The organism is Bartonella pachyuromydis (assembly GCF_039543065.1).
Classification (GTDB): Bacteria; Pseudomonadota; Alphaproteobacteria; order Rhizobiales; family Rhizobiaceae; genus Bartonella; species Bartonella pachyuromydis.
The window spans coordinates 88,368-146,038 of record NZ_BAABJA010000005.1; the positions used below are offsets into that span (position 1 = coordinate 88,368).

A 57,671-nucleotide genomic window follows, 5' to 3' on the forward strand; every position below is an offset into this window, starting at 1 on the left:
ATTTTCTTTCTGCTATAAAGGCTGGCATTGGTAATGTTAGCGCCCCACTTTATTCGCATATGATCTATGATGTCTTGGAAAACGAAACTATTATCATTGACCGTCCTGATATCTTAATTATTGAAGGAATTAATGTTCTGCAAGTGAGTGATCTTCCTAAAGATGGCAAAATCATTCCTTTTGTTTCGGACTTTTTTGATTTTTCAATCTATGTCGATGCTGAAACAGAAGTCATTCGACACTGGTATTTGGAACGTTTTAAACGTTTGCGTAAAACAGCTTTTCAAAATCCTGAATCCTATTTTCATCGTTATGCACTCCTACATGAAGAAGAAGCCTTAAAAATCGCTGAAAATATTTGGCAAACGATTAATTTAAAAAATTTGCACGAAAATATATTGCCAACACGACCACGGTCTAATCTTATTCTACGTAAAGGAAAAAATCATTTGGTTGAATATGTCGCGCTTCGACGACTATGAGGTTTTCATTATGATGCATTTACAACACATTTCTTTTAGCAAAAAACGTATCAATAATAGTTGTCCCATCTTCTTGGTAAGTTTTGATAGCCTTGTTGATTTATCGCTTGATGAAGCAACAAAAGCATGGATGAAAGTTAATAATTTCACTGGAAAAGCAGGACAAATACTTTTCATTCCTCATGAAACAGGACATTTAAAGCAAGTTTTCTTTGGGCTTGGCAATGGTGATGAACCTTTTATCACAGGTCTCCTTGCTAAAAATCTTCCTGCTGGACATTGGCATTTAGAAGGAACAGCCTCCCATGAAATAAAGAGCTATCTTGGATTGGCATTTGGAAGTTATCAATTTAATCGCTATCGCCAGAACTCTTCCTCTAAATCATTGTCTATCTATGTCAACGATAGGATTGATTTTGATGAACTTCAACGAATTTGTGAAACTGTCTTTTTTGTCCGTGATCTCATCAATATTCCAGCTAATGATATGAGTCCTGATAGACTCGAGACAGAAGCATGCCAATTAGGAAAAACTTATAGTGCCGATGTACAAAGTATTTGTGGAGATGAACTTTTAACACATAATTTTCCCATGATTCATGCCGTAGGACGCGCCAGCAATACTGCACCACGACTAATCGATCTACGCTGGGGTCAAGAAAACCACCCTAAAATAACGTTGGTGGGTAAAGGCGTAACCTTTGATACTGGAGGACTCGATATTAAATCAGCCAATAACATGTTACTCATGAAGAAAGACATGGGGGGTGGAGCACATGTTTTAGGATTGGCTAAACTTATTATGGATGCCAAATTACCCTTTCGTCTACGTGTGTTGATTCCAGCTGTTGAAAATGCAATTTCTGCTCATGCTTACCGACCAGGCGATATTCTCAAAAGTCGTAAAGGTTTAACTGTTGAAATCGGCAACACAGATGCTGAAGGACGACTTGTCCTTGCCGATGCACTTTCTTATGGTGATGAAGAAAGTCCACAATTCATGCTTTGTATGGCAACTTTAACAGGAGCTGCACGTATAGCATTAGGTCCAGATTTGCCTGCATTTTATTGTAATGATAAAATATGGGCACAACAAATTTCTCAATCTGCTCACTCTGTTTGTGATCCTCTTTGGCAAATGCCTCTTTGGAAGCCTTACTTGGAAATGTTATCTTCGCCAATCGCTGACCTTAATAATATAACTGGAAATAACTTTGCTGGCTCTATAGTCGCTGCTTTATTTCTTAATTCTTTTGTCGAAAGAGCCCAACATTTTGCGCATTTTGATCTTTATGGGTGGGTTCCAAAAGAAAAACCAGGCTACCCTGTTGGTGGATCCGCACAAGTTATTCGTGCTCTTTATAATCTCTTTAAAAACTAAAAATTGACACAAAATTTCCATAAAGGTGGATAATTTTGAAGCTTTAGGAAGTGATTGCTTATCGTCTTTAATGATGCATGTGTTTTATTTAAGGATGGAAACTCTGCCTATACAGTTATCATAAATCTATTTAAAGGCACAAATGAAAGGGAAAATAATGGTCTCTAAAGATCCAAGATTACATGCATTTAGAGAAGATCTAGCAGACAAACGTCTTGAAACAGAAGTTACAGCGCAACGCTTTGTGCAAGGTGAAAAAAAACGCGTTAATGTACCTGTCGCTGGACTGTTTAAAGAAAACTGTAAAAAAAGTGAAATGCAAACCGAATGCTTACTTGGAGAAGAACTGCTAATCTTTGAACAAGGTGAAGCTATGTCGTGGGGACAATCCCTTAAAGATGGTTATGTTGGCTATATTGATACAACAGCACTTTGCACATCAACTGTAGAACAAACACATATCGTTTCAGTACCACGTACTTTTCAATATTTCCAAGCTGATTTGCGTGGGCCAATGGAGTATCCCTTATCTATGGGAAGTAAGGTAAGTGTTGTTGGCGAAGTTGAAGTCCGTCATACCATGTATTCTATACTTGAAAACGGGAAAGCAATCATTAGCAATCATCTTAGCCCCATTGGTCCTGTGTATAAAGATTATGTCGCAGTTGCTGAAATGTTAATCCGCACACCTTACCTTTGGGGTGGTGTTAGTGGTTTTGGACTTGATTGCTCAGGGCTAATCCAGCTTTCCATGATCATGACCGGTCAAATGGTTTTACGCGATACTGACATGCAGCAAAAAACGATAGGCCATCACCTCTCAGACAGTGATAAACTTCAACGAGGTGATTTGGTCTTTTGGAAAGGACATGCTGCCATTATGGTTGATCATGAAAATGTTATTCATGCAAATGGCTTTTCTATGGATGTTACGATTGAGCCACTGGAAGAATTAATTATGCGTATTGCTAAAACATATCAAAAATATCCCGTAGAAAAACGCCGTCCAATACTAGAAACATAAGTGGTGCTTTTATATATCAGCATAACTACTGTATTTTTTCGTAGGTTCATTTAAGAATCTTAAAAATAATAATACCGATAAAGAAAAGTTATTCATTTATACTGGGTGGAAAGCGCTCTCATGAATTTGTTAATATTGGGAAAATTGATAGTTCAATTTTTCTTGAAATTTATGTTAAGTGGGAGCTCTTTATGAGTATTCATAAATTTTTGTATCTCATGGCAATTTGTCAACCAACTTAGTGAATAACTTTCATTAAAGTTTGTGTTATAGGCAATATATTAATACTTAAATATCAATGCGCATTACGCAGCTTTAAGAAAAAAATTGTCAGTAATAGCGTAACAATTAACATATTCATTTTAGTAAGAGATTTATGCATAAAAATGAGAAGTATTATTAGGATTGGTTATTTTTGTTTTATTTAAATTCATCGTTTTTAAAATATCAGACGTAATATATTTTAAATAATGAATATTACACTGTACATTCTATTTTTGTTGTTTGGATTTTTTAGTAAAAGCTAAGATATTTGTAATAAATACTCTCATATATTGTGTGGCTCTTTTGCATACGATTTAAACCTTTTTACTTACTTATCATCTCACTTCTCAGCACATCTTTATGGATGTATAATGCAAAATCTACTGAGCATCGCCATCTGTGTCTTTGTAAGTCATAAACAAGTCTTTCATAGTTGGCACATCTTCAATATTGTACTTGTTCTTTAAAAAATTCATTCGTCATATATTTATTCATTCTAAAACTGCTTTTTATATTACAACCCAACTCTTTTATAGACATGATTGAGATTTTTTTCTTAAACAGAAGAAGAAATTACTTTGGAAACAATCCGTTATATTTATAAATCAATTTTCTGTTATATATGCAAATGCTAATTTATAAGAATAATTTATCGTTATATATATTGAATTGATCTCCTCAATATCGTCATACCCACACTTTAAACTCTCTTATATTGTATCAAGAAAAATTATTTGCTTGCACATTACAAGCGGGATTGGTGTGTCAATAAGAACTATTTAAGAAAAGAATGAACACGCCTCTTATGAATTCTCTTGATATAAAAGCTAGTTGCAATGTTTTAAACTGATGCACAGAATGATAGTACCAGCTTGCAACTTCATAAGCATATAGATGATAATATCTCAAGACTTTACCATTATAATATTCATTAAACACTATCGTAAAATAGATTTTGAAGTGTTGAGAAATATTTTTTACAAAGACGTAAATGCGTAACACTCTAGCCCTCTGTCTTACATAAGAGGCATACCTCCATTAAAGAACGTGATAAACAAAAGTGTGAGGTGTTGCCCATTCTCTATTATTTTAAAATATTGCTGCGGATGTTTTTGAATGTCTCAACGCCGAATTTAAAAGAAATGGTAAGGCTACGACACACTGATGATGAAGAAATGGATTGTACAAAAAGAACAAACTTCCCTCTTTAAAACACTCTTCTCTAATATTAAGAACCCTGCAAAAAAGATAGTCTTTATTTGTAAAGAACATTGTCTTTTAAAAAATTTATTAAAGAAGAAACTTTTTCAAAAACTGAACCAATGGTTTATCAGCATCAGGCATAGGATATTTATCAAGATCACCAATAAAAACCCATTTTAAATTTTGCCCTTCTCGCCCTCTAGCAACACCTTCATAATGGTAACAAAGGTACAAGGGCATTAAGAGATGAAATGTCTCATAGCTATGGCTTGCAAATGTTAAGGGACGTAAATTATCTGCCTGAACATGAACACCTAGCTCTTCTTCTAACTCGCGAATCAATGATTCTTCTGGCGCTTCACCCTGCTCAACTTTTCCTCCAGGAAACTCCCATAAACCAGCTAGTGATTTTCCTTGAGGACGTTCTGTAAGCAAAACACGATTATCTTGATCTAATAATGCACATGCAACAACAAGAAGAAGTGAATTTTTTATATGCATACCACTCTCCAAAAGGGCTAAAGATAACCATCTCTTCTGTATTACCCCCTACTCCAAAATGAAAGAGCTAAAATACCTGTCCTCTCGCAAAATATACAGATATCTGGCGTTAACTTTATGATATATCTGTTAACTTCTATAATCGCCATTAATCATAACGTATTCTTTCGTTAAATCGCAAGACCAAACTGTCGCTTTACCAGTGCCCAAACCGATATCAACACGAATTGTAATGTGTTTACCTTGCATATAAGCCGCTATTTTCTCTTCACAATATTCAGGATCTCGTTCGCCATTGATCGCCAAACGATGTTTACCAAACCAAATTGTTAATAGATCGCGGTCGACCTCAACACCTGCTTTGCCAACTGCCATAACCACACGTCCCCAATTAGCATCTTCACCAGCAATAGCTGTTTTTACAAGAGGAGAATTTGCAATTGATAAAGCAATAGTCTTGGCAGCATTATCTGTTGTAGCACCAATCACATTTACTTCAATTAAATGACGCGCACCTTCTCCATCACAAACAACTTGTAAGGCAAGATCATGCAAAAGCGCATTCAAATTCTTCGAGAACACCTCATAACGCGGATCAGTTCTCTGTGTAAGGGGAGGAAAACTTTCTTTTCCTGTCGCAAACATCATGAGTGTATCTGATGTTGAGGTATCGCTATCGACAGTAATCGAATTGAAAGAGTCCTGAACCGCTTCTGATAACATCGATTGAAGTATATCCGAAGAAATTCCAGCATCACTTACAACAAAAGAGAGCATTGTTGCCATATCTGGTGCAATCATACCAGCACCTTTTGCAATTCCATTAATGGTAACAGTTTCTCCTCCACAATCAAAACTGCGTGTAGCAAGTTTTGGAAATGTATCCGTCGTCATAATAGCTTTTGCTGCCTCTAACCAATTCCCTTCTTCTGCCGTTTTCACCAGATTGGGCAAAAGACTTACAATAACCGATGCATCCATTGGCTCACCAATAACACCTGTAGAAGCTATAAAAATCTCATTCTCTCTCACCTTCAAAGCAGTTGCTGCTGCACACATAATTTCATTGGTCGTATGTCTGCCTTTGCGTCCTGTAAAAGCATTCGCATTCCCAGAATTAACAACAACTCCCCTTGCAACCCCATGAGGAAGCGATGCACGACAATGCTCTACAGGAGCAGACGGACATTTTGAGCGCGTAAAAACACCAGCTACACTTGCCGGCTTATTAAATATAATGAAAAGAAGATCTGTACGATCTTTATATTTAATCCCAGCTTCAGCTGTTGCTATCCGCACACCAGATAATGGCGGAAGCTCTGATATGTTTTGCGGAGATAAAGGAGATATTTTCAAAACTACACTATGCTTTCCATAAAAAGAGATAAAATGATTATAGATAAATAAGCTCTCACAAATAACTGCTAAGCTTTTTAAGCAACACTAATCACTCCAATCATCCAGCAAAAATACTCTCTACCTCTTCTTCCTTATTATTCCGTATCTTCTTCATCAGCTGTTTCATCCGGAAGCGGTGCTCCATTCTGATTAATTGATTGCATGAGTTTGATAACATTCGGGTCAGGATATTTCACATCTATTTTGCTGCGCAGATCAACAATCAATTTTTGATAACGCTCTCTAATCAACTGTGTACGCAACATCTCTTTAACATCATCAAATGCAGGAGGTTGTTTCAAACGACGATCTTCTACCTTAATAACATGCCAACCAAAAGGACTTTCAACGGGACTTTTCGTGTATTGGCCAACTTTTAAACCAAACGCAGCATCTTCGAAAGGTTTGACCATTTGACCATGGCTAAAATAGCCAAGATCCCCTCCAACAGCAGCAGAACCGTCTGTTGAAGCCTTTTTTGCAATCTCTTCAAAATTTTCCCCTTTGTTTAAGCGCTTAATGATAGCTTCTGCTTCTTTTTTCGTTTTGACCAAAATATGACGCGCTTTTACCTCATCCTCTTTGGGCAAAGCAGCAACCTCCTTTTTGTAAAGAGTTTCCAAATCGGTATCAGAAATCTGGTCAACAATTGTCTGTTTAAAATAAATCTGCTGGAGAACATTATCACGCATAACCGCCATACGTTTATCATAAGCTTCAGTCTTATCAATGCCCTTGCTCCTTGCTTCTTTTGCAAGAGCCTGCATATCTAGGTAAGCTTTTAAAACCATTATACGGCGTTGCTCATCAGGAAAACGCACTAAATTAGGATTTATTTCAAGCGCTAAATCGTCTAGTTGCCCTGCAGTAATATCCTTCCCATCAATAACCGCCATAACATGAGAAGAAGAAACTGCCTTTTCAGAAGCTTTCTCCAAAGCCTTTAAATCACTTGATGATGAATTCAAACTTTCTTGGGCTATCACCCCTAAACTCGTATTCGTTAATACAACTGATGCCAAAAACAGCGTGATAAAGTTGAATTTCATAAATATACTCCTTAAAAATGAAGGCAGGTTCAAGATTCTCTTTTTCTTTGACCTTAACATTTTAATCTCTAAACAAAGATAAATAAATCAGTAATTTTATTTTTAAAATATAAACTTGTCCTTTTTATCTTTATTTGTATCACCCTATCTAATATCCATAAAAAACATGACGATATAGAAAATGACGTATTATATCCTAAATTACTTTGTATTGTCTCAGCTAAAAAGAGCTCCTAAAGTTGACACGGTGCACTTAGCCTCTTATCTCTATTCTACAATCAGAGTGAAAAATTGCATACCCAAAAGTATAATGGTACTACTTGCATCCAGTTATTAAATACTTTTAGGGTTGTAGAATATGGGGATAACATATGAATTGCCCAATCATAATGACAACAATTAAAAGAAAGGGCCAGAGATGGTCAATTTAGGTGTCTTTGCACGTAAATTTTTTGGTTCAGCTCAAGAGCGACGTCTCAAAGCTCTTCGCCAAAAAGTTATAAAAATTAATGCATTAGAAGAACAATTCGTGAAATTAAGCGATGCGCAGCTCTGTCAAAAAACTGATGCGTTTCGTAAACGTCTCGCTAACGGTGAAACCGTTGATCTACTCCTACCAGAAGCTTTTGCAACTGTCCGTGAAGCAGCAAAACGTGTTTATGATATGCGTCCTTTTGATGTACAGCTCATTGGTGGAATGGTACTTCATGACTGTGGTATTGCTGAAATGCGTACCGGTGAAGGTAAAACATTAATGGCAACTTTGCCAATTTACCTCAATGCATTGGAAGGAAAAGGCGTTCATGTCGTGACAGTCAACGATTATCTTGCTAACCGTGATGCTGAAACAATGGGAAAAATCTTCGGTTTTCTAGGACTAACAACGGGCGTGATTCTCCATGACCTTGATAGTGATGCCCGTCGAGCAGCCTATGCATGTGACATCACCTATGCAACAAATAATGAATTGGGTTTTGACTATCTACGTGACAATATGGCCTTTGATCGTAATCAAATGGTCCAACGTGGACATCATTATGCCATTGTTGATGAAGTTGATTCGATTCTCATTGACGAAGCACGTACCCCCCTTATCATTTCTGGTCCTTTAGAAGATCGTACTGACTTTTACAACCTTATTGATACATTTATTCCCGCCTTAACTCCAGAAGACTATGAAATAGACGAAAAACAAAAAACGACAACCTTTACTGAAGTCGGTACTGAAAAAATCGAAAAAATGCTCGAACAAGCTGGATATCTTAAAGGTGAGAGCCTTTATGATATCGAAAATGTTGCTATCGTCCATCATGTCAATAATGCCTTAAAAGCTCATAAGCTGTTTGTCCGTGACAAGGATTACATTGTACGTAATAATGAAATTGTTATCATTGACGAATTTACTGGTCGCATGATGCCAGGACGGCGTTATTCTGAAGGACTTCATCAAGCTCTAGAAGCCAAAGAGCATGTTGCTATTCAACCAGAAAATCAGACACTTGCTTCTATCACTTTCCAAAATTATTTCCGTATGTATAGGAAACTTTCTGGTATGACTGGAACAGCCACAACAGAAGCCGAAGAGTTCAGTAATATTTACGGTCTTGAGGTTGTAGAAATCCCAACAAACTTACCCGTACAGCGTCTTGATGAAGATGACGAAATCTATCGAACAGCAGAGGAAAAATATCGTGCTATCGTCCACGATATTCGTCAAGCTCATGAAAAAGGGCAACCTATTCTTGTTGGAACAACTTCTATTGAAAAGTCAGAACAATTAGCAGAACGTTTACGAAAAGAAGGCATCTCCGATTTTAGAGTCTTGAATGCCCGTTATCACGAGCAAGAAGCGTATATTATTGCCCAAGCAGGAGTTCCTAGAGCTCTCACCATCGCAACAAACATGGCAGGTCGTGGTACTGATATACAGCTTGGTGGGAATGTTGAGATGCGTATCCGACAAGAATTACAGGATATGCCAGATGGAGAAGAACGGACAGCTAAAATTGAAGAAATTAAAAAAGATGTTAAACAACTTAAAGAAAAAGCATTAGCTGTTGGTGGTCTTTATGTCATCGCTACTGAACGTCATGAAAGCCGTCGTATTGATAACCAATTGCGTGGACGTTCTGGTCGTCAAGGTGATCCTGGTCGCTCAAAATTCTTCCTTTCTCTTCAAGATGACCTTATGCGTATCTTCGGTTCTAACCGTATGGATAGTATGCTGCAAAAGCTTGGATTAAAAGAAAATGAAGCGATTACCCATCCATGGATTAATAAAGCCCTCGAAAAAGCGCAGAAAAAAGTCGAAGCACGAAATTTTGAAATTCGTAAAAACTTGTTAAAATATGACGATGTCATGAATGACCAACGCAAGGTTATTTTTGAACAACGTATGGAAGTCATGAATGCAGATGATTTAACAGATATGATCGTCGAAATGCGTAATGAAGTGGTGGAAGATCTTGTAGAAGCCTATATTCCATCTGGAGCATATTCTGAAAAGTGGAATGTAAAAGCTCTACAAGAGGAAATTCACCAACTCTTTAATCTTGAGCTTCCAATCGAAACATGGGCTAAAGAAGATGGAATTGCCGAAGAACAAATTTTAGAACGCATATCAGATGCTGTTATAAAACTTGAAAATGAACGTATTGAGCGCTATTCCTCAGAAGTTATGGCTTATTTTCATAAAGCGATATTGCTTGAAACTATTGACACGTTATGGCGTGAACATTTAGTAAGTTTGGACCATCTACGTTCTGTTGTTGGTTTTCGTGGTTATGCACAAAGGGATCCACTCAATGAATATAAGACAGAGTCCTTTGAACTTTTTCAAAACATGCTGAGAAATTTACGCAGAATCGTTACTTCTAAACTCATGCGTTTTGAAATCATTCAACAACCCACAGAACCACTCATGCCTGTGCAAGCAGATGCTGATAACTTTGTTCCCAATGATCAAGAAGAAGCAAATACTTCTACCTTGTGGGCACGAACACAAGAAAATAAAATTGTTAACCCGAAAGACCGTGATCCTAACGATGTTACCACATGGGGAAAGGTTGGACGCAATGAACGTTGCCCTTGTGGTTCAGAAAAAAAATACAAACATTGTCATGGTGCCTTCGTTTAAAAAAACAATGAAGAAAATGAGTAAAAAGCGAAATTATGAGCAAGAATTACGCGCTGCAGGTTTGAGAGTAACACGTCAAAGACGCATTATTCTTGATATTTTGGCTGAAACAAATGACCATCCAAACGCCTTTGAAATTTTTCAGCGGGCTCACAAAATAGATTCGAGTATTTCGCTCTCAACCGTTTATAGAACAATGAAAACATTAGAAGGAAATGGAACAATTCATCGTCATAGTTTTAGTGGTGGGCCCTCTCGTTTTGAGCAAGCAGATGGCCAACACCATGATCATCTCATTGATGTGGAAACAGGGCAAGTTATCGAATTTCATTCTGATATCATTGAAAAATTACAAGAAGAAATTGCTAAATCCCTTGGCTATGATATTATCCATCATCGCCTTGAACTTTATGGGAAAAAAACAACTCTTGAGTAGCTGTTCTCACATATGTCACCAAAAACGTGCTTTATGAAAATCAGCTTTTCTACAAGTTTACTTTTAAAAATCTATAGTTTTCATTGGCAAGAAAGTTTTTCTGCTTTATGCAGCCTCTTTTATCTGATTGCTATAAGGCAACCAATTGCTCGCATTACAACAAAAATATTATAACAAATTAGGCCAATATTATCATGGTTTCTTTGCCAAAAGATCGCATAAAACAGCTTGAAAAGCGCTTTGAAATAATTGAAAGCCAAATGGCGAAAAACCCAAATGCTGAAACTTATGTGAAATTAGCTTCTGAGTATGCAGAACTACAGCCAATTGTTTCTTCCATACGAACACTAAATGCTCTTTACAGAGAAATCACAGAGCTTGAAACACTTATTAGCGATAAACTAACAGATACAGAAATGCGTCTTCTTGCCCAAGAAGAATTACCGTTATTATGTCAAAAAATGGAACAGCTTGAGCAAGAACTCCAGATTCTTCTTTTGCCTAAAGATGTTGCTGATGAAAAAAGTGCCATTGTTGAAATTCGCGCAGGAACAGGCGGTTTAGAAGCAGCACTTTTTGCTGGTGATCTTTTCCGTATGTATGAGCGTTATGCAGCTTCCCATAACTGGAAAGTTGAGGTTGTTTCACTTAATGAGGGAGAAGTTGGTGGATATAAAGAAATTATTGCCAGTATTTCAGGGAAAGGAGTCTTTTCTAAACTGAAATTTGAATCAGGCGTTCATCGTGTACAACGCATCCCTGAAACAGAGACCGGTGGACGGATTCATACATCTGCTGCCACCGTTGCTGTCCTACCAGAAGCTGAAGAGATTGATATTGAAGTTCGTCCAGAAGATATTCGCATTGATACTATGCGTGCTTCTGGAGCAGGAGGGCAGCATGTCAATACAACAGACTCAGCTGTTCGTATTACACATATTCCAACAGGGATTATGGTTGTACAAGCAGAAAAATCACAACATCAAAACCGTGCACGGGCGCTGCAGATTTTACGTGCACGCTTATTTGATATCGAACGACAAAAAGCGGAAAATGAACGTTCCACTTCTCGTAAAAATCAAGTCGGCTCTGGTGATCGCTCAGAGCGTATTCGTACCTATAATTTTCCACAAGGACGTGTCACTGATCACCGTATTAATCTCACTCTCTATAAGCTTGACCGCATTCTAGAAGGAGAACTTAATGAGATTATTCATGCACTCATAGCCGATCATCAGACAGCTCTTCTTACGGAAATGGATAATCATGAATGAATCCACATTCTCTCAACAATATTATCCGACAAACTCAAGAAAAACTGCGTGCTCAAGGAATTTCTGAAGCCAATCTTGAGGCAAAACTACTTGTTGAATGGATAACAAATACAAATACATCCGATAGAGTTCTACAACCAAATCTCTGCCTGTCTTTTGAGGAAATTGCACAATTAAAAAAAGTCATTCAACGACGCATTGCTGGAGAACCAGTCTACCGTATTATAGGGGCAAGAGAATTTTATGGTATATCTTTCGTACTCTCTCAAGAAACTTTAGAACCACGTCCTGATACAGAGACACTGGTAGATCTTGTTTTACCACTCCTCAAAAAACAGAGTGAAACATCAGAAAAAACAACACTATTGGATATGGGAACAGGAAGTGGTGCTATTGCTATTGCGATTCTTAAACAAGTTCCACAATCTTATGCAGTGGCTGTTGATATTTCTAAAAATGCCCTCCAAACAGCGACAAAAAATGCGAAGAATGTGGGTGTTATAAACCGTTTTAAACCTCTTCTTAGTGATTGGTTTGATTCTGTTACAGGTCAATTTGATCTTATTATTTCCAATCCACCCTATATTCCAGAAAGAGATATCCAAAATCTTGCCAAAGAAGTGCGACTCTATGATCCATTGCGCGCCCTAGTTGGTGGGAAAGATGGCCTTGATTTTTATCGAAAACTTTCTGCTAAAGCTGCAAACTACTTAAAAGCAGAAGGTTATGTTGCTGTCGAAATCGGCTACTCTCAAGAAAAAAAAGTTTGCGACTTATTCGAAAAAAATGGCTTTAAATGTTTAGAAATACGCGAAGACTTAAGCGGTATACCCCGCGCTCTTCTCTTTATATACAACCCTTAAAATTCCCAATCATCATCTGTCGTGGCAACTGCCTTACCAATGACATAAGAAGAACCAGCTCCTGAAAAAAAGTCATGATTTTCATCAGAGTTTGGTGATAAGGCCGCTAAAATAGCTGGATTAACACGGCAAACTTCAGGTGGGAAAAGAGCTTCAAACCCCAGATTCATTAAAGCCTTATTTGCATTATAATGGAGAAAAATTTTTACATCTTCTGTCAATCCAAGTGCGTCATAAAGATCTTCAGTATATTTGCATTCAATATTATAAAGATCAAAGAGCAAATTAAAAGCAAAGTCCTTAACTTCTTGCTTTTTATCCTCATCAAGTTTTGCAAACCCTAGTTGAAATTTATAGCCTATATAGTAACCATGTACAGCTTCATCACGAATAATAAGCCGAATAAGATCAGCTGTATTTGTTAATTTAGCACGGCTGGCCCAATACATAGGCAAATAAAAACCAGAATAGAATAAAAAGCTTTCTAGCAAAGTCGAGGCAATTTTCTTCTTTAGCGGATCATTCCCTTCATAACGCTCAAGAACTAATCTGGCTTTTTTTTGTAAATGGATATTTTCCTCTGACCATCTAAACGCATCATCAACTTCTACCGTGGAACAAAGAGTTGAAAAAATAGAAGAATAAGAACGCGCATGAACCGCTTCCATAAAAGCAATATTGGTCAATACGGCCTCCTCATGCTCTGTTATTGCATCAGCAAGCAATGAAATGGCTCCTACGGTATTTTGAATCGTATCTAAGAGAGTTAAGCCTGTAAAAACACGAATTGTAAGCTTGCGTTCTTCCTCCGTCAAACTTGACCATGAAGGAATATCATTAGAAAGTGGGACCTTTTCTGGTAACCAAAAATTTCCAGTTAAACGGTTCCATACTTCAAGATCTTTCTCATCATGCAATCTATTCCAATTGACAGCGCAAACAACAGGATTCTTGGTTGTAATCTTTGTCATATAATTATCTCCTATAGACTACACGAAACACAGCCATCCACTTCCGTTCCACTCAACGCTACTTGCCGCAGCCGTATATAATAAATGCTCTTTATCCCCTTTTTCCAAGCATAAATTTGTGCACGGTTAATATCACGTGTGGTAGCAGTATCCGGAAAAAACAGCGTTAATGAAAGACCTTGATCAACATGCTGCGTAGCAGCAGCATAAGTATCAATAATTTTTTCTGGACCAATCTCATAAGCATCCTGATAAAAATTCAAATTTGTATTATCCATGTAAGGAGCAGGATAATAAACACGTCCAATTTTTCCCTCTTTACGAATTTCAATCTTTGAAGCAATTGGATGAATAGAAGAGGTTGCGTGATTAATATAGGAAATAGAACCCGTGGGGGGAACTGCTTGCAGATTGCGATTATAAAGCCCGTATTCAATAACTAAATCCTTGAGTTCCTGCCAATCCTTTTGATCTGGTATAGTAATATTATTCCGTGCAAAAAGCTCTTGTACAAGTGCAAATTGCGGCTTCCATTCTTTCTCAATATATTTGGCAAAAAAACGACCGTCTGCATAAGCTGATTTCTCAAATCCTGCGAAGATTTTCTGACGCTCGCGTGCGATTAGATTAGAAGCACGTATTGCATGATAGGTTACTGTATAAAAATAAATATTGGTAAAATCGATCGCTTCTGGAGACCCATAATAGATTTGCTCATGCGCTAAAAAACCATGCAAATTCATTTGCCCCAAACCAATCGCATGGCTTTCAGCATTGCCTTTGGCAATGGAGGGTACACAAGCAATATCACTCATATCGGAAACAGCTGTAAGAGCACGAACAGCAGCTTCCACTGTTCGCCCAAAATCAGGACTTTTCATTGCTTTTGCAATATTCATGGAACCAAGATTACAAGATATATCACTTCCAACAGTGCGATACGTTAAATCCGTCTCTAATTCACTTGCCTCACTCACCTGTAAAATTTCTGAACATAAATTGCTCATACTTATACGCCCAGCTATCGGATTGGCTCGGTTAGCCGTATCCTCAAACAAAATATAGGGATAACCTGATTCAAATTGAATCTCTGCCAAGGTCTGGAAAAAAACACGCGCACTTATTTTCTTTTTACGAATCCTTGCATCATCAACAAAAGAACGATAATGCTCTGTCAAAGAAATATCGCTAAAAGGCTTCCCTGTAACGCGCTCAATATCATAAGATGAGAATAGATACATATCCTCATTATTACGCGCAAGCTCAAAAGTAATATCGGGAATAACAACACCAAGCGAAAGCGTTTTAATTCTGACTTTCTCATCAGCATTCTCACGCTTTGTATCCAAAAACTTCATAATATCTAAATGATGTGCATGTAAATAAACAGCACCAGCCCCCTGCCTTGCACCAAGTTGATTGGCATAAGAAAAAGAATCTTCCAAGAGTTTCATCACAGGTAAAACACCTGAAGATTGGTTTTCTATCTGCTTGATCGGAGCTCCCGCTTCCCGCAAATTTGTTAAACAAAGCGCTACCCCTCCACCGCGCTTTGAAAGCTGTAAAGCTGAATTAACCGAACGGCCTATGGATTCCATGTTATCCTCAACACGCAACAAAAAACACGATACCAATTCGCCACGTTGTTTTTTCCCCGCATTTAAAAATGTCGGTGTTGCAGGTTGAAACCGTCCTGTAATAATTTCATCTACAAAAATCTCAGCAAGAGCCTTATTGCCCTGTGCTAAATATAAAGAAACAAGGCAGACCCGGTCTTCATAACGCTCAAGATAGCGCTTCCCATCAAAAGTTTTCAGTGTATAGCTGGTATAATACTTAAATGCGCCTAAAAAAGTAGGAAAACGAAACTTAAACGCATAAGCACGCTTAAAAAGCTTTTTGATAAAAGAAAAATCATAAAGCTCAAACAAATCTTTTTCATAGTAACCTTCTTCTATTAAGTAGTCTATTTTTTCCTTCAAATTATGGAAAAAAACCGTATTTTGGTTAACATGCTGAAGAAAATATTGCCGCGCTGCAAGTCTATCCATATCAAATTGGATATGACCATTTTCATCATACAGATTAAGCATGGCATTCAATGCATGATAATCCGTGATCTGACCTGTTTTTTGTGATTTTTCTATACCAATTGTTTCCAAAATCTTTCCAATCCCTTTTTTACACAAACAACATCTTCATCAGTTCCACGCAGCTCAAAACGATAAAGGCAAGGCACAAAACATTTTTCAGAAATGATCTTGCTTGCTAAATTATAATAGCGACCAAAATTACGATTCCCACCGCCAATGACACCACGAATAAATTTGCGATTCTCATTTTCATTGAGGAAATGAATAACTGCTTTTGGCACAGCTCCCCTTCCTTCACCATCTGCATAAGTAGGAAGAACCAACACATAAGGCTCACCAACCAACACAGACGGTTTTTTCTTATCAATTTTGAAGAGTCGTTGCCCTACCTGTGAAACAAAATGTTCAGTATTACCCGTAGCACTCGAATAATAAACAATAAGTCCCATTAAATACAAAGACCACTAATCATATCTGGCCTAAAACCAGACCAATGATTTTCACCACAAACGACGACAGGAACCTGACGATATCCCAAAGATTGAACAAAACTATATGCTTGTTCATCGCGGGAAATATCCACAATACGATAATTAATACCTTTAGCATCAAGGGCACGACGTGTAGCATCACATTGGACGCAAGATGGTTTGCTATAAATAGTGACCGGCATTTTCTTCAACTTTCATAATCTTAACAAATTAACCCTAAAAGGGTTCATTCTTAACTTTATAAATACTCAAGGATAACAAAAAACAGAAATCGTACGCAAACACATACAGCTGTACTCTTTATTCAAATAATACATAGCTTCCTGAATAGAACAGAAGCCCCCATCAAATAATTTTAAAATTATGATGAGAATAAATGATCATTCTACAACTTAAATGGCACAGCCCCCCAGTTATAAAATAATCTTTTGTTTGCATTACAATTCCCTCCTACTGTCTAAAAAACTAACGCCCCCAGCCACTGTTTTCCAATAGCTTAGTTTTACTCTTATGACAAAAATCAACTTACAAAAACGAAAGGAAATTCTTCCAAAAGAGACCTCAGCCAAAACATTACTCTACTCTTGGCCAATAAACTCTTCTACAATCACATTGGAAATAACTTAGATACCAAACGAAACACACTATACCCTCACTTGTGCTTATTTAGAATCACCAATCATTTTGATACTATATATAGTATACACACTCTCTCTTTCGTCAAGGAAAATTCAATCATTATTTTTAATTTTCCACGATCTTCCCACTAAAATTCTCAATACCCACAACAATGTAATAATATAACGCTTTATTGACAAACGTTATATTATTACATATGTTCTATATGATAAATAATTAAAGATGGTCATGAATTATGGATCTGCATTTTGACGATGCAACTTTAGGCTATGGAAAAAGAATAGCAATAAGAAGCTTTTCAGCAAAGTTAAAAGCTGGCTCGTTGGTAGCAATAACGGGTGATAATGGTGCTGGAAAATCTACGCTTCTAAAAACTATCGCAGGCTTGATTAAACCTCTCACAGGTAGAATTACAAAACCCAAAAAAAGTCGGATTGCTTATCTTGCTCAGCAATGTGACATAGATAAAACATTTCCAATTGATGTGAAAATGCTGGTAAAAACAGGACTGTGGTCTTTTTGTGGATTGTGGAAAAATCAACGTCCTTATTTCTCTAAAATTCAGCATGCACTTGAAATGGTTGGGCTTACAGCATACGCCAACCATCCTCTTGATACACTGTCGGGTGGACAGTTACAACGCGCTCTCTTTGCACGTATTATTGTACAAGACGCCGATATTATCTTACTCGATGAACCTTTCAACGGCATAGATTATAATACCCAAAAGGACCTTCTTGCCTTGATCGCACATTGGCAACAACAAGGACGAACAGTTCTTACAGCACTCCATGATACTCTCATTGTGCAAAAATGTTTTCCTCAAATGCTTCATATTAATCAACAACATGCTTTTTATGGAAAAACACCTCAATTCTTCTGCGATAACATTCATCACATTATGTCATCTCTCACACCCAGCTCTCTTCATATCAGCACATTAAAACAACATTTTCCTCTCAATGATTCTCACTTTATAGGGTTGTAGATACGTGTACGCATTTTTTCTTGCCCCCTTTGTTGACTTCCATTTCATGCAAAATGCTCTTATCGGTTCAATCCTTCTCTCCATAAGTGCTTGTCCTGTTGGTGTATTTCTGATGCTACGTGGCATGAGTTTAACAGGAGATGCTATATCCCATGCCATTCTTCCTGGTGTTGCGGCAGCTTTTCTTTTTTGTGGATTTTCACTCATCTCTATGACACTTGGTGGTATTTTTGCTGGCATCATTGTTGCTTTAGCAACTGCTCTCATTTCACGAAATAGCTTTCAGAAAGAAGACGCATCTATGACAGTCTTTTATCTTATTGCACTCGCAACAGGTGTCATTATTGTTTCCCTGAAAAACTCAACAATTGAACTGCTTCATCTCTTATTTGGCTCAGTACTTGCACTGGATACACAAGCCCTCTTACTCATCACCACTATCATGCTGATTACAATATGCAGTCTTTGTATTTTCTGGCGCGCACTCGTATTAGAAAGCTTTGATCCTCTCTTTTTTAAATCGCTTTCTCCATTAAGCAAATATGTCCATATATCATTGCTTGGACTTGTCGTATTAAATCTGGTTGGCGGTTTCCAATCACTTGGAACATTACTTTCTGTTGGCATTATGATGATTCCAGCTATTACTGCCCGTTTTTGGCTCTCGCGTTTGGGGCCTATCTGCACACTTTCCACTCTTTTAGGAATCATTGCTAGTGTATGTGGCCTACTGCTTTCTTTTCATCTGTCACTTCCTTCCGGTCCTGCTATTATCATTGTTGCGGGATTTATTTATCTTTTTTCCTGCTTTATCAGTCCACGTGGGTTTATTGTGGCATGGTTTCCCCATCTATTTTGTATGTTTCTCCCTCGTTTAAGGAAATAATGTGTCTAAATTTATTCAACAATTGATTCTACTTGGAACTCTCTTATTGTTTGCTCTTTTTCCATTTTCTGCTGTTGCGCATAATGTGCAGAATAAGATTCAAGTTGTCGTGAGCTTTTCTATTTTGGCAGATTTAGTAAAAAATGTAGGCGGCAATCATGTCTCTACAACTACTTTTATCGGACCTAATGCAAATACCCATGCTTATGAACCATCCCCCCGAGATGCCCAAGCTCTTAGAAATGCTGATATTATTTTCATCAACGGGCTTCATTTAGAAGGATTTATTGACCGCCTTATCACTGCAAGCGGGACAAAGGCGCTTCTTGTCGAAGTGAGTACTAGCATTTCTCCCCTCAAAATAAAAAATCAAGAACAGAGTGCCCAACAATATCACCACAACAGCTATATTGATCCACATGCTTGGCAAACTATCCCCAATGTTGAAATTTATATCAAAAATATCGCTGCTGCTTTTTGTAAAATCGATCAACCATCCTGTACAAGCTACAACAAAAATGCTGAAATCTACCTCCAAAAGCTTAAGGCAATGCAAGAAAAACTTAAAACAAAAATTGCCATTATCCCAAAAGATCAGCGTATTATCATCACATCTCATGACGCTTTTGGTTATTTTGCTAAGGAATATGGTTTTACTATCCTTGCTCCGCAAAGTGCTTCAACAGAAGCGGAAGCAACACCAGCTGATGTAGCAAAACTTATTAAACAAATTAAAACCAATAAAGCAACAGCACTGTTCATTGAAAATATTTCCAATCCGCGTCTTATAAAACAGATTGCAAAAGAAACAGGTCTAAAAATCGGTGGAATATTGTATTCTGACGCATTGTCAAACGAAAATGGCCCTGCTGCAACTTATCTCGATATGATGGAACATAACGTGAATACTATTATTAACGCCATTACAAAACATTAAGAAGCATTTTACAAAAAAATGAACAAACCTTGGTTATTAGAAGAAAAAACAATTCTTCAAGGTGCTTTATAATTCCCCTATTCCATAAAAAATGGTTTACTTTGTCGTTTTTACATAACCCTAAAATGACATTTATGGAAAATTTTTTGATATAAAAATATATATTTGACCAGATGCTAAACAGAAAAAGCTTAAAATCTATGAAAAGTTAAAATTATTATAGAAGTTATCTAAAACGCATCAACAAAATCTATCATCAAGTAACAAAATACTTTCTCATCGTTTTTAAAATATTATCCTCAATGATGATCAATAAATCTTTCACAAACAAAATATCATTTATGCTTGAATTCCCTTTCTTGTTTTTCAAATTTACTCAATATACATTGATGTATCCGTGACAGAAGCTCACTCTGTAAAAAACGTAATTGTATTTTGTTTTAAAATTATTTTTGCTCCTAAAACTAATACTGTCTACGTAATAATTTTTCTGTTTTTATGCCTAAAAATGCCCTACAAAACATGATTTAGAGTTGTATAAAAATACTAAAATAAGTTGTTTTACAGATAAAAAACATCGTCAAAGTGCCTAAAGAAATTTCGCCAATCCTAAAATCACGGCTCATCATTCCTTAAAACGGATGATTTTAACGTCATTTTGGAGACTATACCAGAAAAGTTTTGGATGATGATAAGCTCTTAAACAAGTTTTAAAATCTATTTTAATAAAGTCTCTTTCAAATGAAAGACGCATAATTTACCTCAAACTTATTGTTCAAAAGTTACACAACAACCCACACAGAAAATAAACGACTTTTTCTTGAAAAAATAAATCTGAATACTGTAAAATAGCCACAATTGAATGGCATTTACTGTTTATATTCTTAGGCTTTCTTACTGCTTTACTCAAAACCTTTTTGTTTTTAGCAAATGCCACAGGACAGTACCCCGTTAACGTACTATAGCTTTCATAAAAGAAAACAAGTAAGTCTAAACAAATTCGTTTGACCTTTTGGTGCTTCCTGTTTAAATGAACCAACCTACTTCTGAAACAAAACTGTCATGGCGTGTTCATGTATAATACCATAAATCTAGGGAAATCTACGTTCCATTACTTCAAAAAGGGGGGAACCATGAGTCGTTTTTATTTTTCTATAGCAGCGTTTGCAATTACTATTAGCATGGCAACAGCGGGATTTGCGCAAACAAAAATTAGCTTTTGGCATTCTATGAGCGGCGAGCTAGGAAAACAAACTGAGCGTTTTATTAACGACTTTAATGCCAGTCAGTCTAAGTATAAAGTTGTGCCTTCATTTCGTGGTGAATATGAAGAAGCTATGGTTTCACTCATTGCAGCATTTCGTGGAAAGCAACAACCCGTTCTCGCCCAAATCTATGAAATTGGTACTGGGACCATGATGGCTGCAAAAGGTGCCATTTATCCCATTTATCAACTTATGGAAGATACAAAACAAGAATTTGATTCTACAGATTATTTGCCTGCTATCAGTGGCTATTACTCAGATGTTCAAGGGCGAATGCTTTCTATGCCATTCAATTCTTCAACACCAATCCTTTATTATAATAAGGATATCTTTAAAAAAGCAGGGCTTGATCCAGAACAACCGCCTAAAACATGGCAAGATATAGAAAATTTCTCCAAAAAAATTCTTGAAACTAAAGCAGCAAGCTGTGGCTTCACAATGTCTTATGCAGCCCAATGGATTGGCATAGAAAATTTTTCAGCATTGCATAATGTTCCCTTTGGAACGAAAGAGAATGGTTTCGGCGGACTTGAGGCAAAACTTACCTTTAACGGGCCTTTACAAGTGCGTATGTGGAGCGACCTTAAAAGATGGTCTGACCAAGGCATTTTTCGCTATGGTGGTCCTGCTGGAGCATTAGATGCAACACCAATGTTTATGTCGCAAAATTGTGCAATCTTTATGCAATCTTCTGGCTCTCGTGATGGAATTCTATCTGAAGCACAGTTCAAAGTAGGATTTGGTATGCTGCCCTATTATGCTGATGTAAAAGGTGCTCCACAAAATTCAATTATTGGTGGTGCCTCTATTTGGGCTTTGAAAGGTCATACCCCTGAAGAATATGCTGGTGCAGCTGCTTTTCTTAAATATCTCTCCAGAGCAGATAATCAAGCCAAATGGCACCAGATAACAGGTTATCTTCCAACAACAAAAGCTGCTTATGAATTGAGCAAACAACAGCAATATTACGATAAAAATGTCAGTGCAGATATTGCAATTAAACAGATTAATCTTAACCAACCAACTATTAACTCAAAGGGCATAAGATTTGGTAATTTACCACAAATTCGTTCCATTCTTGATCAGGAATTAGAAGCTGTCCTTAGTGGTTTAAAAACACCAAAAGATGGATTAGATGAAACCGTTGAACGTGGCAATAAGCTTTTACGTGAATTTGAAAAATCCAATCATTAGAGTTTTATTTTTAATCATTAATGATCAAAAAGTTAATCAAACAGTTTAATCTTTTTATTCGTTCACTTTTAGAAAGTTTCTGTGTGTAAAAGAGCCTTATGGATGCAAGAGAAACATGCATATTTCAAAAATAGTTTACTCTCTTATTGGCTGCTGTTTCCTCAGCTCATTGTGACTTTTTTGTTTTTCTTTTTGCCTGCTGCCCAAGCAATAAAGTCATCTTTTGAGCGTGAGGATCCTTTTGGTTTTTCGACAACTTTTATTGGTTTTGAAAATTATATAAATATCCTCTCTGATTTTGCTTATCTAAAGTCACTGCTCACCACCGCAATATTTTCTATTTCGGTTACTGTTGTTTCAATGACAATGGCTCTTCTTTTAGCTGTCTGTGTTGATCGTGTCATTCGTGCAAAAAAGGCTTATACAACGCTTTTTCTCTGGCCTTATGCTGTCGCTCCAGTATTGGCAGGTATATTATGGTTGTTTATCTTCCATCCAATCATCGGAATTATCCCTGTTCTGTTGGAAAAAATCGGTATTATATGGAATTATCGCATTAATGGTACACAAGCAATGGTCCTTATTGTGATTGCAGCAAGCTGGAAACAAATCTCCTATAATTTTCTCTTTTTTCTAGCTGGGCTCCAATCTGTTCCACGTTCCCAAATAGAAGCAGCAGCAATTGATGGTGCAGGTCCCTTTAAACGATTTTGGACTGTAGTGTTTCCACAAATTTCACCGACAACCTTTTTTCTTTTTGTTGTCAATATTCAATATGTCATGTTTGATACATTTGGTATCATTGATAATATCACCTCTGGAGGTCCTGCACGTGCAACAAGTACTCTCGTCTATAAAATCTATGATGATGGATTTAAAAACCAAATAATAGGTGCATCAGCGGCACAATCAACAATATTAATGTTGATGGTGATTGTTTTAACGTTTATCCAGTTTTGCTGGATTGAACGCCGCGTACAATATTAGGAAACAAATTATGGTTGAAAATCGCCCTATTTTGAAATTTCTAACCCATCTCACTCTTATTATTGGTATTATTGTTATTTGTTTTCCTGTTTATGTTGCTATTATTGCGTCAACCCATAGTTCAGCTGCATTTAGTTCAGGGGCACTTCCTCTTTTACCAGGACGACATGCTCTGGAAAACTATCAAACAATCTTTGGTGATGGACTTGAGAAACTCGGACTACCCAATCTTTGGCCACTTTTAATAAATTCGCTTATTATGGCTCTTGGTATTAGTATTGGGAAGATCATTATTTCGCTCTTTTCTGCTTATGCAATTGTTTACATGCGTTTTCCTTTCCGAAAAACTGCTTTTGCTCTCATCTTTATCACTCTGATGCTTCCTGTTGAAGTTCGTATTATTCCAACATATGCAATTGTCGCGCAATTGGGCATGATAAACACCTATAGCGGAATGATTATTCCACTTATTGCATCTGCAACTGCTACATTTTTATTTCGTCAGTTTTTTTTAACTGTTCCAGACGAACTCCTAGAAGCTGCTCGTGTTGATGGTGCAGGACCATTTAAATTTTTTAAAGATATTCTTCTTCCTCTCAGCAAAAGCAATATCGCCGCTTTATTTATTATTATGTTTATTTATGGATGGATACAGTATCTCTGGCCTCTTATCGTTACAACTGATCAAAATCATCAAACTATTCTTATTATTCTAAAACAACTTATTGTAGAATCACTTCAACATGATCCTCAATGGAATATACTCATGGCAGTATCGGTCGTTGCTATGGTGCCGCCTGTTCTTATCGTCATCTGCATGCAGCGACTTTTTATCAAAGGTCTTATTGAAACGGAGAAATAACTGTGGCCATAATCCAGTTATCAAATATAAAAAAACAGTATGACAACGGCATTCTGGTCATTGATGATTTGAACTTAACAGTTGCTGATAGAGAACTTCTTGTTCTTGTTGGACCTTCAGGATGTGGAAAATCAACATTATTACGTATCATTGCAGGGCTTGAACAAGTTACTTCAGGTGAACTCACTATTGATAACGAGCGTATCAATGAGCGTGAACCAGCTGATCGTGATATTGCTATGGTTTTTCAAAATTACGCACTTTATCCCCATATGACAGTTCGTGGAAATTTAGAATATGGTCTTAAAAATCGTAAAACACCTAAAGATGAAATCAATAGACGTATCACACACGCTGCAAAACTTTTGCAAATAGAGCAATTTCTGGATCGTAAACCACGGCAATTATCAGGAGGACAACGCCAACGTGTGGCAATGGGGCGCGTAATTGTGCGTCAACCACGTGTCTTCCTCTTTGATGAACCTCTCTCAAACCTTGATGCGAAATTGCGAGCACAAATGTGCATTGAGATTAAAACACTCCAGCGTTCATTAGGTACAACCAGTCTCTATGTTACCCATGATCAACTAGAAGCGATGACACTCGCAGATAGAATTGTTGTCATGAATAAAGGAGCTATCGAGCAAATTGGAACGCCAATGGAAATTTATGATTATCCAGCAACAACATTTGTGGCTGATTTTATTGGTTCTCCTCCCATGAATTTTCTTGATCGTCAAATCTTAGAACAACACTTAGGCCGTGCATTATCTTATAGTCCAGAAACTGATCTGTTAGCTTTCAGACCAGAGATAATTTTATTGGGAGAATATCCAGATCAAGGACCTGTTTTTCATACACAAATTGAGCTTATCAAGCCTATCGGGACAGGAAGCCATGTTTTAACGCGTTGGGAAGACAATATTTTTACCATTGAAATAAAGGAGCGTTTTACACACGACTATGGTCAAAAATTAAGTTTTACTGTTCCTCATCAGAGCTTTCATACTTTTAATAAAACCACTGGAAAACGTACAGCTAATAAGTAAATAGTGTAGAGGCTTTAACCTTATAAGCACCATCGAGAATGATTCTTACTTATCTCCCTCCTACTAGCCCCATTTCCATTAGGAGGGAAAAGCTTTTTACACAATATATGCTTTTTATCTTTGTGCTCGCAATTGTAAAGCGAGGTCAGGTTGATCTGTGGTGATATAGTGAACAGGCATATCCAACCAATGTGATAATCGAGCTTTTCCATTGATTGTCCATACCCCTACCGTAAAGCCAGCTTCAAGCGCAGATTCAAGAAAGTTCTGTGGGACAATGGAACCATCTAAACTCAAATCAGAATATCCCAATTTTTTCCACTCAGAAAAATGATGTTTCATATCACCAGCAAAACTATCAAGACATGGACCAGATGTTATTCCTGCTTCAATAAAGGGACGAAGACTTGCAGGATCAAAACTGATTGCAGAAACGCGTTCTGCTAAATTTCGGCTTTTTATCAATGTAAGCGCTTTTTGGGATAAAATCGTCTCACGTTCAACTTCACCACATGTTTTAATTTCAAGATGTAATGCAACGTTGGTGGGTACTAAAAGATCAAGCACTTCTTCTAGTAAAGGAGGTGCTTCCATACTTCCTCTTACGCAGAGTTTTTTGCGTGTTTCATTATCAATATCATGAATATATCCTGTTTTTCCAACAAGTTGTTCTAGACGAAAATCATGAAATACAACCACTTCACCGCTTTTAAGTAAATGAACATCGCATTCAATTTCATCAATACCTAACGCTATAGCGTTACGAAATGCCGAAAGGGTATTTTCAGGATAAAGATGCGTTCCACCACGATGTGCAACAATTTTTTTCTCAGGCATGCACTATTTCACACTTCTTAACTTTAAACGATATTTCTTCATACAAATCAGACAATGATTTTAAAAAATCGTTTTTTGTCTACTCTTCTAAAGATAAAATTTTAAACAACACTCTCATTTTTGAAATGACTTTGGAGTTATATCATACACAACATGATTAATGCTCTCTCCTTCACGTATCATACATGATGCAATAAGATTTGTAGTTCATTTCAATCATTCCCACTCAATGGTCCCTGGAGGTTTTGAAGTTATATCATAAACAACACGATTAATACCTCTTACTTCGTTAATAATGCGCGCTGCTGTTTTGCTTAAAAACACCATATCATAGGGATAAAAATCAGCAGTCATTCCATCTATAGATGTCACTGCACGAAGAGCACAAACAAATTCATAAGTGCGTCCATCACCCATCACACCAACGGTCTGAACAGGAAGAAGAACAGCAAAAGCTTGCCAAATTTCATCATAAAGACCAGCTTTACGGATTTCATCAAGGTAAATAGCATCTGCTTCACGTAAAATTTCTAATTTTTCGCGTGTCACTGCTCCTGGACAGCGAATTGCAAGACCAGGACCTGGAAAAGGATGACGGCCTATAAACTGTTCAGGTAATCCTAATTCTCGTCCTAGCGTGCGAACCTCATCCTTAAACAGTTCACGCAATGGTTCTACAAGTTTCATGTTCATGCGTTCTGGTAAGCCTCCTACATTATGGTGGCTTTTAATTGTTATTGATTTACCAATCGCTGAAACACTCTCTATGACATCTGGATAAAGCGTACCCTGGGCTAAAAACTCTGCGCCTCCAATTTTTTTGGTTTCTTCTTCAAAAACTTCAATAAAAAGACGCCCAATTGTTTTGCGCTTTTTTTCTGGATCTGTCTCACCTTCTAAAGCACTGAGAAACATGTTAGCAGCATTAACGTGAATAAGTTCTATATTATAATGATCACGAAAGAGTGTGAGAACTTCTTCAGCTTCATTCTTGCGCATCAATCCATGATCTACCAAAATACATGTTAGCTGATCTCCTATTGCTTCATGGAGGAGCACAGCTACCACTGACGAATCCACACCACCTGAAAGACCACAAATGACACGACTTTTACCAACTTTTTGTCGTATCGTAGCAATTGCCTGCTCACGGTAAGAAGCCATGGACCAATCGCCCTTAAGACCAGAAATTTTATGAACAAAATTTTGCAAAAGTTCTGTACCATCCGGTGTATGAACAACTTCAGGATGAAACTGCACTGCGTAAAGGCGTCTTTTTTCATCAGCAATAGCAGCATAGGGAGCGCCTTTTGAGGTTGCTATGACACGAAAACCTTCAGGTAAAGCCGTTACACGGTCACCGTGACTCATCCATACTTGATAACAAGAACCCTTTTCCCACACACCATCAAAAAGTGCATTCTCCTCTTGTATCTCCAATAAAGCACGCCCAAATTCACGCTCATGTCCAGCTTCAACTTTTCCCCCAAGCTGAACACACATCACTTGTTCGCCATAACAAATACCAAGTACTGGGACCCCCCTTGCAAAAATCTCCATCGGAGCACGCGGTGAACCATCATCAATAACTGAATAGGGACTACCCGATAAAATAATAGCTTTAGGATTTATCCTTTGCATGCCTTCTAAAGCGGATTGAAAAGGGACAATTTCACAATAGACACCCATTGCTCGCACCCGCCGTGCAATAAGTTGTGTCACCTGTGAACCAAAATCAATAATAAGAACAGTGTCTAGATGTGCTATGCTCATAGAAAACCAATCAGTCATTATACAATGAGAACAAATTAAGATTTATTATTCAATCTTTTTCTTTTCACAAGCCTCTTCACTGGAAAAAAAGGTTTTTCTTGTAAAATTTAAAAATACAAAGTGCGAGACGATATCTCAATGTCTTTTTTGCAACACTGACAAAAAGAAACCATCTGTTTTTGTTGCTGCTGGCGATAAGGTGAGTCCATAATTTGAAAAGATTGGTTGCACCGGTGAAGAACTAAAATATTGCTGCCAAAGAGCCCGCATATTTATTGGATAAAAATGACAATATCGTTGTAGAAAGCGAGAAATTTGTTCCTCATTCTCATCCACAAAAAGAGAGCATGTAATATAGACTAAACGCCCGTTTGATTTAAGATAATTTATAGCCTCATGCAAAATAGTCTTCTGTTCTATTTGGCGTTGTTTTACCTGTTCTAACGTCAAGCGCCATTTCGTATCTGGTCGCCGCCGCCATGTTCCTGTACCGCTACATGGTGCATCTAGTAAAACGATATCCATTCGACCTACTAACGGCTTTAATGCTTCTATATTCCTAAGTGGCTGGACATTATGAACACCAGCACGGCGAAGACGCTCAAAAAGAGGAGCCAAACGGGCTTCATTTGAATCATAAGCATAAATTTGCCCTTGATTTTTCATACTAGCAGTCAAAGCTAAGGTTTTGCCACCAGCTCCGGCACAATAATCTAATACTTGCATATTGACTTTTGCTTCGACAAGATAGGCAACAATCTGAGATCCTAAATCTTGTATTTCAAAGTGCCCCTTCTGAAAAGCCGTTTCAACTTGAAGATTAGGATGACGGTTAAATTTTTCAAGCGGCGCAATTCTTAAAGCTTGCGGAAACCATGAAAATGGTTGAGGTTTGGTTTTTACTAATTCTTGTAAAACCTTCTCTGGCGTTGCCTTTAAACTATTCACGCGTAAATCTAAAGGAGGACGTGTTGCTAATGCAGCAGCTTCAACAACCCAATTATCGGAAAATACAGGACTCAAATGCGCTTGACACCATTTGGGAATATCACCACGAATATAGTCTGGAGCATCCACTAATTGTCGTTTTTGCCATGATTGACGCTGCTTAATTCCTAATAGCTGTGGGGCAAATCGATCTCCTGCTAATTCACCATCAATTTGTTCAATGGTCATTTTTCCAGTGTCTAATAAAGCACCAAAAACACTATCTCGAATGTCATCACTTTCCATACGCCATTGTAAAGAATAACGCCGTCTTAAAACATCATAAACAATTGTACTAATTGCTGCGCGATCATTGGCACCGGCAAAGCGATGAGAAAGGCCCCAAGCTTTTAAAGCTTCACTTGCGGGGTAGTGCCGTATTTCTATCTCTTGTAGAATTTCTACTGCTGCACGCAAACGCCCACCTAAGCGCATTCATTTCTCCCATTGAATTTTTGCAATTATTTTAACAATTTAAGTAAAAATAAAATTATCTTTCTTAACGCCAATGGAATTTCTCAAAACTATACAAAACTTACATCGGAGATTAAATGATTCTAATCGCACTTTGTTTAGCATTTCAAACTCTTCATTTCATCTACTATCCCTTTATATTCCCCTCACTCTAAAATACCTCTATTCTATCTTGATACTGTAAGGTATTTTCTTAAAAGTATTTTACAATATATTGATTTATAATGATAATTTATTTACTTGCATGTTGAATAAAAGCTCTGAATATCGTAGAATTTTTTTTATTTCAACCTGTTTATATTCAATCAAATAAAATCATTTTCTTATACATCTAAGCAAGATTAGCGTGTAAGTAAAAAACTCTTAAAGAAAAAAATAAAAATACCTCTCGTGAATGCTCTTAGGTGCCAAAGGCTATTGCAACATGTAGAATATCAATAGTATGATGTTACTAACGTGCTTATTTCATCAATATAAATATGGTGGCGTTCAATGGTTTTATCCATATAGCATTCACCAATGCCTTTATAAAAAGTGCTGAAGCCCTTTGAGAAAGTTTCTTTTAAAAAATGCATGAATTAGCAACGCAATGGCACTTTGTTTTATGGAGAGGACATATCCCATTAAAAAAAATGAGAAAAACACAAGCATAAGGCAATACGTAATCTCTGTTATTTTTTAAAGATATAATTCTGAATGCTTATGAAAAGCGTAAAACTGAATTAAAGAAGATGGTAAAAACGGAAACTGATTTCTGCCTTTACAGCTTTATCTCCTCTCCAAATAAGGCTATCTTCCTGTCTCAAAAATTACCTAAACAAATATAAGCAATATGCTCGCCCCTATTTGCCATACAAAAGCTGAAACTGCTTATAAGCTCTTATTCATCTTAATTTCTATCTCAAACATATGGCTGTATTAGATTTGAATGTTGGTTTACAAGCAACAATCATCCCCTTCTTATTTCCTTATAAATTAAGTTTTCAGACCTCTCTATAAACAGCACTTAACATCAGATATCGCTCTATCTTGAAAAGACTACCTTTCTTTAAAAAATGAAAAACATTCCTCTTAGGATCAACATGTCCATATGATTCCTGACAAAATATTAACTTTTTAGAAAAGGCTTGGAACCACTATTTGGCATGACCGTTTTTATTATACTGGCCTTAAGCCAGATAATTTAAAAGGAGAAAATAATGAACACTTATAATAATGGAAAAACGACTTCATCTAAAAGCCGTCACAATACAATGCCCTCAAACAATGGAAAGAAATCCATCCAAAGTGATCAGGCTAACACTCGCCAACGTGCGTCAAAGTCGACACGAAAGACGACAAAAAGTTAATTCCCTTAATTTCGTATAACACGCAGAAAGAATTGGAATATAAGCCTCCAATTCTTTCCCTTTTAGAGTTACTACACTAAACTATAAAGAGAAAAATGATAGTCTCACTACATTTTCTTAAAGAATTTTATACCATGTCACATAGCTCTATACACTTATACATCAAACAGGGCCTCGGTAATTTGGACTCTCCCGTGTGATAGCAACATCATGTGTATGACTTTCATGGAGTCCAGCATTGGTGATACGAACAAACGTCGCTTTTTCACGAAACTCTGCTAAATTCTTCGCCCCAACATACCCCATTGAGGCTCGCAATCCACCAGCAAGTTGGTGCAAAACCGATGCTATAGGGCCTTTATAAGCGACTTGCCCCTCTACACCTTCAGGAACCAATTTAAGTTCATCACGCACTTCATCCTGAAAATAGCGATCTGCCGATCCCCTTGCCATAGCACCAACAGACCCCATACCACGATAGGCTTTAAAAGATCTCCCTTGATAAAGATAAACTTCGCCAGGACTTTCATCTGTACCCGCTAAAAGAGAGCCAATCATAGCAGCACAAGCTCCACCTGCTAAAGCTTTAGCAAAATCACCCGAAGCTTTAATCCCACCATCCGCAATCACAGGAATACCCGCTTTTTCAGCAACTTCAGCAGCATTCATAATGGCTGCAAGTTGAGGAACACCAACCCCTGCAACAATTCTTGTAGTACAAATAGAACCAGGACCAATACCAACCTTTACCGCATCTGCACCACTATCAATTAACGCCTGTGTTGCCTGAGAAGTCGCTACATTACCAGCAATAACAGCCGGAGAAATCGCCATTTTTTTAATCCGTTCAACGGTCTCTAACACACGTTGAGAATGGCCATGCGCTGTATCAATCACCAATACATCAACACCTGCATCAATAAGTCGTTCAGCCCGTTCAATTCCATCATTCCCCACACTACTGGCAGCACCAACACGCAAACGACCTTGAGAATCTTTGGCAGCATTTGGATTTAATTGTGCTTTTTCAATATCCTTAACTGTTATCAAACCAACACAGCGATTTTGTTCATCCACAACCAACAACTTTTCAATCCTATGATGATGTAAAAGATACTTAGCCTCACTAAGTTGGACATTTTCATGCACCGTGATCAAATTTTCATGTGTCATTAATTCATAAATTTTTTGTTTTGGATCCGATGCAAAACGTACATCCCTGTTTGTCAAAATGCCAACAAGCCGTCCAGCAGTTTCACCTTTAGCGCCATTTTCAACAACCGGAATACCCGAAATACCATAGGAGCGCATCAAAGCTTTCGCCTCTTCAAGTGTTGCATCCGGCCCTATCGTTACTGGATTAACAACCATACCAGATTCAAACTTCTTGACTTGACGAACCTCTTCAGCTTGCTCTGTAGCAGACATATTACGATGAATCACACCAAGACCACCAGCTTGAGCCATAGCAATAGCCAAGCGCGATTCTGTAACAGTATCCATCGCAGCTGAAAGCAACGGCAAATTTAGCTTAATATCAGCTGCAATACGTGTTCTCAAATCTACTTGGCTGGGCATAACAAGAGAATGACCAGGCTGTAAAAGCACATCATCAAAAGTCAATGCCAATACCCCTGTCCCCGTTTCAACAATCTTTGCCATAGCCAAATTCCTTTTATAATAAAATACCGCAAGTAGTTTCATACAACTGCGGTTCTCAAACGTTGTGGATTGGCAAAAAGTTATGCCATGCTACAAAAAAAATGAAAAGAAAAATTAAAATAATTTTTTGATTATAGTCTATAAAATTTATAATTGTGATTCAATGGGTAACCAACTTATTATTTTAGCAAATACACGACGCCAAAAATTGCTTTCCGGCTCATAATCAAGGCTATGCTGTTTTTCGTTTTCAATAAAATCCCAATAAATACGGTTATTATTACCAAGACGAAGATGATAGCTCATTTCGCCCGTGGTTTCTTCAGAAAAAAGCAAATCTAATCTTGCTATAATCGGTGCACATTCAAAAAGAATCCCCATTTCCGTATTCAGCGCAGCAGATCTGGGATCAAAGTTTAAAGAGCCAATAAACGCAGTTTTACGGTCAACTAAAAAAGCTTTAGTATGTAAACTTGCCTTATTTGAACGAAAGAGTCGTAATCCGTGCGTATTGCCGTCGGGTTTTAACTCATAAAGCTTAACACCACTTTTCAATAACGCTTTACGATATGGGACATAACCACCATGTGCCAGTGCCACATCAGTCGCCGCTAAAGAATTTGTAAGAATTTTGACATCAACACCCTTTGAAACCAAATTGCCCAAATTCTGCGTCCCCACTCTACCTGGAACAAAATAAGGAGATGTAATTTGAACCGTTTTTTTCGCATCACCAATAACCTGTGAAAGTGCCTTCATAAGCCAATTTCCAGCTTTTTTGCGCAATGCTTTTTCCGGAGGGTCAGAGAGTACAACAACTTTATCTGCTAAAAACAACCGCTTTCCTGCTTGGATAAAACAATCAAAGCTAATATGTTCTTTAACATAGTCGAGATACACTTTCGCAACCTTGGAATCACGAAACTTACGTAATTTATCCTTCCAATAGCCCAGATCGCTTGCACTTTTAGGGACAACCAAGGTATGAATCGGTAAAACGACAGCACTATTCCAAAAATCATCAAAAATCGTTTCCACCCTTTTAACCGAGGGACCAATTAACATCAAATCTAAATCTCGAAAATGTGATTCTTTACCAGCATCAAAATAAGAATCGGCAAGATTGCGTCCTCCTACAAAAGCAACTCGACCATCTACAATGAAAGCTTTATTATGCATCCTACGCGTTACAGTAATTGCCCGCAATATAATCTCTAAACCACGACGTAATCCCCCCTTACGTGATCGTCCTGGATTAAATACTCTCACTTCAATATGCGGATGTTTATCCAAGGCAATATAAGCTGGATCACGGGCTTGAGCATTAATATCATCTAAAAGAAGACGCACTCGAACACCACGATCAGCAGCCTCTACTATTTCACTTAAGAGTAAGCGCCCTGTTAAATCATCATCCCAAATATAATACATGAGATCAAGACTACGTCCAGCCTGTGCTGCTCCTATGGCACGAATACAAAACGCATCTAAATTGCTAATAATGAGTGAAAGGCCATCTTTATCAATTCCTAACCCACCAGTTTCCTCTGCCAAACGGCTTATTATACGGTCAAATTTGGTTTCATCTTTCTGAACAGCCAATGCATAGGAACATACTCCCCTAGCATTTTTCATAAAACGCCCATATGTGTAGATAGCCAACATAGAGGCAATAAAAAAAAATATGGTAAAACTGATAACAATCTCTAAAAAAGTCAAAGAGAACAAACTTTCTATTTTAAAGCCATCGCACCACCAGCGATGCGAACCACAATATTAAAATGAGTGATCCAACCTCAATCATTATAATAGACAGCATGCCATCTCTTACTTAAAAGAAGATAAACTTAGCTCAAGTTATAAAAAATAAAAAAAGAACAGAACATTAAAACTGCGTTTATTTTAATAAAATCAATACTTATTAAATTTTTAAAATTATTGTCAATATCCAACCTACAGTACACAATAATTCTTTTAGAATCCCGCTTTTCTACAGCTGATATTAAAAGCTATTACAATTTTTTGAAGATTATCCTTCTTATAAACGGATATTTATCGTGAATTTTATTTCCGTTCTTGGTTTCTTATTGCTCTCAATGCTTCTATTTTTCGATACAACGTAGAGCGACCAATATGAAGACGGCGTGCAATCTCACTCATATGTCCCTTATAATGTTTAACCGATTTCTCAATAATATCACATTCTATCTCTGCGAAAGTGCGGACATGCCCATCAGCATTCAAAAATTGTATTGATTCTTGTTCATGATCCTCTTGAACATCACTCTCAATAATATTGGGTACACTTATTAGCGGATTTCCCATTAACTGGGGAAAATCCCGAACCGTTAACAAAGGCCCCTCACTAAGTAAAACCGCACGAAATAAAAAATTTTCAAGTTCATTTCGATTACCAGGCCAATCATACTGCATAAGCAATGAAAGAGCAGATCCTGCTAAACCATGTACATGCGATCTCCCCGTTTCGATAATAATGCGGTCAATCAAATGTTGCGTAAGCTCTGGAAAATCATCTCTCAATTCCCGCAAAGCAGGAACATTAATCGATAATTGGGAAAATTGTTCAAACAAACTGTGCGAAAAACAATCTTCTTTAACCAGATCTGAAAGCCGCGACGCTGAAATAGCCATAATACGAACAGAAGGAGGGGTGTTCTTGGCTACCTTCTCCCTCTCTTGAAGATAACTTGCAAAACGCTTTTGCTGTATGGGCTCAAGTCGATCCACATCAAAAAGACAAAGTGTTCCTCTTTCAAGAGCAGAAACCATTGGTAAAAACTCTTGAAACCACTGACGATTTTCTTCTTCTGGATCAACGATAGAGGAACATTGAAAGCGAATAAAAGCCCCATCTGATAGCAAACCCTCATGATGAATAATGCGCGCCAATGTTTCGCGACCAGTTCCATTTTCACCTTCTATCAAAAGATTCTGTAACGAAGAGGCAGCATTCCTCGATTGTTCCAAAACAATCTGCATTGCCCTGCTTTTTATGCAGAGATCAGAAAAACGCAAGTGATTCTCATTTTTGCGCTGAATATAACGTACCTCATGTTCCAATGCTGAAATAAGAAAAAGATTATCTAAAGTCACTCTTAACCGTAGGGGTGTCACTGGATAAATCCAATAATCAATAGCTCCCGCTGTCAAAGCTTTCTGGAGTAAATCTTGATTCTCTTGTTGTGCTATCACAACAAGAGGAACAGAAACACCAGCAACCCTAATCATTTTAATCAAATCACCCACACTCAAATCACTCATAGCGACATCAAGGAGTGCAAGCACAATATTTTTACGTCTGTGTAAAAGATCAATCGTACGCAAGCCATTTTCTGCTTCAATGACACGGTGACCAAAACCTCGAAGCATAGCAGAAAGCTCTATACGTCTTCCATAATCTTCACTCGCAACAAGAATGGGACCAACCATAATTTTAATAATCTCCTTCGAGACTACTAAACAGCTTCATGTAACAATTGTTGTAAATCATAAGAAATATTTCGCCTCTTGTATTTATTACAAATTTCATCAAGCCGTTAATTAAATACAACATTAAGGCATTTTTTTCCATTTTTTTACTTTTTCATTGATTTTTATCAAATTTTTTATCTTGACTCATGGAATAATTTAACAATGTTATAGAGATTAGAGAGTAAAGTAACATAAATAGAGTGAAACAAATGAAACACATCTGCCGTATTTTATGTCTTACAATCACCGCTTTGGTATTAGCTGCCTGCGTCTTTGCACAGCATTATGGACAGAATATACCAACTGGAATTGATGGTAAATGGGTTGATGAAAATGGTATCATTTCTTCTTTCCGCAAAGGTGTTTTTGAGACCCGTGCTGCAGATACAGAAGAAAAATTATCAGAAGGTACCTATAATTATGTCAGTGCTCAACATATAGAAATTGAAATACGCTCCATTCTTCGTGGAACAATTTCTAAAGTCAACTGTATGATATCACAAGATGCAATGCAATTGCTCTGCTCATCATATACAGGATCACAATTTTCACTTAAAAGACAATTTTAATGAAATAAAAATTATAGCTTCTATGAAAAATGCAATAAATACACATGTCAGAAGGTATCAACCCTCCTGCTAGTGAGTTAAAATGTGCAAAAGCAGTGTAGTGCTTTAGATGTAATATGTCCATTTATAATGGTAATTTACTGTTTTGCATATTGAATGAAAAGATCGAGTATGTAAAATCTTCTCATTCCAAACCTTTCCCATAGTGAATCAATCATAACTATTCGCTTGCACCTTAAAAACAGGATTAGGGTGTGGATAAAAAACTTTTTATAAAGAGTAAGTATGTCTTTCAAGACCCTTTTTAAGTGTCAAGGGCTGTCATAACATCGGAGGCTGACAAATTATATGATGATTCCGACTTGCTTCTTCATAAGTGCAAAGATGATAGTGCTCGATAGATTTCATTATATCATTCACGAATGGTGTCGCAAAACGGCTTTTGAACCTTAAGAGATATTATTCTATAAGTACGTGAATTTGCAACACAATAGCATTCTGTTTTACGTGAGTGACATAATCACATTAAGCAAAATTTGTAAACACCATAAAATACATAAGCAACTATCTTCACTAAGCTCCCCATAAAACTACTACCTAATAAAATTTTATCTTTATTACTGTAAGCTGTTTTCACTCTAAAATAAATTCTATCTGGTATGGATACTCCCACTTATGCAGCACCAATGCGCAAAAGATCATGAAAATGAACAATACCTATTGGTTTTTTATTTTCAACTACAAAAAAAGCACCAATATGGTGATCATTAATAAATGCTGTTGCAGCTCCTACTAGTGTATTTGGCTCCAGAATTTTAGGATTTTTTGTCATCACCTCATCAACATTAAATTGTGATAAGTCAAAATGCATGTTGCGTGCAAGATCACCGTCGGTCACAATCCCGATTAATTCACCTTTTTTATTTATAACGCCAACACAACCAAAATGTTTTTCAACCAAAACATTCATCGCTTCAGTCATAGTTGTTCCCCGTGCAACTAAAGGAATACTATCACCTCTATGCATGATATCACGCACATATTTAAGGCTTGCACCAAGGGAACCACCAGGATGATAAATTTTAAAATCGGTTGCAGTGAAGCCACGTATTTCTAAAAGAGCAACAGCCAATGCATCTCCCATTGCTAATTGCATAATGGTTGAAGTTGTAGGAGCAAGCCCGTGGGGGCAAGCTTCTTCTATCTTTGGCAACAAAAGTACAATATCAGCTTGTCTTCCTAATACAGAATTTTCCCCCGATGTCATGGCAATAAGTGGTATGCGAAAACGCGCAGCATGATTGATAATACCACTTAATTCTAAAGTTTCACCTGACCATGACAAAGCAAGAATAACATCATCCGGACCAATCATACCAAGATCACCATGATTGGCTTCTGCAGCATGAACAAAAAAAGCTGGTGTCCCAGTGGAAGCTAAAGTTGCTGCAATTTTTGTACCTATATGCCCACTCTTGCCAAGACCTGTAATCACCACATGGCCCTTCGCATTTCTGATGGTTTTAACAGCCATTGCAAAAGAGGAAGAAAGATCGCTAAGAAGAGCTGCTTCAAGTGCTTCAAGCCCTTGTTTTTCGCTCGCAAGTGTTTTAAGCGCCGAAGCAATGGCACCTTGCAAAACCATATGAGAAGACTGTATTATCATGATCAAATTTGATAAATGAAATTAAATGAGAGATCTATATCATTTCTCAACTTTAATGATTTCTAGTAAACTTTTCAATGAAGCAGAAACTTGGCTATGCATATCAGCGCGTGCTAAAGAAAATGCAACGTTGGCCTCAATAAAACCAGTTCTAGAACCACAATCAAACGTGCGCCCCTCTGACTGGAAACCAAAAAAATCCTGCTCCTTCGAAAGCCTTACCATCGCGTCTGTTAATTGAATTTCGTTTCCTGCTCCTTGTTCTTGATTGGAAAGAATATTAAAAATTTCTGGTTGCAAAATATAACGACCATTAATGTATAGATTTGATGGTGCTGTTCCTTTTTTTGGTTTTTCTACCATTTTTGTGATTTTAAAACCGTTTGCAATTTGCTCGCCTTTCCCAACAATACCGTATTTATGTGCTTCTTTTTGATCGCATTCTTGGACTGCTATAATATTTCCTCCACCGGTTGTTTCATAAAGATTGATCATTTCACAAAGACAGCTCTTTTTAGCTTGTATAAGCATATCTGGTAACAATAAAGCAAAAGGCTCACTCCCAACTAATTCGCGTGCGCACCAAAGAGCATGTCCTAACCCCAAAGGTTGTTGTTGGCGCGTAAAAGAAGTTGTGCCTGGTACAGGTTGTAAACTGTATAAATACTTAAGTTCTTCTTTTCTACCACGTTCGGCAAGAGTTGCATATAATTCAACTTGCGCATCAAAATAATCCTCAATGACTGCTTTGTTGCGCCCAGTAACAAAAATAAAATGCTCAATACCAGCTTCACGTGCTTCATCTACAACATATTGAATAACAGGCTTATCAACAATAGTCAGCATTTCTTTGGGAACTATTTTTGTGGCAGGAAGAAAACGTGTCCCAAGACCAGCCACGGGAAACACTGCTTTCCGTATTTTACGTACTCTCACTCTCCTGCTCCTCAAATTAATCGTATCATTTTCTGATTTGTTTTAACATATGTTTTTACAAAATAATAAAAAAGATCCTTTATTGTTTTAATCGCCATTATATGTAGACAGGAAAGAGATGCCAGAGTATAATAATTTATCAAGAATTCTCCTTCAAAAGGCATAATCCGTTTTAGCCTTTCTTATTTGCTGCTAACATTATTAACAAGACCGAATACAAAATAAAGTTCTGGCACATAAAAATACTTGAATATTGAGGGAAATTTTAAAATGCAAACAACAAAATCTAAAATTTTCTCTTCTGAAAAAGGAAAAACAACTCAGAAAAATTTTATCATAGATTTCATTACTCTCTTTTTTGCTGTTTTCATATTTTCTACATCATTCTTACATGCCGATAGTGATTTTAAACTTTGGATTAAAGAATTTAAAAAAATAGCTCTTGCCAATAATATTTCCTCTTCTACCTTTAATATGGCTTTTAAAGGCGTCAACGCAATTGATCCAGAAGTTTTAGAAAGAGCTGCATACCAACCAGAATTTGTTGATCCCTCATGGAATTATTTCGATAATCGTGTTCATGATATTGCAATTGTAGAAGGACAGCGCCAAGCACAAAAATGGCAAAAATGGCTTCCTCAAATTGAAAAACGTTTTGGCGTTGATCGCAATATCCTCCTTGCTATTTGGTCAATGGAAAGCAATTACGGAAAGATTTTAAAAAATAAAGGTGTGATGCGCGATACCATTCGCTCCCTTGCAACCCTTGCCTATGCTGATAAAAAACGTACTAAATACGCCCACGCGCAACTCATTGCTGCTATGAAAATTCTCCAACGTGGTGAAATTACACGTGCACAACTTACTGGATCTTGGGCTGGTGCTATGGGACATACACAATTTATTCCAAGCAGTTATCTCGCCTATGCTATTGACATGGATGGCGATGGACGGCGTGATATTTGGACTTCTGTTCCAGATGCTTTGGCTACTGCTGCCAATCTTCTCCACATGAATGGTTGGCAGCCTAACCTTCCTTGGGGAGTAGAAGTTCAAGTGCCAAGAGATAAAAATCTTCCAGCAAGTTGGCATTCCTTTAAACAATGGGCAAAGTTAGGTGTAAAACAAGCAAATGGGCAACCTCTTTCTGCACTCTCTGAACCAGCAATATTAAAATATCCAGATGGACCAGAAGGACCTCTATTTTTAGTAACAAAAAACTTTTTTGTTCTTAAACGTTATAATAATGCAGATCGTTATGCTTTAGCTGTTGCCCTTCTCGCTAACCGTATTGCTGGACATCCTAAATTGGTTAAAGACTGGCAGCGACCATTTTCCCCTCTTACATTCCATGAGCGCAAGGAATTGCAATCTCGCTTAGCTAAACTTGGTTATTATAAAGGAGAAGTTGATGGAAAAATCGGCACCATCTCTCGAAAAGCAATCAAAGCTTTTCAACTGCACCATGGCTTAACGGTAAATGGTTATCCAAGTCATGATGTTCTCTCTTTGCTGCGAAAACAATAATTTGGAGTAAAATGTTTGTCCCATTTCCGCCCACTATACTTGATTTTCCTGTTTTTTTCTCTCTTTACTATGAGTGTCATACAACCATCTCCAAGTAAAGCAACAAATTTCTTTAAATGGTTGTCCCAACATAATACACAAGAACAACAACCACTGCAAATTATAGAACAAAAGATATATAAACCACAAAAAAAGATTATCACACAAAAACTCCGACAACAGTTAAAAGATAAGAATGCAAAACGCGTTCTTGTTATAGGAGATTTTGTAGCTTCTGCTGTTGCTGATGCACTCAAAAAGCTTTTTACTGAGAATAGCAATGTTATCATCATCAATGATACAGTCCCAGCTTCTGGGTTGGTCAGAACTGATCATATTTCTTGGAAAACTACTCTTTCTGAACACATTAATAAAAATAAACCTGACGCTATCATCATGGTGATTGGTGCAAATGATAATCAACCAATAACAACCTCTTATGGCATATTTAATACGGCTCAGCCAGAATGGCTAAACATCTATAAGCAAAGAATTAACGAAATTGTTGAAAATCTTCATAGTTCTGGAAAACCATGGATATGGATGGGGCAACCTGCTTTTGGAAATAATAATTTGGCACAAAAAATGAAAATTTTGAATGCGCTCTATAAACAAGAAACAGAAAAAGCAGGAGGATATTTCATTGATATCTGGAATGGCTTTACTGATGAACAAGGTCAATTTTCTTTTTCTGGCTATGGTACAAATGGAAAAGTCATTAGACTTCGCACACATGATGGCATTAATTTTACCTCTGCGGGAAAGAGAAAACTTGCTTCTTATTTAGAAAACATTTTAAATTTCCATACATCCTTCCATGAAAATCTACTTTCAAGCAATGTCAACATTCCAAAGCTTATACAACAGCCAAATAATATTGTTCGCCAACCGCCAATGAGCCTTGATGAGATTGCACAACAAAATACCCACTTAGTAGGCAAAATAGAGCCAAGCTTCACAAAAAAATTATGGTCGCCTCCTAATGGCCATCAGAGAGACCGCGCTGATAATTTTTCTTTCCCTTAATACTTTTTAAAATAAAGAAGCTTCGCTTATCTTTACAAAGACAATCCTCTTTTCATATAACTCCTATGGGATAAGAAGTTGCATAAATCTCATCCGTAGAAAAAAATATAACAACGGTATGGCTCTTACCATACCGTTCTATCCTTATAGTCCCCGTTTTTTAATCATCGCTTCTGGTGAAGGCAGACGCCCTCGAAAAGCTTTATAGAGTTCTTCTGGATCGCGGCTTCCCCCAGCAGAATAGATAAAATGCTTTAAACGATCAGCAAGTTCTGAATTAAAAACATCGCCTGCCTCTTCAAAAGCTTGGAAAGCATCAGCATCAAGCACTTCTGACCACAGATAAGAATAGTAACCAGCAGCATAACCATCTCCTGAAAATATATGCATAAAATGGGGCGGACGATGACGCATGATAATTGCATGAGGCATTTGCAACTTTTCCAATTCTTGGAACTCAAACATTGTTGGATCCGCTATTGTTTTTCTCTGATGAAACGCCATATCCATGAGAGCCGATGAGGTAAATTCAACCGCAGAAAAACCAGCATTAAATGTCTGTGCCGATAAAACTTTATCCATTAATGTTTGTGGCATAGGAAGCCCAGTTTTTATATGCATAGCATAAGACTTTAAGACCTCTGGTACAGTTAACCAATGTTCGTAAAGTTGAGAAGGAAGTTCAACAAAATCACGTGCAACCGATGTTCCCGCAACAGAAGGCCATGTTACATCAGAAAGCAAGCCATGTAACGCGTGACCAAATTCATGGAAAAGTGTGCGTGCATCATCAAGAGATAAAAGAGCAATCTCTCCTTTGAGGGGCTTTGCAAAATTACAAATGTTGTAAATAATAGGCTTTTGTCCACCATTCAATTTGTGCTGTGATTGTAAACTGTTCATCCACGCTCCAGACCGTTTTGACGAACGTGCAAAATAATCACCAACGAAATGCCCAAGCAGACTTCCATCAGATTTTTTTACTTCCCACAAACGTGCATCAGGATGCCAAAGTGTAACAGCACTTTTTTCTTCAAAGATAATACCAAACAACCTTTCTGCCACGCCAAAAGCTGCTTCAATCATGCGATCAAGTTGAAAATAATACTTAATTTCAGAACCATCGAAAGAAAATTTTTCAGAGCGAAGTTTTTCAGCGTAATAACGCCAATCCCAAGCTTCTAAAATATCATTGCTGCCCTGATTATTTGCAAAATTTTGCAATTCAATCTGTTCGATAGAAGCCTTGACTTTCGCCCGTTCCCATATAGGTGTAAGCAAGTCCATAACCGCATCAACATTTTTAGCCATCGTATTATCAAGTTTTAAATCTGCAAAAGACTTATATCCTAATAATTTAGCCTTTTCATCTCGAAGTGAAACAATCTCTACAATAATCGCTCGATTATTATTCTCGTTCTCATTTTCACCACGTTTAGCCCAAGCGTGGAATGCAATCTCACGTAAATCACGACGATCAGAAAACTTTAAAAATGGCTCAACAATTGAACGCGCCAATATCAATGCATAAGCACCTTCATTTCCTCTTTCACACGCAATTTCCTTCATTGAAGCAATAAGATCATCAGGCAAGCCAGACAAATCTGTTTGTTCTAAAAACAAAACCCATTCAGCTTCATCTTTTAAAACATTTTGACCAAAAGTAGCATTTAGAAAAGCAAGTTTTTCATTAATTTCAGTAAGCCGTTTCTTACCTTTTTCATCCAGTTTTGCACCATTACAAACAAACTTTTTCCACCATAATTCAAGCACACGTGTTGTTTCATCATCATATATGCCTCGCTGAGATTCTTTATAAAGTACGTCTATTTTTGCAAATATCCGCGCATCCAGCATTACTTTTGAAGAATAACGAGAAAGTTTTACAACAAACTCTTGTTCTAACTGCTGAATGAAAGCATCACTATGAGCACCCGTACGCAAGAAAAATATTGAACATACACAACTAAGCGCTTTGCCAGAAAGCTCAAAAGGTTGTAAAAAATTCTCAAGCGTTGGTATTTCTTGCACCGTTGCAATTTTCTCCAACTCTTCTTCTGCTTCTTGAAGTGCTTGTTCAAAAGCGGGTTTGAAATCTTCATCACTTATTAAAGAAAAATCAGGAAGTCCTGAAAATCCTTTCCAGTCCAGTACTGCTACTTTTGTCATAATATGACCTATCTCCAATTATAAATTTAAGGTATAATTGTCGCCTTTACGATATAAATTAATAATACACTACAATTATTAGTATGCTTTAAAATGCCTTTTAGACCACTATTTTAGGAGCAGAAATAAAGGATATCTTCAACATTGGGAAAAAACAAAAATTAAAGAATCCCTACCTATTTGATTCATGAAATTGTTTATAACCTGCGATCTATCCTTGACTTTATTGTAAATATTAACAATTGGGAGAATATAATTGGGGAGGGCTTTTCTTAAATCTTCCACAACTTTTTTTTGTCTTAATCCATGATCTAAAATTATAATTCTTTAACCTTGCAGAAGGTACTTTATTATGACTGAAATTAAAACGACCTTCGACTTTAAAAACTCTTCTCCTGAAGCTCTAGCCGAAGAATTACAAAATCATCATTTTGCTGACTCAATTGATATCATTAATGATCTCGATATCATGGAACGTGTAGCTATATTAAGCCTTTTACCTCTTGATTATGCCATCGAACTTTTTGACAAACCAGAACTTGAACAACCCGCTGCTATTCTCGAACTTCTTCCTGTTAATCGTTCCGTTGAAATCCTTGATGGCATGTCTGCTGACGCCGCCGCCGATGTCTTTCAAGAAATGGATAAAGAGACCCGTACGCGGCTTTATGCATTGCTAAAACCCTTAACACGCGCTGAGCTCAAAAAACTGACCAGTTATCCTGATCATACAGCAGGTGCATTGATGACCACAGAGTTTATAGCTGTCCCTGCAAACTGGACCGTCAAAAAAACTCTCAATCATATTCGTGATGTCGAACGAACACGTGAAACAGTTTATACAAGCTATGTCATTGATCCTAAAACAGGTACTCTTCTCAAAGCTGTTTCCCTGCGTAATCTTATCCTTGCTTCGCCGGATGAGCAAATTTTAAACGTCTATACACATGACACACCCATTACAATATCTCCTTTTACACATCATGAAGATATTGCACGTCTTTTTCAGCGTCATGATCTTCTCTCTGTACCAGTGATTGATGAGGATAATCATGTTATCGGAATTGTAACGGTCGATGACGTTCTTGATACAATGGTTGATGAAATGAGTGAAGATGCTTATAAATTCGCAGGTATGGAAGCTCTTGATAAACCCTATATGCAGATCAATTTTTTAGGAATGATGAAAAAACGGGGGGGCTGGCTCGCATTACTGTTTCTTGGCGAAATGCTGACAGCAAGCGCTATGCAATATTTTGAAACAGAGCTTGAAAAAGCCATTACCCTCACACTCTTTATTCCCCTTATTATGAGTTCGGGAGGAAACTCTGGATCGCAAGCAACATCCCTTATTATTCGCGCATTAGCTCTACGTGAACTCACACTCAAAGACTGGTGGAAAATCATCATTCGTGAAATTCCAGCAGGAATATCTCTTGGTCTTTTATTGGGAATTATTGGAATGATGCGTATTGCTCTTTGGCAACAACTTGGTATTTACAACTATGGGGAACATTGGATTTTTATTGCCATAACAGTGGGAACAGCTTTAGTTGGAATTGTTACCTTCGGTTCTTTATCCGGCTCCATGCTTCCCTTTATCCTTAAAAGTTTTGGATTTGATCCAGCGAGTGCTTCAGCACCTCTTGTGGCAACTTTAGTGGATGTGATGGGGATTGTGATCTATTTTTCTGTTGCCTCCCTTATCTTATCTGGAACTCTGCTCTAACATAAAAAACAAAAACTTATGAAATATAATATTTCTCCATTAGGTAATAATTTAACTTATAATGATCATTTATTGCTTTTCAACTTAAATGCAATCATTGAATAAAGAAAGTTTTTGTTATTTCAATCCCACCTTATTACAAAATATAAAATGCTGTTCACTTGCACATCATAAGAAAAGATAAAAATAGAAATAAGCTTATTTTCTACAACTCTATATTCCTCTCTACATAAAATTCATTATTGTTAGAAAATCAAACAAATATCCTAACTTTGATCGAGCAGATAAAAACAAAAGAATTCTTAAAATATTCAACCAATTAATCGTTATTTAAAGCATACTCCTATATTGAGCCTAAATGTTCATTTATAAAAATAAGCAAATAGCATTTTTTATTTATTATTATATCTCTCATACGCAATATTCATATATGTAAAATTTTTAATAAAACTTTTCTAAACCAACAGAATATGAGAAACTCTTGCAAACACTTTTCCATAAAAATATTTCCTCTCTTCCAAAATTATAAAAAAACATGTAAAAGGTTCTGTAATAGTAAGGTAAGGAACGCAAAGGCGTTGCTTCAAATGAGATTTCATTAAACGAAAAGAAGAAAATTTATGCAATTGCGCAATATCGCCATCATTGCCCATGTTGACCATGGCAAAACAACGCTCGTAGACGAGCTTCTCAAGCAATCAGGAAACTTTCGTGATAATCAACGTACTAGTGAACGTATGATGGATTCAAACGATATTGAAAAAGAACGCGGAATTACAATTTTAGCAAAAGTGACATCCGTTGTTTGGAAAGATACTCGGATTAACATTGTTGATACACCAGGACACGCCGATTTTGGTGGAGAAGTTGAACGTATTTTGAATATGGTAGATGGAGCAATTGTGCTTGTTGATGCCGCTGAAGGCCCAATGCCGCAAACAAAATTTGTTGTTGGTAAGGCATTAAAAGTAGGTTTACGTCCCATTGTTGCTATCAATAAAATTGATCGAGCTGATGCACGTGCTGATGAAGTTATCAATGAGGTTTTTGACCTTTTTGCTGCTCTTGATGCAAGTGATGAACAGCTTGATTTTCCCATTCTTTATGGATCAGGTCGCGATGGTTGGATGGCCGAAACTCCGAAAGGACCCAAAGATCAAGGACTTGGTCCTTTGTTTGATCTTGTAACTCGCCATGTTCCCGCACCTCATGTAGTAGAAGGACCATTCCGTATGATCGGAACTATTCTTGAAGCAGATCCATTTTTAGGACGGATTATTACAGGTCGCATTCATTCCGGCTCTATAAAATCTAATCAAAGCGTGAAGGTTCTCGGACAAGATGGAAAGCTCTTAGAAACTGGGCGTATTTCAAAAATTTTGGCATTTCGTGGATTGGAGCGGCAACCTATTGAAGAAAGTGGTGCTGGTGATATTGTAGCAATTGCTGGTCTACAAAAAGGTACTGTTGCTGATACTTTTTGTGATCCTACCATAAATGAACCTCTCACCGCTCAACCAATTGACCCCCCTACTGTCACGATGAGCTTTCTTGTTAATGATAGTCCTCTTGCAGGAACTGAAGGTGACAAAGTAACAAGCCGTGTCATTCGTGATCGTTTATTTAAAGAAGCAGAAGGAAATGTGGCGCTTAAAATTGAAGAATCCGCCGATAAAGATTCTTTCTATGTTTCTGGACGTGGGGAATTGCAACTTGCTGTTCTCATTGAAAATATGCGCCGTGAAGGATTTGAATTAAGTGTGTCACGTCCACGGGTTGTTATGCAAAAAGATGAAAATGGAACAACTCTTGAACCAATCGAGGAAGTTGTCATTGATGTTGACGAAGAATATTCTGGAACTGTGGTTCAAAAAATGTCTGAACGTAAAGCTGAAATGGTGGAATTGCGCCCCTCTGGAGGAAATCGTGTCCGTCTTGTCTTTTATGCACCAACGCGAGGACTCATCGGCTATCAATCCGAACTTTTAACTGATACACGCGGTACAGCTATTATGAATCGTCTTTTCCATACCTATGAACCTTATAAAGGAGACATTAGTGGTCGTGTCAATGGTGTGATGATTTCAAATGATAACGGTGAATCTGTCGCTTATGCTCTTTTTAATCTTGAAGATCGTGGACCTATAATCATTGATGCTGGTGTTAAAGTCTATCAAGGTATGATTATTGGCATTCACTCACGGGATAATGATTTAGAAGTAAATGTGTTAAAAGGAAAAAAACTAACTAACATGCGTGCTTCTGGAAAAGATGAAGCTGTAAAATTAACCCCGCCTCTTAAAATGACATTAGAACGTGCTTTATCGTGGATACAAGATGATGAACTGGTAGAGGTAACTCCTAAAAATATTCGTCTCCGTAAACTCTATCTAGATCCTAATGAACGTAAACGTTTTGAAAAAACACGTGTATCAACTTCAAGCTAATTTCATAACTTCTTTGGTCACATGTTTTATGAGACCTCACTTCCTCACACTCTGAAAAGGATATTTACATGAATATTAAAGAAATCCCCGTTGGTAAAAATCCACCACAAGATCTCAATGTTATCGTAGAAGTTTCTCTTGGTGGACAACCAATAAAATATGAGATGGATAAAAAATCTGGAGCGTTATTTGTTGACCGTTTTCTTCATACATCAATGGTTTACCCTGGAAATTATGGTTTTGTCCCCCATACTCTTTCAGATGATGGTGATCCTATTGATGTTCTTATTTGTAATACGCGTCCGCTCCTTCCTGGTTGTGTTATTAATGTTCGTCCCATCGGCGCCCTGATTATGGAAGATGATGGTGGTAAAGATGAAAAAATTATTGCTGTCCCTACTGAAAAATTAACAAAACGTTATCTTAATATTCACGATTATACAGATCTTCCCGAAATTACACGCAAGCAAATTGAGCATTTCTTTGCTCATTACAAAGATCTTGAACCTGGAAAATGGGCTGAAATTGAAGGTTGGCGTGATAAAAATTTTGCATGTGAACTCATTAAGCAAGCTATTGAGCGTAATAAAAATTTCTAATTTATTCAAAAATGAAGCCTGTTTTTTAAATGGGCTTTTATTTTGAGATATAATCACCTAAAGATTGCCATATTTGCTTTAGCTCTTCCAAGTGCGTTGAAAAATAAAGCTGTTTGTAGCGGGATGTTGCGCCGTTTTTAAGAGAAATACTAGACGATGGAATTTTCCATTGTTTCGCCAAAAATTTGATGAGCGCTTTATTTGCTTTTCCATCTTCAGGAACAGCACGCAAGCGTACAACCAAGTATTGCTTACCATTGTCTCTACATTCAACTCCCATTACGCAATCTATGGACGATTTTGGAATGAGATATACAAATAAAATTAAACCATTCGTATCAAATTGATGAAACATTTTTATTCATCTCATGCAATATTCTTATAGATACATGTTTTCGTAAGCACGCCACATAAACACACGAATAAAATAAATAATGATAAACACTACAACAGGCGAAATATCAATTGTTCCAAGATTTGGCAAAAACTGCCGAATACGGCTTAAAACTGGTTCCGTCAGACGATGCAGAAAGTTTCCTATTAAAATAACAAAGCGATTGCGCGCGTTTATAATGTTAAATGTATAAAGCCAAGAAAAAATGACACTTGCGATTAAAATATCAATATATATATCAAAAATAAGATTAATTACTTGAAGCAACGCATAAACCATGCCTTATCCTTTTTCTAGTAAAGAAACAGAAGAGCTTATAGAGAACTTGCATTAAAATAAGCTTGTTTATAAAATAATAATTTTATACTCTAACATTTCTTTTTCTATGAATAGAAAATCCAAATATCCCAATTCTTCAACTCTATAGTGATGATAAACCTAATACACCAGAATAAAAAAATGCTGGTCAAAATAAAAAAACAACAAAATACCTACGAACTTTCAAAAAACTTTGAACACCCCTTATATAGTAATTCTGTTGTCTTAATCATAGGCCTATGACAAAGAATGCTTAAACTAAAAACGGCCTTAAAAGGCCGCCTTTATTATATCTCACAGATTACTTTTGCAAAATAGCCAAACGATTAAGAGCATTACTAAAACCATTCAATTGAACGAACAAATCATTCAAAGGTGGCTCGCCTGGAGCAGCAATTGTCATAGCGAGCTTCAAATGTTTTCCAGAACGTAAAGCTGCTACATGATTTTTGTCAAAGACTATTGGAACAATACAACCTGCTGGTACACAAGTGCGAATACCGGTTTCAATAACAGCTTTTCCCTCATCAACTTGTAAACGAACAGGCTTAGAGACTAAAATACCGAAAGGAACTGTTAAATTCCCAGATACAACACCATCAGCATTGAGCATGATGTTCATAGCCACCACAACACGACCTTGATCATTCAGCTCCTGACGGCCCATGAAACAAATTTTCTTGCCTTCCTGTATACCGCAGCTAATGCTCCACAAACCATAGGTTTCAGTCAAAGAAGAAGCACCATTTGGCAAAGTCGCTGCTGCAGGCTTAGTAGCAGCTGGCTTTGAATCTGATGCAAACGCTACAGAAGAAATACTCCAAAGAGTAAAAACTATAAGTAAATTAAATAACTTTTTCATCTTATATTCCAGTTCGTTACGTAAAAGAGAAACATCTTTATGACATGTTAATGACTATACATAATATCAAACATCTTCATAAAAAAGAGCTTTCTATCGCTATATAGCTTTTATAATCCTCTAAGGCTACCTCGAAATTCGTTGACAACTTTTATATAAACACGCTTTTTAAAAGAAATCACCATTGAGGGAAGAGTTTCCAAATCAACCCATTTCCACTGATCGAATTCCGCTTTATGACCATTTGGTGGAGGGTTTATCGTAATTTCATGCGGATCTCCTATAAATTGAAACGCAAACCATTTTTGTATTTGTCCACGATATTTATTGTTTAATGTGGACCCAATAAGTTCTTGTGGAAAATCATAATGGAACCAATCTTGTACTTCTTTAATCAATTTTATCGACCGGATCCCTGTTTCTTCGTAAAGTTCACGACATGCAGCATCAAATGGCTCTTCATTCTCATCTATCCCCCCTTGAGGAAGCTGCCACCGATAAGACATGTCAGTATCGATATGAGCGCACGTCATTAAACGGCGCCCAACCCAAACTTTACCCACATGATTAAAGACAACAATCCCAACAGATTTTCTATAAGGAAGAGCCTTTAAATTAACCACAGCATCCATTCAATTCCCTCCCAAGCGCATAAGCTGTATATACCCTTTCTTACTTTAAAACATCCTTATTGGGATCTGGTGGAAAGGCTGCATTTGCCATTTCACCTCGTAACAACTTATAAGCCTCATGCAATTGAACATCATCTTTCGGATCTTGTGGAACAAAAGCAGCTGAACCAGATCCTTTATTGCTTTCTCGCTTTCCTTTGATATGGCCTTGTAATGCAGATTCACCAACCTTTACGTCATAGCCTTTATATTTTTCAGGAAGTGGTTGCTCTACAATAATGTCAGGTGTAATCCCTGTGCCTTGAATTGAGGTACCAGAAGGTGTGTAATAAAGTGCTGTTGTTAAGCGTAAAGCGCCATTTTCACCCAAGGGTATAATTGTTTGAACAGATCCCTTACCAAAAGATTGTGTTCCTAAAATTGTCGCACGACGATGATCTTGCAATGCACCTGCAACAATTTCAGAAGCACTTGCTGAACCACCATTAATAAGCACAATAAGAGGTTTTCCATTGATGATATCCCCTGGTTTAGCATCAAATCTTGTCACATCACTTTTTTTACGACCACGAGTCGATACAATCTCACCCTTATTGAGAAAAGCACTAGAAACATTCACTGCTTGGTCTAAAAGACCACCAGGATTAAGCCGTAAATCAAGAACATACCCCTTTAACTTATCTTGAGGAATTTTAGATTGGATGTCTTTAATTGCTGCCTGAAGATTGCCAAAAGTTTGCTCAGAAAACTGAATGATTCTTACATAGCCAATATCGTCCTCAACACGATACTTCACCGCCTTCACTTTAATGATATCACGAACAACCTTAATTTCGAGTGGTTTATCAACACTAGAGCGAATAATTGTCAATGTAATTGGTGTGCCAGGAGCGCCCCGCATCTTATTAACAGCTTCATTCAATGTATAACCATTGGTCTGTACACCATCAATTTTTGAAATGAGGTCTCCTGCTAAAATGCCTGCTTTTGAAGCAGGGGTATCATCCATTGGAGAAACAACTTTAATTAAACTTTTCTCCATAGTTACTTCAATACCAAGACCTCCAAATTCTCCCTTCGTAGAATCCCGCATCTCTTTGGCTTCTTGTGCATTCATATAAGACGAATGCGGATCAAGTGATGTAAGCATCCCATTGACAGCGTTTTCAATAAGTTTTTTATCATCTGGAACCGTAACGTATTGCATACGTACGCGTTCAAAAACATCGCCAAATAAGGCTAGCCCTTTATATACATCACCTTCATTATTAGCAGCAACAGACTGCACCATAATCATTGAACTGGCGCCGAGCAATACCCCAGCGACCAAAAGAATAATTCTACGAATCATTTTGGTTCCTTTTCGTTTTTTTCAGTCCGCCACCAAGGAGTTGGATTTACAGGCTTCCCCTGTTTTCTAAACTCAATGTAAAGCATTGGAACAGTTTTGCCTATATCCAATGCAACACTGTTCGCAATAAATTGCATCCCCATTGTCCCAAGAGGTTCACCTGCAAGAACAAACTGTCCCTGAGTAACATTAATTCTCGACATTCCGGTCAGAACAATATGATAACCATTCCCAACATTAAGAATAATTAACTGCCCGTAAGAACGAAATGGTCCAGCAAAAGCAACAAGAGCATCAGTAGGAGAGATAACAATCGCTGCTTCTTCTGTTTCAACCATTTCACCAAAGCGTGTAATCTGTGAACTTTTATGAATATGACGAATTCTTGTTCCTATAACCGGAAAAAGCAAAGAGCCTTTCCGGCTTTCAAAATCGCTTTGTTCCAACAATTGTAAATTTTTCCGTATCTGTATTGATGTATCAGAACTCAGTTTTGATTGACGTTCAAGCTCTAAAATCAAGTCTTCCAAAGACTGCGCTTTTTTAGCAAGAACAATATTCTTTTGTTGCTGTTCTATAAGTTCTTCTTCTGATTTTTTTTGTAATTTGGCTTTTTTCTCTAATAAAAGCTCTAGACGTTTTCGCTGCTCTGCTTGATTTTGCATTTTAGTCTTTAAGGCTGCATACTCCATAGCAATTGAATTTTTCAAAGTGGTCAATTCCTTAAGACTTTCTGTCAAATCCCTTGTTTTTTCTTGCATCTGAGGTATGATAGCTCCTAATAAAATAGAACTCCGTACAGAAGCTAACGCATCTTCAGGTCGTACCATAAGGGCAGGAGGGGGCTTTAACCCCATGCGTTCCAAAATAGCAAGAACTTCTGCAAATTCAGCACGACGATCTTTTAACCTTTGATGAACTTGTGCCCGCTTTTCTACCATCTTTTTTAGCTTTTTTTCCCTTTCAGCAATATCATTTGCTATCTCACGTTCTAATTTAGCAGTTTGTATCAGTGCATCACTTAAAGCATGTTGATCTTTTTTCAAACGCTCAACTTGACGCGTAAGAAAAGCAACACGTTCACGCGAGATGGAAATATTTTGGCGAATTTCTACCAACTCTTCATGTGCTGTCTTTACATTTCCGATGATATCCTCAGCATGTGAAATAGAACAGCAAAAAAACATACCCAAAAACAGTACGACAAATATCATGCATTCCTCATATAAACATTGCATTTTTCTATGAAGAAGCTTCTTCATTTGCCCAACCATTAAGCATCGTCGCATAAACTAACGATGCTTTAAATGATGTCAGCTAAAACAATATTAATAAATACACAAATAAGTACTAAAAATTGCATAAATTTTTTAAACCCTATGATAAGGATGATTGTTCGCAATTGTTACAGCACGATAAAGCTGTTCTGTAAGAAGTATACGAGCAATTTGATGTGGCCATGTCATAAAACCAAAAGACAAAAGAAAATCAGCACGATTTCTTACCTGTTCATTATGCCCATCAGGCCCTCCTAAAGCAATTACGAGATCACGGATACCCTCATCACGGTAAAACTCAAGTTTTTCAGCAAAAGCAGATGATGAAATTGACTTTCCACGTTCATCCAATACGATTAATCGACATTTTTCAGGCAGAAACTCGATAAGCTTTTTCCCCTCTTCTTCCATACGCTGACATACTGTTTGAGCGCGACTTTCTGATATTTCCTGTATTTTTTTTAAATGAAACCCTACAGCTCCACAGCTTTTAGAAAAACGATCCAAATAATGATCAACTAATTTATGTTCTGCTCCCTTTTTCATGCGACCAACAGCAAAAATAGAAATTTGCATGTTAATGATCTCCAAAAAGAACCGATTTTGTATTATTGAAATCGGGCGCAAGCCACATTTTTTCTAAATTGTAAAAGAGACGAACTTCCGGACGAAAAAGATGCACAATAATATCACCTGTATCAATCAACACCCAATCCCCTTCGGTCAACCCTTCTACATTTGCAAAACCGACCCCACTGTTTTTCCAAGTACGTAACAAATGATCAGCAACAGCAGATACATGACGCTGTGAATGCGCCGAAGCTATAACTATATAATCAGCTAAGGATGACTTTCCCTGAATATCGATAGAGACAATATCTTCTGCTTTTGTATCCTCTAAACTTTTGAGAATAATTTTAAGACCATCTCTCACAGAAAAGATTTTTTTTTCTGCGCGTGATGCAATACTATAAACATGTGTTTCTAATATGTTTTCCAGACTCATATCCTTTCTTATCATTTAAAGTATAAAAAAAACCCTTCTTAAAAAAGAAGATAGAATTTTCTGAACTCTTCCCTGACCTTTAGAGCAAAGCCCTTCATTCCTCCACCAATCTATCATAAGATTGGTTCTCCCTCTTAGCTTCTTATATGCTCCACTCTATAAGCTTACCTAGGCAAAACTCACCTCAATATCCTACTTAATCCCATTCTTCTACATTTAATTGATGCAAAAGAAAATTGAAATTACACGCAGATATCATCGTATTTTAATATGCATCAATATGTCTTATATCAATATCCTGAAAGACAATATTTTACGGCATTAAAAATCAAATATTCAAGAAAAATCATTCTCCTTTAAACGAAGATTCGTTGAAGACTCAAAAGACAAAGGCCCATACAAATAGGTCCAAGCTGGTGGTTTCATAAAAGGTAATCGTCTACTTTCTCTCTCATCTAAACGAAAAGAACGATAAATATGTGCCATAGGAGAAGAGAGTGCTGACATCTGCACAAAAGGGCGATCAATAACCGCAAGAGGAAGCATAGAGATGATATCATGCCATCGATACCAATGATGAATCGTGGCAAAACTATCTGCGCCTATAACCCACACAAAATGGACTCCTCGATAATGCGTCAGAATATGAGAAATCGTATCCACGGATACTTTACTGCCTATCACCTGCTCAAAACCGGTTACACGAATCTTTGGATGATCAACCAGTTTAACACTGAGCCGCATTCTCTCGTCTAAAGAGGGTAAGTGTGTATGATCTTTTAAGGGATTTCTTGGTGTTACCATCCACCATAATTGATCAAGATGCAAACGCCGAATTGCAATTTTTGCAACAAGAAGATGCCCTTTATGGGGTGGATTAAAAGATCCACCAAAAAGCCCCACAACATTGGACCTTTCAACATGGGGGATGCGATCTTTCCACGGGAAAAAGAGCTGTTTCAAGGTCTAACCTGTCCATTTCCTCTAATATGGTACTGAAATGATGTAAGTTGTTCAACACCAATAGGGCCACGCGCATGAATTTTTCCCGTGGCGATACCAATTTCCGCTCCAAAACCAAACTCACCTCCATCAGCAAATTGTGTAGATGCGTTATGAAGCAAAATGGCTGAATCCAAATGATTAAAAAATTTTTCTACCATTTCCCTATCCTCAGCAATAATCGATTCCGTATGTCCTGATGAATAACGCTTAATATGAGTAATGGCTCCCTCAACACCTTCAACCGTTTTGACAGAAAGAATGGTATCAAGATACTCATACGACCAATCTTCTTCAGAAGCTAATTTGAGGTCAGGTAAAAGACAAATAATATCTTCTGTTGCACGAATTTCACATCCCTTCTCTTGTAGAGCTGTGAGAACAGGAAGAAACTTTTTTAATGCTTGGCGGTCAATGAGGACTGTTTCAACAGCACCACATATACCTGTGCGCCGCAACTTGGCATTTAAAACAATATTACGCGCCATCTCTAGATCTGCTGATTGATCAATATAAATGTGACAAAGCCCCTCTAAATGCGCAAAAATCGGAACACGTGCATCAGACTGAATGCGTGCAATCAGATTTTTTCCACCACGAGGTACAATCACATCAATCATACCATCAAGTCCTTTGAGCATTTCTCCCACGGCATCACGATCTGTTGTTCCAACCATTTGAATGGCATCTTTAGGAAACCCAGCTTGCTCTAATCCTCTCACTAACGCACAATGAAGAGCATGAGAAGAATGAAAACTATCCGAACCACCGCGTAAAATCGCAGCATTTCCAGCTTTTAAGCATAAAGCACTTGCATCAATTGTAACGTTTGGTCGACTTTCATAAATAATGCCGATCACACCAAGAGGTGTCCGGACACGGCTAATATGAAGCCCATTTGGACGTGTCCATGCACTCATCACTTGTCCAACAGGATCAGGCAAATGAATAATTTGGCGAACACTTTCTATGATTGCATCCAAACGCGATTTATCTAATTTAAGCCTATCCATCATTGCTGCCTTCAAATTATTCTGAGCAGCCTTTTCTAAATCCTGACAATTCGCTCGTAAAATTGCTTCTGATTGATTCTCTAAACTTACAGCGATCATTTCTAATGCTTTGTTCTTTTGTTCAGAAGACATAACAGCTAATGCCGCAGCAGCATGGCGCGCTTTTTTCCCCATGTCCTTCATTTGTTCTTTTAAAGCCATAATATTATCCATTCCGCCCAAACATAAAGAAGATAAAAGATAACTTTTTTAAGCGGAATCGGTCAAGCAGCGTAAAACCATATCATTACGATGTACCATAGCAGAGCGCGCTTCATAGCCAAGAATAGATTCTATTTCTTCACTTTTACGCCCCATAATGCGAACAACTTCATCCTTGCCATAATTCACAAGTCCACGAGCGATCTCAACTCTATTTGTATCAATAATCGCAACCGTATCTCCACGATTGAATTTTCCCTCAACCGCAAAAACTCCTGCGGCTAATAATGATTTTCCAGATTCAAGTGCTTTAACTGCTCCCTGATCAATCATCAAAATACCAGATGGATCTAAATGACCAGAAATCCATGTTTTCCAAGCATTGACAGGCTTTTCACTGGCAGCAAAAAAACTGCTACGCTCTCCCTTATCAAGAGCCAAAAGAGGATTCATTCGCTTGCCTGAAGTAATAATCATTGCTGTTCCAGCAGAATTTGCTATTTTTCCAGCATCAAGTTTGGTTTTCATTCCTCCACGAGAAAACTCCGAAGCAGTAACATCTGCCATTTTTTCGATATCACTGGTGATTGATGCAATAAAGGGAATAAATTCAGCCCTTGGATCTCGATGGGGAGACTTCGTATAAAGTCCATCAATATCTGATAAAAGTATCAAAAGATCTGAACCCATCATCGTTGCAACACGTGCTGCTAAACGATCATTATCACCATAGCGAATTTCACTTGTTGCCACAGTATCATTTTCATTAATAACGGGCACCGCTCCAAAATGCAAAAGCACATTAATCGTAGCACGAGCATTGAGATAACGCCGCCGTTCTTCTGTATCAAATAGAGTGAGTAAAATTTGTCCCGTTTTTAATCCATAACGTGCAAGTGCATCACCATAGGTTTTGGCTAATTCAATTTGCCCCAAAGCAGCACATGCCTGACTCTCTTCT

Annotated in this window: 48 protein-coding genes (2 of these 48 cut by a window edge); 21 read left to right on the forward strand and 27 right to left on the reverse strand. The window is 37.3% G+C overall.

What is annotated here, in order from left to right; genetic code table 11:
* From coaA to ABD917_RS05070, 3 genes are all read left to right on the forward strand, one after another.
* A protein-coding gene (coaA, locus tag ABD917_RS05060) for a type I pantothenate kinase (protein WP_345119069.1) crosses the window boundary here: on the forward strand, positions 1-482 show its 3' portion. It extends 463 nt beyond the left edge of the window; the window shows 482 of its 945 coding nt (coding positions 464-945); its start codon lies beyond the left edge, outside the window; its stop codon occupies positions 480-482.
* Positions 483-495: 13 nt separating this feature from the next.
* Positions 496-1,863, forward strand: coding sequence for a leucyl aminopeptidase family protein (locus ABD917_RS05065; RefSeq protein WP_345119070.1), 1,368 nt, complete (start codon positions 496-498; stop codon positions 1,861-1,863).
* A 157-nt stretch (positions 1,864-2,020) separates the two neighbouring features.
* Positions 2,021-2,887, forward strand: a complete 867-nt coding sequence (locus tag ABD917_RS05070; RefSeq protein WP_345119014.1) for a C40 family peptidase — start codon at positions 2,021-2,023, stop codon at positions 2,885-2,887.
* A 1,554-nt stretch (positions 2,888-4,441) separates the two neighbouring features.
* Here the strand turns inward: ABD917_RS05070 and ABD917_RS05075 are convergent.
* From ABD917_RS05075 to ABD917_RS05085, 3 genes are all read right to left on the reverse strand, one after another.
* On the reverse strand, positions 4,442-4,855 hold the full coding sequence (locus ABD917_RS05075; RefSeq protein WP_345119015.1) for a (deoxy)nucleoside triphosphate pyrophosphohydrolase: 414 nt from the start codon (positions 4,853-4,855) through the stop codon (positions 4,442-4,444).
* 129 nt (positions 4,856-4,984) lie between these two features.
* Complete coding sequence (gene argJ, locus ABD917_RS05080; protein WP_345119016.1) at positions 4,985-6,211, reverse strand: bifunctional glutamate N-acetyltransferase/amino-acid acetyltransferase ArgJ; 1,227 nt, start codon at positions 6,209-6,211, stop codon at positions 4,985-4,987.
* Between the two features lie 137 nt (positions 6,212-6,348).
* Positions 6,349-7,302 (reverse strand): peptidylprolyl isomerase, encoded by a 954-nt coding sequence (locus tag ABD917_RS05085; protein ID WP_345119017.1) that lies wholly within the window; start codon positions 7,300-7,302, stop codon positions 6,349-6,351.
* A 418-nt stretch (positions 7,303-7,720) separates the two neighbouring features.
* On the opposite strand from ABD917_RS05085, the gene secA reads away from it, so the two are divergent.
* From secA to prmC, 4 genes are all read left to right on the forward strand, one after another.
* The gene (gene secA, locus ABD917_RS05090; protein WP_345119018.1) at positions 7,721-10,438 is read left to right on the forward strand and encodes a preprotein translocase subunit SecA; all 2,718 of its coding nucleotides are present in this window, start codon (positions 7,721-7,723) and stop codon (positions 10,436-10,438) included.
* Complete coding sequence (locus ABD917_RS05095; RefSeq protein WP_345119019.1) at positions 10,377-10,874, forward strand: Fur family transcriptional regulator; 498 nt, start codon at positions 10,377-10,379, stop codon at positions 10,872-10,874. The genes secA and ABD917_RS05095 overlap by 62 nt, the downstream gene beginning before the upstream one ends.
* 194 nt (positions 10,875-11,068) lie before the next feature.
* Positions 11,069-12,148: a peptide chain release factor 1 gene (prfA, locus tag ABD917_RS05100; protein WP_345119020.1), complete on the forward strand. Its 1,080-nt coding sequence runs from the start codon at positions 11,069-11,071 to the stop codon at positions 12,146-12,148.
* On the forward strand, positions 12,145-13,011 hold the full coding sequence (prmC, locus tag ABD917_RS05105; protein ID WP_345119021.1) for a peptide chain release factor N(5)-glutamine methyltransferase: 867 nt from the start codon (positions 12,145-12,147) through the stop codon (positions 13,009-13,011). Before prfA ends, prmC begins: the two co-directional genes overlap by 4 nt.
* Here the strand turns inward: prmC and nrdF are convergent.
* The 4 genes from nrdF to nrdH are packed head-to-tail and all read right to left on the reverse strand — an operon-like array spanning position 13,008 to position 16,748.
* On the reverse strand, positions 13,008-13,982 hold the full coding sequence (gene nrdF / locus ABD917_RS05110) for a class 1b ribonucleoside-diphosphate reductase subunit beta (RefSeq protein ID WP_345119022.1): 975 nt from the start codon (positions 13,980-13,982) through the stop codon (positions 13,008-13,010). The two genes, prmC and nrdF, sit on opposite strands and share 4 nt — an antisense overlap.
* Positions 13,983-13,993: 11 nt before the next feature.
* Entirely contained in the window at positions 13,994-16,144 is a 2,151-nt protein-coding gene (gene nrdE, locus ABD917_RS05115; RefSeq protein WP_345119071.1) for a class 1b ribonucleoside-diphosphate reductase subunit alpha, read from the reverse strand.
* Entirely contained in the window at positions 16,126-16,524 is a 399-nt protein-coding gene (nrdI, locus tag ABD917_RS05120; protein ID WP_345119023.1) for a class Ib ribonucleoside-diphosphate reductase assembly flavoprotein NrdI, read from the reverse strand. Before nrdI ends, nrdE begins: the two co-directional genes overlap by 19 nt.
* Positions 16,524-16,748 carry a glutaredoxin-like protein NrdH gene (gene nrdH, locus ABD917_RS05125; protein ID WP_345119024.1) on the reverse strand — a complete coding sequence of 75 codons (225 nt, stop codon included), beginning with the start codon at positions 16,746-16,748 and terminating at the stop codon, positions 16,524-16,526. The genes nrdI and nrdH overlap by 1 nt, the downstream gene beginning before the upstream one ends.
* Before the next feature lie 692 nt (positions 16,749-17,440).
* On the opposite strand from nrdH, the gene ABD917_RS05130 reads away from it, so the two are divergent.
* The 7 genes from ABD917_RS05130 (at position 17,441) to ABD917_RS05160 (ending at position 25,373) form a co-directional block, all read left to right on the forward strand.
* Positions 17,441-18,193, forward strand: a complete 753-nt coding sequence (locus ABD917_RS05130) for an ABC transporter ATP-binding protein (RefSeq protein ID WP_345119025.1) — start codon at positions 17,441-17,443, stop codon at positions 18,191-18,193.
* 4 nt (positions 18,194-18,197) lie between these two features.
* Positions 18,198-19,079, forward strand: coding sequence for a metal ABC transporter permease (locus ABD917_RS05135; RefSeq protein WP_345119026.1), 882 nt, complete (start codon positions 18,198-18,200; stop codon positions 19,077-19,079).
* A gap of 1 nt (position 19,080) precedes the next feature.
* Complete coding sequence (locus tag ABD917_RS05140) at positions 19,081-20,016, forward strand: metal ABC transporter solute-binding protein, Zn/Mn family (protein WP_345119027.1); 936 nt, start codon at positions 19,081-19,083, stop codon at positions 20,014-20,016.
* A 1,133-nt stretch (positions 20,017-21,149) separates the two neighbouring features.
* Positions 21,150-22,475 carry a sn-glycerol-3-phosphate ABC transporter substrate-binding protein UgpB gene (gene ugpB, locus ABD917_RS05145; protein ID WP_345119028.1) on the forward strand — a complete coding sequence of 442 codons (1,326 nt, stop codon included), beginning with the start codon at positions 21,150-21,152 and terminating at the stop codon, positions 22,473-22,475.
* A 102-nt stretch (positions 22,476-22,577) separates the two neighbouring features.
* On the forward strand, positions 22,578-23,462 hold the full coding sequence (ugpA, locus tag ABD917_RS05150) for a sn-glycerol-3-phosphate ABC transporter permease UgpA (RefSeq protein ID WP_345119029.1): 885 nt from the start codon (positions 22,578-22,580) through the stop codon (positions 23,460-23,462).
* Positions 23,463-23,472: 10 nt separating this feature from the next.
* Positions 23,473-24,324, forward strand: coding sequence for a sn-glycerol-3-phosphate ABC transporter permease UgpE (ugpE, locus tag ABD917_RS05155; protein ID WP_345119030.1), 852 nt, complete (start codon positions 23,473-23,475; stop codon positions 24,322-24,324).
* Positions 24,325-24,326: 2 nt separating this feature from the next.
* Positions 24,327-25,373: a sn-glycerol-3-phosphate import ATP-binding protein UgpC gene (locus ABD917_RS05160; protein WP_345119031.1), complete on the forward strand. Its 1,047-nt coding sequence runs from the start codon at positions 24,327-24,329 to the stop codon at positions 25,371-25,373.
* Between the two features lie 114 nt (positions 25,374-25,487).
* On the opposite strand, the gene ABD917_RS05165 is transcribed toward ABD917_RS05160, so the two are convergent.
* The 3 genes from ABD917_RS05165 to ABD917_RS05175 all read right to left on the reverse strand — a co-directional run bounded on the left by ABD917_RS05165 (position 25,488) and on the right by ABD917_RS05175 (position 29,405).
* Positions 25,488-26,210 (reverse strand): glycerophosphodiester phosphodiesterase, encoded by a 723-nt coding sequence (locus tag ABD917_RS05165; RefSeq protein ID WP_345119032.1) that lies wholly within the window; start codon positions 26,208-26,210, stop codon positions 25,488-25,490.
* Between the two features lie 216 nt (positions 26,211-26,426).
* Entirely contained in the window at positions 26,427-27,983 is a 1,557-nt protein-coding gene (gene guaA, locus ABD917_RS05170; protein WP_345119033.1) for a glutamine-hydrolyzing GMP synthase, read from the reverse strand.
* A gap of 135 nt (positions 27,984-28,118) precedes the next feature.
* Complete coding sequence (locus tag ABD917_RS05175) at positions 28,119-29,405, reverse strand: RsmB/NOP family class I SAM-dependent RNA methyltransferase (protein WP_345119034.1); 1,287 nt, start codon at positions 29,403-29,405, stop codon at positions 28,119-28,121.
* Between the two features lie 1,238 nt (positions 29,406-30,643).
* Here ABD917_RS05175 and ABD917_RS05180 point away from each other — a divergent pair.
* Complete coding sequence (locus ABD917_RS05180; protein ID WP_345119035.1) at positions 30,644-30,793, forward strand: hypothetical protein; 150 nt, start codon at positions 30,644-30,646, stop codon at positions 30,791-30,793.
* 162 nt (positions 30,794-30,955) lie between these two features.
* On the opposite strand, the gene guaB is transcribed toward ABD917_RS05180, so the two are convergent.
* The 3 genes from guaB to ABD917_RS05195 all read right to left on the reverse strand — a co-directional run bounded on the left by guaB (position 30,956) and on the right by ABD917_RS05195 (position 35,905).
* A complete protein-coding gene (gene guaB / locus ABD917_RS05185) occupies positions 30,956-32,455 on the reverse strand; it encodes an IMP dehydrogenase (protein ID WP_345119036.1) in 1,500 nt (499 codons plus the stop codon).
* 147 nt (positions 32,456-32,602) lie between these two features.
* Positions 32,603-34,174, reverse strand: a complete 1,572-nt coding sequence (locus tag ABD917_RS05190; RefSeq protein WP_345119038.1) for a phospholipase D family protein — start codon at positions 34,172-34,174, stop codon at positions 32,603-32,605.
* A gap of 345 nt (positions 34,175-34,519) precedes the next feature.
* Positions 34,520-35,905 (reverse strand): sigma-54-dependent transcriptional regulator, encoded by a 1,386-nt coding sequence (locus ABD917_RS05195; RefSeq protein WP_345119039.1) that lies wholly within the window; start codon positions 35,903-35,905, stop codon positions 34,520-34,522.
* Between the two features lie 251 nt (positions 35,906-36,156).
* Between ABD917_RS05195 and omp10 the strand changes: the two genes are divergently transcribed.
* The gene (gene omp10 / locus ABD917_RS05200; protein ID WP_345119040.1) at positions 36,157-36,516 is read left to right on the forward strand and encodes an outer membrane lipoprotein Omp10; all 360 of its coding nucleotides are present in this window, start codon (positions 36,157-36,159) and stop codon (positions 36,514-36,516) included.
* A 673-nt stretch (positions 36,517-37,189) separates the two neighbouring features.
* Here omp10 and ABD917_RS05205 read toward each other — a convergent pair.
* The gene (locus ABD917_RS05205) at positions 37,190-38,182 is read right to left on the reverse strand and encodes a KpsF/GutQ family sugar-phosphate isomerase (RefSeq protein WP_345119041.1); all 993 of its coding nucleotides are present in this window, start codon (positions 38,180-38,182) and stop codon (positions 37,190-37,192) included.
* 39 nt (positions 38,183-38,221) lie between these two features.
* Positions 38,222-39,118, reverse strand: coding sequence for a UTP--glucose-1-phosphate uridylyltransferase (locus ABD917_RS05210; protein ID WP_345119042.1), 897 nt, complete (start codon positions 39,116-39,118; stop codon positions 38,222-38,224).
* A gap of 270 nt (positions 39,119-39,388) precedes the next feature.
* Between ABD917_RS05210 and ABD917_RS05215 the strand changes: the two genes are divergently transcribed.
* Together ABD917_RS05215 and ABD917_RS05220 are read left to right on the forward strand one after the other, a co-directional pair.
* Entirely contained in the window at positions 39,389-40,645 is a 1,257-nt protein-coding gene (locus tag ABD917_RS05215; RefSeq protein WP_345119043.1) for a lytic murein transglycosylase, read from the forward strand.
* A gap of 69 nt (positions 40,646-40,714) precedes the next feature.
* A complete protein-coding gene (locus ABD917_RS05220; protein WP_345119072.1) occupies positions 40,715-41,710 on the forward strand; it encodes an SGNH/GDSL hydrolase family protein in 996 nt (331 codons plus the stop codon).
* Between the two features lie 144 nt (positions 41,711-41,854).
* Here ABD917_RS05220 and ABD917_RS05225 read toward each other — a convergent pair whose 3' ends face one another.
* Positions 41,855-43,879 carry a M3 family metallopeptidase gene (locus ABD917_RS05225; RefSeq protein WP_345119044.1) on the reverse strand — a complete coding sequence of 675 codons (2,025 nt, stop codon included), beginning with the start codon at positions 43,877-43,879 and terminating at the stop codon, positions 41,855-41,857.
* A 352-nt stretch (positions 43,880-44,231) separates the two neighbouring features.
* Between ABD917_RS05225 and mgtE the strand changes: the two genes are divergently transcribed.
* From mgtE to ppa, 3 genes are all read left to right on the forward strand, one after another.
* Entirely contained in the window at positions 44,232-45,608 is a 1,377-nt protein-coding gene (gene mgtE, locus ABD917_RS05230; protein WP_345119045.1) for a magnesium transporter, read from the forward strand.
* Positions 45,609-46,228: 620 nt separating this feature from the next.
* On the forward strand, positions 46,229-48,055 hold the full coding sequence (typA, locus tag ABD917_RS05235; RefSeq protein ID WP_345119046.1) for a translational GTPase TypA: 1,827 nt from the start codon (positions 46,229-46,231) through the stop codon (positions 48,053-48,055).
* 68 nt (positions 48,056-48,123) lie between these two features.
* A complete protein-coding gene (gene ppa, locus ABD917_RS05240; protein WP_345119047.1) occupies positions 48,124-48,654 on the forward strand; it encodes an inorganic diphosphatase in 531 nt (176 codons plus the stop codon).
* A 37-nt stretch (positions 48,655-48,691) separates the two neighbouring features.
* On the opposite strand, the gene ABD917_RS05245 is transcribed toward ppa, so the two are convergent.
* From ABD917_RS05245 to proB, 11 genes are all read right to left on the reverse strand, one after another.
* Positions 48,692-49,009, reverse strand: coding sequence for a DUF167 domain-containing protein (locus ABD917_RS05245; RefSeq protein ID WP_345119048.1), 318 nt, complete (start codon positions 49,007-49,009; stop codon positions 48,692-48,694).
* 24 nt (positions 49,010-49,033) lie between these two features.
* Positions 49,034-49,327, reverse strand: coding sequence for a YggT family protein (locus ABD917_RS05250; RefSeq protein WP_345119049.1), 294 nt, complete (start codon positions 49,325-49,327; stop codon positions 49,034-49,036).
* A gap of 340 nt (positions 49,328-49,667) precedes the next feature.
* Positions 49,668-50,228, reverse strand: a complete 561-nt coding sequence (locus ABD917_RS05255; protein ID WP_345119050.1) for an invasion associated locus B family protein — start codon at positions 50,226-50,228, stop codon at positions 49,668-49,670.
* 110 nt (positions 50,229-50,338) lie between these two features.
* Positions 50,339-50,860, reverse strand: a complete 522-nt coding sequence (locus ABD917_RS05260; protein WP_345119051.1) for an RNA pyrophosphohydrolase — start codon at positions 50,858-50,860, stop codon at positions 50,339-50,341.
* Between the two features lie 40 nt (positions 50,861-50,900).
* Complete coding sequence (locus ABD917_RS05265; RefSeq protein WP_345119052.1) at positions 50,901-52,211, reverse strand: S41 family peptidase; 1,311 nt, start codon at positions 52,209-52,211, stop codon at positions 50,901-50,903.
* Positions 52,208-53,425 (reverse strand): murein hydrolase activator EnvC family protein, encoded by a 1,218-nt coding sequence (locus tag ABD917_RS05270; protein ID WP_345119053.1) that lies wholly within the window; start codon positions 53,423-53,425, stop codon positions 52,208-52,210. Before ABD917_RS05270 ends, ABD917_RS05265 begins: the two co-directional genes overlap by 4 nt.
* A gap of 156 nt (positions 53,426-53,581) precedes the next feature.
* On the reverse strand, positions 53,582-54,064 hold the full coding sequence (rlmH, locus tag ABD917_RS05275; protein WP_345119054.1) for a 23S rRNA (pseudouridine(1915)-N(3))-methyltransferase RlmH: 483 nt from the start codon (positions 54,062-54,064) through the stop codon (positions 53,582-53,584).
* Between the two features lies 1 nt (position 54,065).
* Positions 54,066-54,509, reverse strand: coding sequence for a ribosome silencing factor (gene rsfS, locus ABD917_RS05280; RefSeq protein WP_345119055.1), 444 nt, complete (start codon positions 54,507-54,509; stop codon positions 54,066-54,068).
* A gap of 321 nt (positions 54,510-54,830) precedes the next feature.
* The gene (locus ABD917_RS05285; protein ID WP_345119073.1) at positions 54,831-55,424 is read right to left on the reverse strand and encodes a nicotinate-nucleotide adenylyltransferase; all 594 of its coding nucleotides are present in this window, start codon (positions 55,422-55,424) and stop codon (positions 54,831-54,833) included.
* Between the two features lie 29 nt (positions 55,425-55,453).
* Positions 55,454-56,710 (reverse strand): glutamate-5-semialdehyde dehydrogenase, encoded by a 1,257-nt coding sequence (locus tag ABD917_RS05290; RefSeq protein WP_345119056.1) that lies wholly within the window; start codon positions 56,708-56,710, stop codon positions 55,454-55,456.
* Between the two features lie 48 nt (positions 56,711-56,758).
* Positions 56,759-57,671: the 3' portion of a glutamate 5-kinase gene (proB, locus tag ABD917_RS05295; RefSeq protein ID WP_345119074.1), read on the reverse strand. Its footprint extends 227 nt past the window's final position; the window shows 913 of its 1,140 coding nt (coding positions 228-1,140); the start codon falls outside the window, past its right edge; the stop codon is at positions 56,759-56,761.

Excerpts from the sequence above, each read along its gene's own strand:
- ABD917_RS05265 (WP_345119052.1), bottom strand. The coding sequence starts at position 52,211 with ATGATTCGTAGAATTATTCTTTTGGTCGCTGGGGTATTGCTCGGCGCC.
- ABD917_RS05215 (WP_345119043.1), top strand. The coding sequence starts at position 39,389 with ATGCAAACAACAAAATCTAAAATTTTCTCTTCTGAAAAAGGAAAAACA.
- ABD917_RS05270 (WP_345119053.1), bottom strand. The coding sequence starts at position 53,425 with ATGATATTTGTCGTACTGTTTTTGGGTATGTTTTTTTGCTGTTCTATT.
- ABD917_RS05225 (WP_345119044.1), bottom strand. The coding sequence starts at position 43,879 with ATGACAAAAGTAGCAGTACTGGACTGGAAAGGATTTTCAGGACTTCCT.
- ABD917_RS05245 (WP_345119048.1), bottom strand. The coding sequence starts at position 49,009 with ATGTTTCATCAATTTGATACGAATGGTTTAATTTTATTTGTATATCTC.
- ABD917_RS05250 (WP_345119049.1), bottom strand. The coding sequence starts at position 49,327 with ATGGTTTATGCGTTGCTTCAAGTAATTAATCTTATTTTTGATATATAT.
- rlmH (WP_345119054.1), bottom strand. The coding sequence starts at position 54,064 with ATGCAAATTTCTATTTTTGCTGTTGGTCGCATGAAAAAGGGAGCAGAA.
- ABD917_RS05070 (WP_345119014.1), top strand. The coding sequence starts at position 2,021 with ATGGTCTCTAAAGATCCAAGATTACATGCATTTAGAGAAGATCTAGCA.
- nrdH (WP_345119024.1), bottom strand. The coding sequence starts at position 16,748 with ATGCCGGTCACTATTTATAGCAAACCATCTTGCGTCCAATGTGATGCT.
- ABD917_RS05095 (WP_345119019.1), top strand. The coding sequence starts at position 10,377 with ATGAACGTTGCCCTTGTGGTTCAGAAAAAAAATACAAACATTGTCATG.
- guaB (WP_345119036.1), bottom strand. The coding sequence starts at position 32,455 with ATGGCAAAGATTGTTGAAACGGGGACAGGGGTATTGGCATTGACTTTT.
- ugpE (WP_345119030.1), top strand. The coding sequence starts at position 23,473 with ATGGTTGAAAATCGCCCTATTTTGAAATTTCTAACCCATCTCACTCTT.
- rsfS (WP_345119055.1), bottom strand. The coding sequence starts at position 54,509 with ATGATAAGAAAGGATATGAGTCTGGAAAACATATTAGAAACACATGTT.
- typA (WP_345119046.1), top strand. The coding sequence starts at position 46,229 with ATGCAATTGCGCAATATCGCCATCATTGCCCATGTTGACCATGGCAAA.
- ABD917_RS05175 (WP_345119034.1), bottom strand. The coding sequence starts at position 29,405 with ATGCGCTTAGGTGGGCGTTTGCGTGCAGCAGTAGAAATTCTACAAGAG.
- ABD917_RS05130 (WP_345119025.1), top strand. The coding sequence starts at position 17,441 with ATGGATCTGCATTTTGACGATGCAACTTTAGGCTATGGAAAAAGAATA.
- prmC (WP_345119021.1), top strand. The coding sequence starts at position 12,145 with ATGAATCCACATTCTCTCAACAATATTATCCGACAAACTCAAGAAAAA.
- ABD917_RS05165 (WP_345119032.1), bottom strand. The coding sequence starts at position 26,210 with ATGCCTGAGAAAAAAATTGTTGCACATCGTGGTGGAACGCATCTTTAT.
- ABD917_RS05180 (WP_345119035.1), top strand. The coding sequence starts at position 30,644 with ATGAACACTTATAATAATGGAAAAACGACTTCATCTAAAAGCCGTCAC.
- ABD917_RS05260 (WP_345119051.1), bottom strand. The coding sequence starts at position 50,860 with ATGGATGCTGTGGTTAATTTAAAGGCTCTTCCTTATAGAAAATCTGTT.
- ABD917_RS05075 (WP_345119015.1), bottom strand. The coding sequence starts at position 4,855 with ATGCATATAAAAAATTCACTTCTTCTTGTTGTTGCATGTGCATTATTA.
- omp10 (WP_345119040.1), top strand. The coding sequence starts at position 36,157 with ATGAAACACATCTGCCGTATTTTATGTCTTACAATCACCGCTTTGGTA.
- prfA (WP_345119020.1), top strand. The coding sequence starts at position 11,069 with ATGGTTTCTTTGCCAAAAGATCGCATAAAACAGCTTGAAAAGCGCTTT.
- ugpB (WP_345119028.1), top strand. The coding sequence starts at position 21,150 with ATGAGTCGTTTTTATTTTTCTATAGCAGCGTTTGCAATTACTATTAGC.
- ABD917_RS05290 (WP_345119056.1), bottom strand. The coding sequence starts at position 56,710 with ATGGCTTTAAAAGAACAAATGAAGGACATGGGGAAAAAAGCGCGCCAT.
- ABD917_RS05255 (WP_345119050.1), bottom strand. The coding sequence starts at position 50,228 with ATGAAAAAGTTATTTAATTTACTTATAGTTTTTACTCTTTGGAGTATT.
- nrdI (WP_345119023.1), bottom strand. The coding sequence starts at position 16,524 with ATGGGACTTATTGTTTATTATTCGAGTGCTACGGGTAATACTGAACAT.
- ABD917_RS05085 (WP_345119017.1), bottom strand. The coding sequence starts at position 7,302 with ATGAAATTCAACTTTATCACGCTGTTTTTGGCATCAGTTGTATTAACG.
- ugpA (WP_345119029.1), top strand. The coding sequence starts at position 22,578 with ATGCAAGAGAAACATGCATATTTCAAAAATAGTTTACTCTCTTATTGG.
- nrdF (WP_345119022.1), bottom strand. The coding sequence starts at position 13,982 with ATGACAAAGATTACAACCAAGAATCCTGTTGTTTGCGCTGTCAATTGG.
- ABD917_RS05065 (WP_345119070.1), top strand. The coding sequence starts at position 496 with ATGCATTTACAACACATTTCTTTTAGCAAAAAACGTATCAATAATAGT.
- ABD917_RS05205 (WP_345119041.1), bottom strand. The coding sequence starts at position 38,182 with ATGATAATACAGTCTTCTCATATGGTTTTGCAAGGTGCCATTGCTTCG.
- ABD917_RS05195 (WP_345119039.1), bottom strand. The coding sequence starts at position 35,905 with ATGGTTGGTCCCATTCTTGTTGCGAGTGAAGATTATGGAAGACGTATA.
- guaA (WP_345119033.1), bottom strand. The coding sequence starts at position 27,983 with ATGAGCATAGCACATCTAGACACTGTTCTTATTATTGATTTTGGTTCA.
- secA (WP_345119018.1), top strand. The coding sequence starts at position 7,721 with ATGGTCAATTTAGGTGTCTTTGCACGTAAATTTTTTGGTTCAGCTCAA.
- ABD917_RS05220 (WP_345119072.1), top strand. The coding sequence starts at position 40,715 with ATGAGTGTCATACAACCATCTCCAAGTAAAGCAACAAATTTCTTTAAA.
- mgtE (WP_345119045.1), top strand. The coding sequence starts at position 44,232 with ATGACTGAAATTAAAACGACCTTCGACTTTAAAAACTCTTCTCCTGAA.
- ppa (WP_345119047.1), top strand. The coding sequence starts at position 48,124 with ATGAATATTAAAGAAATCCCCGTTGGTAAAAATCCACCACAAGATCTC.